Raw genomic sequence first — 57,671 nt, forward strand, 5'->3', positions numbered from 1 at the left:
AGGGCGACTACCCGATCAAACTGACGACGGGGCGCGTCCTGTATCAGTACCACACGGGCACGATGACCAACCGCGAGGAGGGCCTCGGCTCCTACACGGACGAGTTGTTCGTGGAGATCAACCCCGAGACGGCCGAGTCGCTCGGCATCGCCGACGAGGACCCGGTCCGCATCTCCTCGCGCAAAGGCGAGATAGAGGCAATGGCGCAGGTGACCGACCGCATCGGACCGGACGTGGTGTTCGTGCCGATGCACGTCCTCGGAGACGGTAGCGACGTCGTGAACGAACTGACCGACGAGAGCCACCTCGACGAGCAGGCGCACGTCCCCGAGTTCAAGGTGACGGACGTGAAGGTGGTGCNAACTGACCGACGAGAGCCACCTCGACGAGCAGGCGCACGTCCCCGAGTTCAAGGTGACGGACGTGAAGGTGGTGCCGCGGGACCGCCCCGCGGCCGTCGACGACGCTCCGGCCAGTCCCGAGAGCGCGGACGACTGACGCGGCAGTCGTCGAACGCCGTCTCGACCGCAATCCGACCGACGCCGGGGTCGACGGCGCGAACATCCGCCGCGCTCGCGCCCCCTGCCGCCACTTTTAGCGAGCACACCGACGTCGTTCCGGTATGGACGTACTCGTCACCGGCGGCGACGGATTCGTCGGTCGGCACCTGTGCGCGGAACTGGTCGACCGCGGTCACGACGTCGAATCGCTCTCCCGGACGCCCGACCCGTCGGTGCTCCCGGCGGAGGTCACGACGGCGAGCGGGGACGTGCGGGAGTTCTCGTCCATCGAAGGCGCGTTCGAGGGCACGGACGCCGTCGTCCACCTCGTCGCGCTCTCGCCGCTCTATCAGCACAGGATCAGTCAGGAAGAGGTCCACGCGGAGGGGACGGAGAACGCCGTTGAGGCCGCCGACGCCCACGGCGTCGAGCGGTTCGTGCAGATGAGTTCCATCGGGACCCACCCGGACGGACGGACCTCCTACACGCACGCGAAGGGCATCGCGGAGTGGACCGTCTACCAGTCCGACCTCGATTGGGTCGTCTTCCGCCCGTCGATGATATTCGGCGACGGCGGCGAACTGATTCCGTTCACCGAGCGGTTCACGACGCCCTACGTGACGGCGCTTCCGGAGGGCGGGCGGCCGCCCATGCAACCCATCTGGGTCGGAGACGTCGTCTCGATGCTCGCCGAGGGCGTCGAGGACGACGCGCACGTCCGCTCGACGTACGAACTCGGCGGTCCCGAAGTGCTGACCGTCGCCGACGTCGCGAGGAAAATCTACCGAGCGAGGGGACAGTCCCTGCGCGTGCTCCCGGTGCCGATGGCGCTCGCGACGCTCGGGTTGACCCTCGTCGACCCGCTCTCGGTCGTCCCCTTCGGCCGCGACCAAGCGCGACAGATGAAGATGAATCTCGCGGTCGAGGGGAACGACATCGGCGCCTTCGGACGGGAGGCCGCGGACCTCAGGACGCTCGGAGCGTACGTGCGGTCGAACTGACGGGGCGGTCGGACTGATGGAGGCGGCTGAACCGACGGTCTGTCCCCTCAAAGTCGGTAAACGACCGCTTCGTACGGTCCGAATCGCGCGCCCTGCGGGTCGGCCGGCGGGTCCGCGGAGTTGCCGACGAGGACCGTCGCGTCGGCGGTGTCGACCGCCGCGCAGTCGAACACCGATTCCCGACCGGACCAGTTGAGCACCACTAACACCGCCTCCTCGTCGAGCGTTCTGGTGTAGGCGTAGAACGACTCGTCGTCGGGAAGCAGGAGGTCGTACTCGCCGTAGACGAACACCCTCTCCTCGTGCCGGAGGTCGACGAGTCGGCGGTAGTAGTGCCAGACCGAGTCCTCGTCGGCGCGTTGGGCGGCGACGTTGACGTCGGAGTAGTTCTCGTTCACCGGGTACCACGGTTCGCCGTCGGTGAAGCCGGCGTGCTCGTCGTCGGACCACTGCATCGGCGTCCGCGCGTGGTCGCGACTCGTGTAGTTGACGAGTCCGCGAGCCTCCTCGAAGGAGTCGATCTCACCGCTCTCCAGCATGTCCTCGACGGCGCCGACAGTCTCCACGTCGTCTATCTCTTCTATCGAATTCAACTCGACGTTGGTCATCCCTATCTCGTCGCCCTGATAGAGGTAGGGCGTCCCGCCCATCGTCAGGAGGAACGTCGCGAGGAGGGTGGCGCTCTCGCGGTGGTACTCCTCGTCGTCGCCGTAGCGCGAGACGATGCGCGCCTGGTCGTGGTTTCCGAGGTACGTCGAGTTCCACCCTCGTCCCCGCAGTTCGGTCTGCCAGCGACTCACGACGCGCTTGAACTCGGGGAGGTGGAACTCCCCCCAGCCGTCGAGGTCCCAGACGCCGCCCGGTCCGGCGTCGACGTCCATGTGCTCGAACTGGAAGATCATGTTCAGACCGGCGCCGTCCTCCCCGAGATAGTCGGCGGCCCTGTCGGGGTCGGTGTTCGGCATCTCGGCGACGGTCATCGCGTCGTACTCCGAGAGCACCCCGTCGTACAACTCCCGGAGATAGGTTCGAAGGTTCGGTCCGTTGAACACGTGCTCCTCGCCGACGAGTCCGTTCTCGGGGTCGCCGTCCGGGAGCCCCTCGGCCTTGGAGATGAGGTTGACGGCGTCCATCCGGAAGCCGTCGATGCCCTTCTCCAGCCACCACCGCATCATCTCGGCGACGTCCTCGCGGACCGCCGGGGTCCGCCAGTTCAGGTCCGGTTGCTCCTCGTGGAACAGGTGGAGATACCACTGACCGCGCGCGTCGTCGTACGACCACGCCGACCCGCCGAAGATGGACTCCCAGTTGTTCGGCGGGTTCTCGGGGGTCCCGTCGCGCCAGATGTAGTAGTCCTCGTAGCCCTCGGCGCGCCGCCGCGACTTCCGGAACCACTCGTGCTGAGTAGACGTGTGGTTGACCACGAGGTCCATGATGAGACGGATGTCCCGGTCGTGCAGTTCCGCGAGGAGTTCCTCCCAGTCGGCCATCGTCCCGAACGCCCCGTGGATGGCGCGGTAGTCCGCGATGTCGTACCCGTTGTCGTAGTCCGGCGACTCGTACACCGGGCAGAGCCACACCACGTCGACGCCCAACGCGTCGAGGTAGTCCACTTTCTCGACGATTCCCGGGATGTCGCCGATTCCGTCGCCGTCCGAGTCGTTGAAGCTCCGGGGATATATCTCGTACACCACCGCTTCCTTCCACCACGCCGTTCGCGATGAGTCGGGGTTCGTCGTCTCCTCCATCCCGTCGGCAGTCGCGTCCCGCGACCATAACTGTCGGAGCCTCGATGAACCCGGGCGGGCGACCCAGGACGGTCGGCGGTCGCCGCCGCCCGTGTACCCGTTTCGAGAATTGTATACTAATCAATCGTTGAAATTATATCGAACCGCTGAAATTTTTTATCCGACAGGCAGGTGAGGTGATGCCATGCCGCGAGATACCCCCGACCAGTCACCCGCGTCCGATTCGCCCGATTCATCCCGTTCGTCCGATTCGTCCGACCCGCTCCTCGAACGACGCGAGTTCGTCGCCGGCGCGGCGGCCGTCGGCGGCCTGACGTCGATGATATCCGGCGTGGCGGCCGAACCGATAGAGAGCACCGAAGAGAGAGACCAGGCGAACGTCCAGTCGCTCACCTCGCCCGGCGACGACGTCGAGGTGACGTTCGAGGTGGTCGACGGCGCCCCCACGTACGCCGTCGCCTACGACGGCGAGACCGTGGTCGAGCGCTCGACGCTCGGCCTCGCCTTCCGCGACGACGCGTCGCTCGACGGCCCGTTCGAGGTGACGGGTGCGGAGCGTCGGAGCGGCGACGAGACGTGGGAACCGGTCTGGGGTGCGAGCGACTCCGTCCGGAACCGCTACGAGGAACTGGCCGTCGGCCTCCGGGAGACGGAGGGGCTGAAGCGCTCTCTGAATCTGCTCTTCCGCGCCTACGACGACGGCGCCGCGTTCCGCTATGTCCTGCCCGAACAGGAGAACTTCGGGTCGTTCGTCCTCACCGACGAGCGGACTGAGTTCGCGTTCGCCGGCGACTACACCTCGTGGTGGACGCCGGACGACTGGGAGAACTACGAGTATCTGTACGAGGAGACGCCGCTGAGCGAGATTCAGCCGACGCCCGAGGAGGGGTCGGAGGTGGACGGGGCGAACACGCCGGTGACGATGCGCGTCGACGACGAGGCGTACGTGAGCGTCCACGAGGCGGCCCTGACCGACTACGCGGGCATGACGCTCACCCGCGCGGACGGCGACCCGACGACGTTCGAGAGCACGCTCGTCCCGTGGCCCGACGGCGATTCGAAGGTGAAGGCCGAGGCGCCGCACGTCTCGCCGTGGCGGACGTTCACGCTCGGGTCGAACCCCGGCGCACTCGTCGAGTCAGACCTGCTCGTCAACCTGAACGAACCGAACGAACTGGATGAGACCGACTGGATCGAGCCGCAGAAGTACATGGGCATCTGGTGGGAGATACACATCGGTAAGTCGCGGTGGGCGCCCGGTCCGGACGTGGGGGCGACAACGGAAAACGCCAAGCGCTACATCGACTTCGCCAGCGAACACGGCATCGCCTCGCTGCTCGTCGAGGGGTGGAACGTCGGCTGGGAGGGCGGGTTCGACTCCTGGAGCAACGCGCCCTACGAGTTCTCCTTCACCGAGTCGACCGAGCACTACGACCTGCAGGAAGTCGTCGAGTACGGGCAGTCCAAAGAGCCGAGCGTGAACGTCGTCGCGCACAACGAGACGGGCGGCGGCGTCGGCAACTACGAGGCGCAACTGGAGGAGGCGTTCTCGCTGTACGAGGACCTCGGCATCCACGCCATCAAGACGGGGTACGTCAGCGAGGAGGGACTGGACATCGACGACGAGACGTACCACCACCACGGCCAGCGGATGGTGAACCACTACCGCCACGTGACGAAGAAGGCCGCCGAGCACGAGATTATGCTCGACGTCCACGAACCCATCAAGCCGACCGGCGTGCGTCGGACCTACCCCAATCTCATGACCCGCGAGGGCGTGAGCGGACTGGAGTACGAGAACTTCCGGCCGGAGGGGAACCCGCCGTCGCACACGCTCACGCTCCCGTTCACGCGGATGGTGGCCGGCCCGCTGGATTACACGCCCGGTGCCTTCGATATCCTGTACGAGGAGTACGGTACCACGCGCGTCCACTCCACCGTCGCGCGCCAACTCGCCCTCTATCCGATGCTGCTCAGCGGCCTCCAGATGGTCGCGGACCTCCCCGAACACTACGACGACTTGGACGCCTTCGAGTTCGTCGAGCAGGTGCCGGCGTCGTGGGACGAGACGGTCGCGGGCGACGCCGAAATCGGCGACTACGCCACCATCGCCCGCCGTAAGGGCGAGGAGTGGTACGTCGGCACCGGGACGGACGACACCCCGCGCGCGCTCTCGGTCCCCCTCGATTTCCTGGGAGACAACCGGGAGTACGTCGCCGAGGTGTACGCCGACGGCCCCGAGGCGGACTACGAGTCGAACCCCGAGGAGGTGGCGCAGTACGAGTTCCTCGTCTCCGCCGACGACACGCTTCACGCGTCGATGGTCGCCGGCGGCGGACAGGCCGTCCGCCTCCGCCCGCCCGAGGGCGGCGAGCAGTCCGAACTCTCGGCGTACGAACCGCCCGCCTACGAGTACGACACGCCCGTCGTCCCCGCGGAGACGATGGCCGGCGAACCGTTCACCGTCCTCGTCGAGGCGAGTAACGCGGGCGGCATCGTCGGCGGCGAACGGATGACGCTCAGCGTCGACGGCGAGACGGTCGACGAGGCGTTCGTCCGCGTCGGCGCCGGCGAGGAGACGCAGGTGGAGTTCCCCCTCCGCCTCTCGGAAACGGGCGACCACGAGGTGACGATGGAGACGTCCGACGGCGACGCCTCGTTCTCGAAGACGGTGACGGTCGCAGAGCAGTCCGCGGAGTTCCGGATGTTCTCCTACGAGGGCTTCGAGGTGCCCGAGGAGACGACGGTCGGAAAGCAGGTGGAGATTCCGGTGACGGTGACGAACACCGGCGACGAGGAGAGCCTGCAGGTGGTCAAACTCACCGTCGACGACGACGTCGTCGAGGTGCAGGGCGTCGACCTCCAACCCGGCGACTCGACGGACCTCGCGTTCTGGCACACGTTCGAATCGCCCGGCGAGTACGAGGTGGCCGTCGAGGACCTCGACGCGCAGACGGTGACGGTGAACGTGTTCTGAGAGTCGTCGCTGTTTCCCCTCTCTCCGTTTCTCTCCTTCCCCTCTACTCTCGTCGCCTACAACCGATGCCCGCACGCGCAGTTTCCGATGCAGTAGGTCGTCTCGACCGACTCCGACCAGATACCTAACTGCGCCATCGCAGTCGTCAGCGCGGCCGTCGAATCAGGTCGCGGCCGCGCCCGCGCCGCCGTCGCGCCGTACGGACTCGAACCCACGGCGATGCGCTCGACGATTTCGCCGCGAGCGTGGTCGATGACGGCCACCTCGTCGTTCGTCTGCACCGGGACGTACAGTTTCGTGCGCGCGGGGTCCCACGTCCCGACGAACGCCGACCCGCCGAGGTCGAGTCGGCCGCTCACCTCGCCGGCGGGGAGGTCCACGACGGTCACGTCGTCGGACCCCGGTGTGAACACGTAGCCCGTCTCGGAGTCCGGACCGATTTCGCTGGTGAGCGGCCGCCGGCCGAGGCCGTCGTCGCTCGTCAGCCTGACCCGCTCTTCGGGGTTCGCGGGGTCCGAGAGGTCCCAGACGCTCTCGGTGCCCGTCTCCCCCTCGTTGTGCTCGACGAGCAGCGTCCGCCCGTCGGGCGAGGCGGTGCCCATCCACGGGCGCGCCGGGCCGTCGCCGACCGGTTCCACCTCGACCTGCGTCGCGATCTCGAAGGGGTCGACGCGGAGGACGGTCAGCGTGTCGCCGAAGAGGTCCGGCACGTAGGCGTACTCGCCGTCGGGGTGTACCGTCACGTCGCACGGCCCCGGCCCCGCCTGGCCGCCCGTCGTCTCCTCGCCCGTCCGGTCGATGTCGCCGGTCACCTCGCCGAACCCCTCGGAGGCGGGGTCGGCGTCGATGCGGAACTGTCGGTGTGCGGGTTCGCGCGCGCTGACGACGACGTGTTTCCCGTTCGGCGTCCGTTCGAGCCAGTTCGCCCCCGACTCCGTTTCCACCGCGGCGGTTTCGGCGAGCGACCCGACCGAGAGCGCGCGGACGCCGCGGCCGACGTTCAGCCACAGGGAATCCTCGGGGTCGGTCGTCAATCGAGGGGTGTATTGGTTCGACGGGAACGACGAGGAGAGGCCGAGCGCCCTGGTCTCGACCACCTCGTCCGATTCCGCGTCGACGACGCTCACGGTCCCGTCGCCCGTGTTGAACACGAACACCGTCGACCGCTCCGAGGGGCCGGCCGGCGCGTCGCCGGTCTCCGCACCGGTCGCGGTGCTGCCTTCGCTTCCGCCACCGCCGTTCCCGTTCTCGCTCCCGCCGGCGCATCCGGCCGTCGCCGCCGCGCCCGCGGCCGCGCTTCCGGTCAGTACCCGCCGCCGGGAGACGCCGCTTCGCCGGTCGGACACCTCCCGGTTCGGGTAGAGAAACCGGTCGTCCTGCGAGTCCATGACGTTCGAACGTTCGCGTCCGTGCTCATAAGCTGTTCAGGCGCTCGCGGCCTCGCAACGACCGACGAGTGCCGGCAGTCGGCGTCACCGACTCCGACGGACGAAGTGTGGTGTGATTCTCTAACGTCTCGCTGTAAACCTCGCTACTTTTTATGTGGTTACCACCGAACTGGGGACGAGAGAGAAAACCTACCCGAATCCCCCCCCCATCCGTGGTTTGCTCTCTCACTCCCCCCACTCCCTTGCCGTTTTTCGATGGGTTTCGACACTGCAAGCAACTCGGCTCTCCGCCCGCTTCGGCCCGGCCGTTCCGGCGTCGACACATCGCGAAGCGCACAACGATATCTCCAATCGGTACCTTTCGGTCGACGTACGCTTCCCGACGAGAGAATGGTCGGGACGCCGGTAAACGTAGTCGACCGGCATCCATTCGGTCGCCATCCTGGCAAACTCGCTTTCGCGGTGGAATATATCGGATCTGTACCGGCTCCGCAGAGAGACGCGCTTCGTTAGTCACCGAAACAGGGTGCGGTACTTGACGAGTTCGGCGCTGATCTCCCGACTCTCCAATAGCGCGAACCCGGCGACGATGATTCCAAAGCCGACGAGCGTCAGCGGATGGACGCGCTCACCCAGTAGCAGCCACCCAATCGCCAAGGCGATGAGAGGGGTAAGATACGTCGTCAGATTCGCCTTCAACGGCCCCACCTCGCCCATCAGCACGAGATATACCACAAGTCCGAACGCCCCGATAAAGACGCTGAGATACACAACTACCCCCACTGCCAGCGGCGTCAGTTGGATATTCGCCATCGATTCGCCGACTGCGATCGAGAAGGCCACATGGACGGTCCCGCCGAGCACCATTGCCCAGCCGGTGAGCGCCGGAATTGGCATCGATGTCCGGCTCCGTCGGACGAGGACAGCACCGAGTTCGACGATGATCACGCCGGCGAAAAAGAGCAGCTTTCCGACAAGCTCTGGGTCGAGCAGGCTCGCCGGGTCCGGACGGACGACGACGGCGATTCCGACGAAGCCTATGAGTACGCCGACGTAGTCGCGGCCGCCCAGTCGCTCCGCGGGGAGAAGCGGCCACGCGAGTACCGCGGTGACTATCGGGGCGAGACTGAAGATGATCGCAGCGACGCCGGCGGTGATGAACTGTTGGGCAATGAAACCGATACCCGTCCCGCCGACTAAGAAGAACCCCCCGGCGAGTACTGCCGTCACATCCCGTCGAGAGCGGGGATACCAGTACTCCGTCGTTGCGCCGACGTAGGCCAACAGAAGAGCGGCGGCCAAGTAACTCCGGGTCGCTGCGAATAACAGCGGCGGGATGAACGACAAGCCGGTTTTCACTGCCGGGAAGGCTGTCCCGAACAGAAGCGTGACGAGGAGGAACAATCCGACAGTCCTGTTTCGAGACATGGCTGACTTACTCATTCCGGGGGATCCAGCGAGAAAAGTATCCGGTCTGTTCTCCGGTGTGACGTTGACGCACCGATGGTCCGAGCGGCTACGAACACGCGGAGCAGCACATCTCCCGACGCTGACCGATTTGAAGGATCATCTTCTGCCAGCAGTGTCTCTGTAAGGGACCGCGATTGTGCGGACGATGGCTTGTCGGACGTCTCGTCCGGGTAATACAGCAGCCCAAGGTGCGTGATGTTTCGGACTTGTCTCCCGGTAGTCTAGTTTCGTAGCTCCGGAGGACGCAGTCCGGAGCGCCGACTCAGTCAACGTCTCACGGCCGAGTCCGTGGCTTTGTCGGTCGCTTTCTCTTTTCCCGGCAGCGAGTGAGGCTGCTACGCGGTGCAGTCTCTGTACTTGTGTCTGCCATTCGGCGCTCAGGATTCTCCTAGTCGCTCCAGCGTCTTCGGGTCCGGTTCGCCGTCGTAGTAGCGCTCCAGCGCCGTCCCGAACGGCGTCGAATCGTCCGCGACGGCGTCGAACAACGTCATCGACGACCGGAACTTCAGGTCGTCCGGCGACCCGAATATCTCGTTCGCGGAGCGCCCCTCGACGGCGTTCACGATTGCCGTGCACTCGCGCAGTCGCGGACCCAGCGTCGGGTGCGCCAGATAGGCCGCCGCTTCCTCCTGGGAGGAGATGGCGTAGCGCTGTGCCATCTGGCTCCGACCGAGCCCCTCCATCTGGGGGAACACGTACCACAGCCAGTGGGTTCGCTTGCGGCCCGCCCGCAGTTCCGCTTTGACGTCGTCTATCACGGGTTCTTGTGCCTCGACGAATCGGTGCAGGTTCCACGGGTCGTCTGTCATCGGTTCTCGTCGGTCACGTTCTCCAAGGGAGCGTTTCAACGTTGTCGAGAGACGGACGGATGTAACGGCGAGAGCGGTTCACCGGCTCTCGAAGCACTCCGTCGCTGAGAGCCCGTCGTGGCAGTGGTGAATACGGGGGCGAATCGGTCAGTAAGAGTCATCGTCCGACTACCTCTTAGAGCGATTGGTCAGGCGAGTGTACCGGCCAAATATGCCGAGATATGCACTACCCGGCTAATCTGTAATAACAGAGTATACTTGTCGACTCCCCCTTCGCCAGCACACGCATGGGTGGTGCCTCAGGAGATGGCGTCCAGGGGGCTGTCTCCGGAAACGTTCTGAAGTATTACGTCTACAAAGCGACGAAAGCGGTCGAATTCTATCGGCCCATCATGTACCTCTTCTTTCTGGCTCAGGGGCTTTCGTTCACTCAGATTGCCGTTCTGGAGGCGCTCTACAATCTGACGACCCTGTTCGGCGAGATACCGACTGGCTACGTCGGCGACCGCGTGGGACGACGCAACAGCCTCCTCGTCGGGACGTCGCTCATATCACTGACACTCCTCGGTATCGGTCTGTCGAACTCGTTTCTTCCGCTGGCGGGCCTCTACGTCTGCTGGTCGCTGGGCTACAACTTCCGCTCCGGGAGCGAAGACGCGTGGCTCTACGACACTCTCACCGACGACCTCTCCGAGGACGAGTTCGCCCACGTTCGGGGACGCGGAGAATCGGCGGCGTTGGCCGTTGGAGCCGTTGCGGCGATTCTCGGCGGGTATCTCGGCAGCATCGACCTCTCGTATCCGTGGTTCGTCGCCGCGGGCGTGACGAGTCTGGGGGTCGTGGTACTGCTCACGCTCGACGAACCGGCGACGTACAAAGAGACCGCGACCGAGGAGTTGAGCCTCCGTCGGACGGTTCGAATCGTGCGAGAGGTCCTCGAACGCCGTCGTCTGCGGTCGTTCTTACTCTACTACTACGTGCTATACGCCGCGGTCACGTACCTCGTATTCGTCTTCCTCCAGCCGATTTTCGAGACTGTCGTTCTCGACCTCGGAATCCAAAAATCGCAGGTCGAAGCCCTGTTGGGGTGGTTCTATGCGGCGTACAGCCTCGTCGGCGCAGTGCTCAACTACTACACGGGGGCGATCAGGGAAGCGATCGGACTGCGAACGTGGTTTCTCGTCCTCCCGTTCGCCGTCGGTGGCGCGCTNCTCAACTACTACACGGGGGCGATCAGGGAAGCGATCGGACTGCGAACGTGGTTTCTCGTCCTCCCGTTCGCCGTCGGTGGCGCGCTGATCGGAATGTATCTCCTGCCGGTGCTCGCTCTTCCGACGTTCCTCCTGATTCGGGGAGTCTCGGACGTCACCCGTTCGTTCGCCGGACAGTACATCAACGACCGCGTGGAGACGCTCGGTCGCGCCACCGTTCTGAGCGCGATGGCNGTCTCGGACGTCACCCGTTCGTTCGCCGGACAGTACATCAACGACCGCGTGGAGACGCTCGGTCGCGCCACCGTTCTGAGCGCGATGGCGATGGTCAGCGGCCTCGCAGTCGTCCCGTTTCAACTCGGAAGCGGCGTCGTATCTGACGCCGTCTCTCCGCTGTTCGCACTGGGCGTCGGTGGCGTCGTTCTCGTCGTCGGGGCGGCGGCCATCCTCCTCTGGGAGGTACCTNTATCTGACGCCGTCTCTCCGCTGTTCGCACTGGGCGTCGGTGGCGTCGTTCTCGTCGTCGGGGCGGCGGCCATCCTCCTCTGGGAGGTACCTCTCGGCGACGACTCAGTGCAACACTGAACTCGGCAAAAGCCCGTGATGCGACGGGAACGGTCCTCATCAGCTCGACCTGATTTTCTACATTCCCCGGCCTACTGTTCCCTCACGACCGTTCGCGTCCGCTTGGCGTCGATGCCGAACAGGAGGCCGGCGAGAAACAAGAGCTCGTTTCCGAGGTAGTACTGCTGGATCACGTAGTTGACGAGGCCGATATCCGGCGCGGCCACGCCGAAGACGACCAGCAGAAGTGCGACGACCGCCGCGAGGCCGGCGATCGCTCGGACGACGACTCCCGAGAGCAAGCCGACGACGAACACCACGACTGCAGCGAGGAGGCTCATCGCTCACTCCACCTCCCCGACGGCGGCCATCGGTTCCCGGTCGACGGTCTCGGGCGTCGTCGCGGCGTCTCTGCTCGGATTATTACTTAAATATGGCATCTCTGGAGGCCCTCGACGAGCTAGACGAGACCGATTCTCTTAACGGTGGAGTATCGTCGCTCCGCGTGGTCGTTCGCGCTGCCATCGGCGATAGGAACCGTCGGAGAATCGACCGTGCCGACCTATCAAAGCGAATATACTCTCGGCGAGCGTATGCACATTGATGACACAAAACGCTCAAGTTCGCGTGCACGCCGACTCGGCGGGAACGCTCGAAATCGTGTGCGAACGGTCGGCGTCGCGGGGCCGGGACCCGGAGGTCCGTTCGTTCGTCGGCAAAGACGAGTTCGGACTGCTCGTCGACGGCCTCGAACCGAACGAAGGAGTCACGCTGTTTCTGGAGGGCGACGGCGAACGTTCGCTCTTCGCCGTCGAATAAATTCGCGGCGGTGAGAGCCGCGGCGTCGGTCGTTACGACGCCGATTCGGTGACCGTCACGGTCGCTCCGTCGGCGCCGTCGGTGAGAAACGCGCGGAGTCGGGTCCCCTCCTCGATCAGTTCCTCGCGGTCCGAGTCGGCTATCGGCCCGTACAGTTCGACCGAGAGTTCTCGCTCGTCGTCGCCTCCCAGTTTCCACTCGCCGGCGACGAAGCCGTCGACGAGCACCGCCCCCTTTCCGAATCGCTGTGTAAGTGCCCGCTCGCGGTATTCGGCGGGAACGACGCGGGTTCGGTCGTCGTGCGAGAGGAGGACGTTGTCGAACTCCGGGAGGAACCGCGGCGGTGCGGGCGTGTCGGGGTCCGGGAGCGAACCGTCGGGAACGTCGTACAGGAGTCGTCCGTTCCCGTCGGCGAACGTCCGGAGGTCGAGTCGGTCCAGCACGTCGCCGACGCCGGTCAGTCCGGACCACGTCCGCACGTCCGCGGCCGTCGCGGGGCCGAAGGCGGCGAGATATCGCCGAACGGGTTCGTCCGGCGACGGGTCCGTTCCCACCTCTCCGTCGAGCCACCCTTCGGCCGCCGTCATCGCGGCCGGTCCCGTCTCACCCCACACGCCCCGCGGCGGCGTGAAGACGACGGGCACGAGCATCCGCACCGCGTAGGCCAGCGCCGCGGGGTCGGCGTCCGGCCACCGCGGTCCGAGCAGGTCGCGTAGTTCCGCCTGCGTCCGCGGCGCTTCGCCCACCAGTTCTCGGCCGACCGACGCGACGGCCTCCATGTCCACGCCGTCGAGTTGTTCCCGCCGCGCGGCGTTCTGGTAGACGGTCCGCTCGACGACCGATTCGACTACCGGGCGCAGTCGCCGGTAATCGCGGGCGGTGACGAGATGGATGGTCGCCCGCATCAGCGACGCGCGTACCGCGCGTCGGGTGGTGAGAAGGGTTGCCAGCTCTTCGGCCCGGAAATCGCTCAGCCGACTCCAGAGGCCGACGTACGGGTCGTCGGGGTTCTGCGCCTGCAGTCCGACGAGATGCTCGACGGCGTCCGTCGCTGACAGGTCGCGTCGACCGAGGAGGAGTTGGCGGTGCAAGAGGGCGCGGTTGAGCGTTCGGCGGTCGAGCGCGTCGGCGGTCATCGCATCTCGGATTGACCGCCGCTGTAAGTCGCTTGTCTCATCTGTCTTAGAAGAGCTCGGAGAGGAGCAGAAGTACCTGTTTCGGACCTTCGTAGATCTCCTTTCCACATGGATACACTCTCATACAGTGGTATGTACACGGGGTGTACCGTGGATTTAGGACACGCTGCTTACACCCACCCACTGAAACTTTCCATGGCGTCCAGCCATTACAATAGGGAAGTCTTCTACCGTAAGCTGATACAACTCAGTATTGGCTTCAACCGTCGTCAGATGAATCGTCGAATCGAATCCGTCGTTCACTTCCTTGATGAAGATCTGATAGACGCCACGTCGAATCGTATACCGAGGTTTGTGTCCGAGTTCGATACACAATCGAAGGACATCGCCGGCTAACTCTTCGCTCGCGGTGTAATATACGCCGTGCTCGTTTCCGTCGCCGTCAATGAGGGTATCTAAGAGCAACTGCTTCTGGTCGCATGAGAGAGACCACACTAGGTCAGGAAGCCGTTTCGAGTGGCTATCTTTCCCGCAGAGATCCGTGAGCAGCTGTCCGTAAAAATACGACCCGAATCGAAATCCGTTTGGACGGGTTCGTACCACGAACCCCATCCGTTCTAACAGCGCTTTGATCTGAGTGCGATACTTTTCGGTCTTCTGAGCGATTTGAACTGATGCAGTTCGCCGCTGTTTTGACCAGTATACGTTCCCTTCGGTGACGAACCACCCAAGGAACTCAACGAAATCATCACCATCGAACCGAAACGGCTGTCGTCGTTGGTTCTTCCCTTCTCTAATTCCTGTCTCGATAGCTACTGACTCGATCTCCTCTCGGTATTGTTCGAACGTCTCTGCGTCAAACGAGTATCCGATGTCTCGGTTACGCTGTACCGGCCGACAGCTGTCTGGGAGTGCTGCTCGGAACGTGTTTCCATGTAGGTCCGTCTCCGCACAGATTTGATAGTCGTCTGCATACTCCGTTACGTCCGCTGTTTCGAGCTTCTGCCTTTGGATGACCTGCCACTCGTTTACGAACTTGTAGTATCGCTGCGTGCTGAGTTTGACGGCACTAGTGACTTGCGTCGGTAGTACTGCCTTCGTACGATAGGGAACTCGGTGATCCGGAGCCAGAGAGAAATCAAACCGCTTTCCCTGTAGTCGAACGATCTGGTCGGTCTCAACACGTGAAATATCGGTCACAGGCTTGCACTTCGTGATTCCTGTTGAGAGATCTAGCGTGTACACTTCGTCGTTCAGAGAGAGGTGCTCGACGCTAACCGGTCCAGCTGTCGTCATCACCTCCGTATCTGAACTTAGACCACCATCAGCCAACTGTACCGCGGGAATTGATTCGTTTTGACTCGTCGATTGCTGCTGTGCCATTGAGAGCTCGCTCGTTAGGGCTCTCGATTATTTCTCACGGCGCTAGCAGCCGTGTAGATTCAACGCTGATATCCAGCTCGGATCGATAATCGGTTCGGATTGCTCTTTAGCACTCTTCTGAGCCCTGTCTCTGCCGCTAGCCTAGGCACTCGTTTACTGGAATCAAATAAGATATTCTTAATAACCACACTATCTCAAATCTGAATAACCATCTCGAAGAATCAATCCCCTTCATCCGATCGCTCGTATATCCAGATCCGACCGACAGATGATTCGCTTGATCCGACGACAGTCATCGCTGCGTTCACGCAACTTCACGCGCTCCAACTTCCGGCGAACAGTCGCTTCGGGCAGATTCGCAGCGGAACATCGCCAACCTACGAGTGGCTCCTTCTCACCGATGGCTCGGATGAGACCCCACTCAAATACGTTCTCAGTGTTGATGACGCACTTTCAGAGAAGACGCTCAGTATTTGTCGCTCATTGGTTCCGAACTCGTACGAACTGACGACGACTGATACAGACCCTTTGTTGAATCTTTCACCGCCGACAGATGCAGAGCCACGTGATGAGTCGATTGTTCCTTATGAGCCACTTACGTACACTGCTGCGGAGTTCTTCGGGTCTGTCGATCGACGTGAAGATTGGCAGACGTCGCTCACCTCGTTTACGTCGTTCACTGCAGACGATCTAACTCGACTGCCACTTGCGAGTCTCGTCGAACCGCTTTCGACTGCGGAGGTTCCGACAGCGGTTCAAATTCTGCTGCGTCCGTTCGAGAGTTGGCGCGTCCACGCAGCTGAACGAACTCGCCGACTCGAACGCGGGCGTGATACAGCCGCGCAGCGACTTTTCGACGACTGGTTCGAGGTAGAGTCGTCTGAGACAGTCAGTCAAAGTGCTCAACGGCGTATCGACGCCATCGAAGCGAAAGAGGCAACGCACTCGTTCGTTCTGAATGTTCGCGCGGTCGCAGTCACACCCGACGAACAGGAGATGAGTAGCGTACTCACTTCACTTCCAACGACGTTCACGCCACTTCAGGGACCACACTATCGGTTCGAGTGTAAATTGCGTCAAGGAGACGATGCAGAGCGAGTCTACAGCGATCTCACCGACCGGACAGTGTACGAACCGGACTACGAACGGTTCGCGACGATGCTTCCGTGGACGGCAAATACGAGTCGCGGGATCGTCGCCGATATTCGAGAAGCACCGTCGTTTTGCCTCCTCGATGGCGCGACACTCACCACAGAAGGCCAGCGAGCGATCAACCCAACCCCAGGGGAACAGACGACATTCCCACGTCCGCCGCACGGGATGCTCAAACGCTACCGCACTCCTGGGCTGACGCTTGGATTGCCCGTCACTGAGGACAGACAGACGGAGTCCACGCCGATCTCACTTCCACCACAACTCCAGTCACTCCACACCGCGTGGTTTGGCCGAACCGGCTCAGGGAAGTCGACGGCGCTCATCACGGCGATGCTGGATAACCACGACGCAACTGCCGGAGCGGATATCCTCGTCGATCCGAAGGGCGATGGCATGGCAGAAGAGTACCTTCGTGCTCACTACGCTCGATACGGCGATCTTGAGAACGTCTATTACTTCGATTGCTCCGAGACACTGCCTGCCCTCTCCTTTTTCGATATCCGCGAGCAACTCGCCGACGGTATCGATCGGACGACGGCCGTCGAAGATACCGTTGATCACTACATCGAAATTCTCATCGGGATCATGGGTCGTGACCGGTTCGAGCGGGCGGTTCGCTCACCGGACATCATTCGCTACGTGCTCAAATCGTTGTTCGACCCGGTCCACGGAATGGACTCGTTCTCACATCGGCAGTTCCAATCGGCTGTTGCTCATCTCCACGAAACACGGGATCCGCCACCAGTCGTCGACGAAGATCTCCAAGCGATGCTCGGTGGCGTCGCGGCTAACAGCAAGCGCTCGTTCGACGAGTTGATGCAAGGGGTCGCGAACCGGATCGAGAAAATCCCGGTCGATGCGCGGCTCGCACAGCTATTCAACCACGTTCACAGCGACGGTGACGCTCGCTTCGATCTACGAGACGTAATTGACGAAGATGCCGTCGTTCTCATTGACACTGGCGGGTTACGTCCGGAAAGCCGACGAGTCGTCACACTCGTCGTCCTCTCGTCGCTTTGGACGGCACTTCGACGTCGGGCACAACAAGATGACGCAGGCACACAGCGGCTGGTCAATCTCTATCTCGAAGAGGCGGCGCAGCTGGCCGACTCGGATCTCCTCGCGAACCTCCTCTCGCAGGCACGCTCGTTCGATCTCTCGATGACACTCGCAATGCAGTTTCCCGCACAACTCCAGCAAGCGAACCCACGGGCGTACGCCGAACTTCTGAACAACGTCTCGACGGTCGTTACCGGAAACGTCGCCGTCGATTCCGATCTCGGGCGCCGACTCGCAACCGACGATATGCCACCGGCGGCCGTCCAGAACCGGTTGCGGGCCCTCCGTCGTGGAGAGTGGCTCGTGAGCCTGCCCGCGGCGTTCGGTGAGACGGAGCCACGACCGTTTCTCGTTGAGAGTGCACCACTCCCTGCAGGGGACCCAAATGGACCCGAACCGTTGTCCGCCGCTCGTGAGACCGCCTTACAGGGCCACATCGATCTCCTCGGCGACTGGACGCAACAACAGCACGGGCTGGATGTCCGAGTGGCTGGCGGTCGACAGGTGCAGCGACGGCAGCCGTCTTCGGCATCGGGTGAGACGGACGGAGAATCTGCACGTAATCAAGACGCTGACCGCGTATCTAAGTCCGAGCCAGAGTCAGACACTGCACCGACAGCAGAAACAGACGTTCGGATCGACTCGGCACTTCCGTTCTCGACTCGGTTCCCGACGATGGTCAAATACTCCCCTGAACTCCATGCGCTCGTCTGTCGAGACTGTCAGACTCGATACGACCCGACGAGTGACGGCATGAAGAACGCCATTTCGTGCTGTCACCACATCGACGATGTCGACCGTGACGACGTACCGATCTGTGACCTTCCGCTGAATCTCTCTCGAAACGAGCGCCTTCGGAGCCCATACACCAATGCACAGCTTCAGTTCTTACAAGCCGTCTACACTGCTCATCAGCGTCGGTTCGATCCCGATCTCGAATACGACTTGCTCTCCGACAGTATGATTCGGTTACAGGAATATACCGGTATCACTCACGAAGAGGTCCAAGAGTTGGTCGATGCTGAGGCGCTCTCGGTAGACTGTAAGTATCCACACAAGCTCTACACGGTCACGGCGAAAGGCCGGAACGCGATTGCCGTACAGCATCGCGAAGGAATCGCACACGGACACCTCCAAGGCGATCTCTCTGAATCGAGTTACCACGTTGCGATGGTCGAAGTGGGACGGCGCTACATCGAACAGGCGTTCGTCGAGGACGATTCCTCGGCCGCTGTCGAGGCGGTCTCGTACTACGAAGTTGGTGAAGGGCGTCTCGACGCTGTTGGACTCGACACGAACGGCGACATCGTCGTTGCGCTCGAAGCCGAGCGATCGAATCACGACACCCGTCGTGCGGTCCCCGAGGACTTCGATAAGATGGCCGAACACCGTCCGGAAGCTTCGATCTGGATCGTCGAGAATCGCGACGGAGCACACCGAGTTCTCAGCTCGCTCAACGAACCCAGTGATGGTGAGCCTCGGGTCGAAAAGACCTACAGCCCGAATTCGCCACCGTCCTCATTCAATATCGACGTCCCTGGGTTCTCGGAGATCTACACCTTCCGGAACCTCCGCGCACAACTCGACGATTAGCGGCGGAACCAATCGAGGATCGACCCGTTCGACTGCTGTGTCTGGTCTCGGGTGAGTGCTTCGACGCGTTGCTCGAACTTCTGCCGGCGGGTTCGCTCTGCTTGGAGTTCCGCTTGGAGCCGTTCGTTTTCCGTGGCGACGGCTTCGAGTTCCGCTGTGAGCGTCGCGATGCGTTCGAGATGAGCTTCGTCTCGTGATGCAGGTGATTCCACTTGTGGCGCAGGTTCTGCTCTCGTCGCCTGCTGTGCGTTCTCTGTCGATTCAGTCTGCTGATGGTCCGTCCGCGTGGATGGTTCGTAGAACTCGCTCGTGCCGCGGATCGCTCGTTCGATCGTTTTCTCACCGTACGTGCTCCCATCAGCGAAGTGGACCTCATCCCACTTCGGGCGGTACAGGCCGGACTCACGAAAGAGGCGGTCGACTTGTGCGTTGTCACCGCCGCTCCAGAATGCGAGTATAGATGACAGCGCCATGTCTGCCTCTGAGTGGCTGTCGTAACCGCTTGTCTCTCCTCGATAGAGTCGATCGAATTTCTCGCCATTCGCAGCCGACGTTGCTTTCGTGCGGAGTTCGTCGTCGTCTAAACCATTCGAGGTAGACTCCGTCTCTGTGTCCTGCTCGTGGTCGGAAGCTCCGAAGTGTTCGGTGTGTATCTGTGTGAGGGCATCCGCTCGTTCATAGACGTCGTCCGCTGTTTCCGCGATTTGATCCCCAGTCATCGTGAAAAACCGTGCCGACTCGTAGAGTTCCAGGTCGCCTGTCCGGTTGCCACCATCCGGTAGCGTGCCTTCGATGATGACGTGATACCCTGTTCCCGATGGACTCACCTCGGTATAGGAGTCCAAGCGATCGACGATCGACACCGCCCACAAGTCACCGTTCCCCGTTTCGACATCACGACAGTCATCGAGGTCGACGCCGACGAACGGGTCATCGTCAGTGAACACGAAGCCGAGTCCTGACTGTGCGTTCATCGTTGCATGTTCGGCTGCCGCCTCGAACGATGCCCACGTTTCGGGATCGGTTGCCGACGCGTACCGACCGGTGTGTGGGTCGACGGGAATCTTTGTCTGCTTCCCATCGCGTTCGGTTGCAGTCCAACACACCCACTGGTCACGCTCGACCAGTCGGGATGGAAGATCGGCTTCGGTCGGTAGTGTCGTCGACATCGTCTATGTGCTTTCGGTGATAGTCAGTAATGTAGACTGTTATTTGTCGGCGGTGATTTCGGCGTACACCCCTTGATATGCACATCTCACCCGTACGAGCCTCCTAAATCCAGGTCACGGGAGAGTACATCCACACTCGTCTCCGGAAGGAGGGAGTGTGGAACGGGTGTAGAACGAGCGGGGCTGTCGTCCCCGATAGCGGATCAGTATCGAGTCGCAGAGCACATCGTAAATCGGCAGATATCTGCAGAGAGCATGCCTCTCTCGGTGGTCTGTCGAACCCCGACTTCGACGGTGAATCGACATTGACGCTGAACATCGACGCATCTCTGGAATCTGAAACCCCGCTACACCCCTACAAAATCGGGGTGTATCGCCTGAATTCAGATGTACGGACGCTTCATCATGCATCCAACGCGACCACAACGCGTTCGCCAGTTCTCAGAGACGCCTAAAACAGCCGCTGAAACGGCCGAATTCTTCGCCTGAACACCTTCACTTCCGGTCGAGCATCGTCTGTCTCCGAATCCTCGTCCAAACACCCGCTACACCCCACGTAGCAACCCACACTCCGGGGAACACAGGGGTGTACGCCGATTTGAGACCCGGTTTCCTATGCGAGATTGCTGATACATTCGACATCAGACCCCCTCAATTTCCACTCCAAACGGAGGCCAAAGAGACGGTTAGATCGTTCGCGGCTGTGAGTGGATTACCGAGACTCCATGCCCGCGACTACCTACGTGCACTCAACTCGGTGTTCTCGAATAAGAGCAGTTCGAAAAGGCATGCTTCCAAGTGCTGTTCAGAAGCTCTCCTCTGAGACGAGCTTCGCTCCCAAAGCGTTACTTGACGACGACGGTGCCTGTCATCCCAGAGCTCTCATGGGGGATACACACATACTCGTACGTTCCAGTGACCTCAAAAGTATGCTCGTATGCTTCTCCGGACGCGATGAGACCCCCACTGACGTTGTTTCGTGCGGCCTTCTCAGAGTCAAACTCACCGCTGGCGAAGTACGCCGCTTCGGAGGGTATCTGACCGTCGTAAGCGGTCACTGTGTGCCCAACCTCACTCTCGTTCGTCCATCTCACCTGTGTACCAGTGCTCACAGTGAGGCGCTTCGCATCGAACCTAAAGTCGCCGGTCATCGAGATACCTTTTATATCTTCTGACCCACCAGCAGACGAGCAACCCGCAGAAGTCGTCGCTACGAGTGCCGCCCCGCCGAGTCGAAGTACCTGTCGTCGGTTCATATCTTGTGTGAACGTTGGTTTGGGGGGGGTTAGAGTGCGACGAAGAGGTCGGTAACGTACATCACGATGAGACCCACGAGGAACGTGATGAGGTTCAGCGCCGACGCTGCCTGTCCATTCCGGCTGATCATCTCGCGCAGTTCCCAGATGACCTGGAGGATTGCACCCACGCCGACGGCAAGGAAGAACGCTCCGAGCGTCGGCGAGAAGGCGAGGCTTCCAAGCCAGCCACCGAGAATGACGGGTGCACCGGCGAGGAAGCCGAGACCAAGAAAGTGGAGGATGCTTGGGCGCTCACCACGTGCAACGGGTGCGACGACGGCCGGACCTTCGGTCACGTTGTGAAGCATGAAGCCGATGACGAGGAACGCACCAAGCGAAACGCGGCCGAGTGCAAATGAACTCCCGATGGCGAGCCCTTCGGCGAGGTTGTGCAGGCCAATGCCAAGCGCAACCAGGTAGGCAATCCACAGCCCACTTTGTGCGCGAGCGTCACCGGCAGCAGCACGACCCTTCCGCCATGCGCTGACGGACTGGACGGCGAGGAGTGCACCGATGATACCGAGTGCGACGAGGGCGGTCCCTTCGAACGCACCGGGAACTTGTTCACCGAGTTCAAACGCCTCGAACCCGGCGTCAATGGCGAGGAACGCGAGAATACCTGCCGAGAAGGCGAGTATCGCGTGGAGCCACCGGTCGCTCATCGACTGGAGGAACGGGAACCACAGCATCCCGAGGGCGACGGGGATGACACCGACGAACAATCCGATGACGGCCATCGTCAGCAACAGCTCGGTCGTCAGACCCGGTGATTGGTTGGGGGCAACGATGGTGTGATGGACCGTGCTGCCGTCCGAAAGCATCAGTGCGACTTCGAGGTCCCACCCCGGGTTCCAGTGGTACGGGATAACGACTTCTGCGCTCTCACGGGGGGCAAGTGTGTTGTCGCCACCAGCACCCTGGACGTCGAAGTTCCAGTACGCCTCAGCGACGAGGACCTGTGAAATCGTCACTTCCTTCGGCCCGTTGTTTGTGACGTGGACGACCACTGTCTCGTCGTTTGGCAAGGTCGTATACGTCACCGATACGTCAGGAAGTGGTTCTCCACCGGTATCGAGTGATGCGAACGGCGTCGCGGCAAAGAATCCCCCAGCGATAAGTCCCAAGAGAAGGATCGGGAGCAATGCTGCAGCCCACTTGGGAAGCCCAAGCGGACGCTCGGTTCGGTTCACCGCCGTACCTCCGTCGGTGTTTGGTTTACTCATTTAGACCACCTCGAAGAAGCTCATCCACCCAAGTTCGGCGAATTCAGACTGGTGGGCGTGGAACATGTACAGTCCCGGGTCGTGGTTGGAGTAGTCCAGTTCGATGATGCCGCGCTGTGCCTGACACTGCATGACCGTGTCCACCGTTTGGAGTGTCGACGTCAGCGTCGTCCCGTGGTCGTAGTAGTCGAAGAACTGCGAGTGGGTGTGGAAGGAGTTGATAGCGTCGAATTCGATTGCGTTGACGAGATACACCCGCTGACGCTGGTTCCTGTCGATTTGAATAGGCCGTTTGGTTTCACCGGCCTTCCAGTTCCCTCGGCCGTCGGTATCACCGACTCCGTAGGCGAACGCGCGGGTGTTGGCCGCGTACACCTCGTTGTCGCCATCGAAGTTGGTGTCAAAGCCGTTCATGACCATCACCATCTCGTTGACCTCGTCGTTCTCGGGGGACTCGTGGTTCCGTGTCTTCGCCTCAGCGACGAGGTCTGCACGGAGTTCGTCCGTGATCTGCGAGCGATGGAAGTTGCAGTACTCCTCGGGGTTCTCGGCGACTCGTTCGGGGTCCGGGTCGATGATAATCGCGCCGTACAGTCCCCGGTGGATGTGTTCTTTCAGCGGCAGCGAGTGGCAGTGATAGAAGTGCACGCCCATCGGCTGGGCGATCCACTCGTAGGTGAACGACTCGCCAGTGTTGAGGACACCGGGTCCATTCTGTGGAATCCCATCCATCTCGGGATTGAGGTTGCGGAGGTGTGGATGGATGGTGTGGGCGTGTCTACCCAGATTCTCGAATTTTACGCGAATCAAATCACCTTCGACGGCACGAATCGTCGGCCCCGGGACTTGGCCGTTGTATGCCCAGGCGGGGAACTCGATACCGGGAGCGATAGTGACCGTGGTGTCGATCGCCTGAAAGGTAAATTCGCGAACTGTCCGGCCGTTCTCCTCGTAGGTATCCTGAGGAACGTTCTCCTGTTCGCCACGACCGGTATTGAACTGGTAGAGGAACTCGTGAGGGTCGAAATCAAGGTCACTGTACTCACCAGCTGCACCGAAATTCCCGTGTGAGCTGCCGCCGTGACTGTGATCCTCACTGTCTGCCCGTCCAGTACCCATGAGAGCGGCACTACCTGCTAGACCGATTCCTCCAAGGACTGCCCGGCGCGTGGTCTTAAAATCCGACTCAAGAGAGTCAACTAACCTACGCTCTAACTCATTTGTGAGTTCTGCTGCTCGTTTATAATCTAACGATGGCATCTAATGTACCTCGCTGAATTGTCCAGATTCACTGGTCGACGTTGCATCAAACTGCGTGACGAAGATGCTCGAAGCGGTTTCAGAGGGCAGTGAAAATTGATCATCGGTCTCTCTCACTTTGAGCGTAATCATGCCGAAAGGAGCGACCTCGATTACTTTGAGGAGTGCTCCGAGTCTCACTCCAACCTCAGTAAGATAATCCAGAACATCTGGGCTGTTATCTCTAACTTCGGAGACGACGACAAGAGACCCCTCGTCGAACTGGTCAACTGACTGTTGACCGGCGTCGTGTCGAACTTTGAGGTCCACTGTCGGGATCGGTGCGCCGTGCGGGTCAACAGTCGGGAATCCAAGAAGTGCTGCAATCCGCGCTTCCAGTTTCTCGCTGATATAGTGCTCTAACACATCGGCTTCATCGTGAACCTCCGACCAATCGTACCCGAGCTGTTCAGTCAAGAATAGTTCGAGCAGTCGATGGTGACGGAGTGTTTCGAGAGCCAGTTTTTCACCACGAGTTGTGAGTCGAGCACCCTGATACCGTTCGTAGTCGACAAACCCATCGTCGTGCATCCGCTTCAACATCGCCGTCACAGTCGGTGGTTGAACCCCCATCGCGGTCGCAATCGCTGAGGGTGCGACTTGTGTGTCTCTGTCCTGAAGCCTGTGAATGGTCTTTAGGTAGTCTTCGACCTTCGGGATCACCATGAGAATGAATTAGACACGTCTAAAGAAAAGGTTTGCTAGCCGCCACACAAATATTTGCATAGTCAAATAATAACGGTAGTGTGGCTCTTTCTGACTGCGGTTTGAGGCACTTGGCTTCGTATCATGTGTTTTTGTCAAACGAAAGAGATAGCGTGGCTGGCACGGTCTAGTTATCCTCCGGAGCTGGCGTTCGACTGTCGAGCGATTGATGCGGTCGCTGAAAATTATCGTACTGAACGAACATTGCAAGCCACTGGCGGACGCTCAGTCGACTGCCCACCTGTGAATTGTGGAGACGTCAATTCTCCGTTTCAACGTATGAAACCACGTGACTCGTACGCTACCGTTTCTGGATCGCATCAGCAATCGACCGCTCGAACTCCTTGGCCTCGCGGATGTGCCGAACGAGGGCCAGACGCCGAGCGCCGGTGTCGAGCTTGATATTTCCGAGGCCGAACAGCCGAAGGTAGAACGGCCGAGCAACCGTGCGAGTCTTGACCATTTCCAACTGGACGTTCTTGTGGTTCGTCCCGAGCAGCCGCGTCTCTGTGACGAGACGCTTGTTGGTCAGGTAGTAGGTTGTCAGGGAGTTGAGCCAGTACGTCCACACTCCGGTGGCGAACAGCAAGGCACCGACGACCAATGCGATTGTCGGGTAGACGTACGGCACGTGCGTATAGAACAGCCAGTAGCAGGCGAGACAGAGACCACACAGCCCAACGACTGCCTTCGCCCGCACGAACGGCGTCCGGGGCGTCGCGTTGTTGAGAGACCGCTCAGTGACTTCCGGCTCAAATGCCGACCCAGCAACGGCATGGACGTAGATTCCGAAGAGCGCGATACTCAGACCGACCAAGAGGGCGACCTGCGAGAGCGCTGTGGGAACCTGCAATGCGAGGGCATTCACGTAGCCGTCCACGCCGACGACGAGGAAGGGGCTGGCAACAATACTACTCCAAACCGCGGGCAAGGTGCGTTTCATTGGGATGGTGAGGGGATAGGGTGCTCAGTTGTGCTTGTAGTTCTGGTAGAGGACGCTGGCGATGCTCACGAGAAAGCCAAGGACTGTCAGCCCCCACGGCGTGAGCGAATCTTCGAGTACCCGGTCACCCGGATTGAAAAACCCGCGACGGCCATCTGTGGTCGTTCTCCGAGGAGTGGCCGTGACGGGGCTTGACTCTGTGGTTTCAGCGTGAGTGGACCGACCGGGACTCGGCGTCACAGTCGGTTCGCTCGGAGCCGCCGGACTCGACGATTCGGCTGTCGTCCGCGTTTCAGGTCCTGACTCGCTCTGCGTGTGGGTTCTTGATTCGGTCGCCGTCTGACGCTCGGTCGACGTGGCTGTCGGGGTCTGGGCCGAGCGCGGCGTCTCGCTGGTCCGGCGAACCGCTATGAGCGTTCCGTCGTCCTCGTCGACAACGAACGCCGTCGAGGGAGTTACGGCGACACCAGAGAGGATATCGTCGTCGTCGTCATCGATGGTGTGACTCCAGTTCGTCAGCCCCGTGGTCAGTTCGACGCCAGTCACTACGCGCTGGTAAGACCGGTTGACGCCGGCGACGACGAATTCACCGTTTTCTATCGCGATGGCACGCCGCGGGTCGATACCCAGTGAATAGACTCTCGACCCAGTCTCGGCATCGAAGATGGTGACAGTGTCGCCGGCGGCAACTACCATTCCATCGGCGACAGCGATGGTATCCATTTCACCGTCACTCGTGTCGGCGGTCCACGTCACGCGGCCGTTAGCGGCTTCCACTCTCACGACGCCCCCGTGCTCGCTCCCGAGGTAGACCGCACCGTCGTCGCCGGCGATCGCGGCGGTTGAGCCCTCATTCTCCCAGTCATCGAGTTCGACCGTCCAGCGCTCGGCGCCGGTCGCGAGGTCGACGGCGGTGACGTCAAGACGGGTTTTCGCGAACACGACCGTTCCCTCGGTCACGCCCGCTCGCATGGGTGCGTACGTGTCGTAAGCGTCGACATCGGGCCACCGGACGCCGCCCGTTTTCGCTTCGAGAGCGCCGATGGAACCATCGAGACCGTACAGCAGAGCTGTCCCAGCAACATCGAGACTGGTGACGCTCCCACCCACGGTCCGCCGCCAGCGTTCACTCCCGTTCCGTACGGCGAAGGCGGCAATCGTTCCACTCTCTGTCCCGGCGTAGACGTGGGTATCGTCGACGGCCAGTCCGTACGGTCCGATGGCGTCACCGACGCCGGCGGCCCACAGGCGCTCGCCAGTCGCCTGCTCGAAGCATACGACCGACGACCCCGTGCTGGCGAATACGTAGCCATCCCGGGCGACTGGGTCGCTCTGTTCTGCGACTCCCGTTGCAGTCCATGCAACGGTCCCCGGGTCCGTCCGGGTCCGCCCGGTCGCTCCGGTGGCAGCTGTGGTCGCAGTTGCGGTCCCGACGCCTGCAAGCGTCGCGATTCCAGTCAGTACGGCTCTGCGAGAGTAGGTGTTCGTAGCGTCAGTCATGGCTCTGGCTCGTGTGGGTGTTGTTGTAGTCGGTCAACGCGGCCTGCGCTGTTGCTCTCGACTGATGCTGAGTCTTCGAAGTCGTGGTTGAGAACTCGCCAGCGACTGCATCGGCTATGTCACGCTCCAGACGCTCGATATGGCTCGCCAACTCGTCGACCGAAAGCATCTGCAACCAGGGGAACCGAGTCGAGGGGGGCAGTACGGGACCACCCATCTGAGGATAGCTCCGCTCGGCACGAACTCGCGCTTCACGCGCAGCCCGCAGCTCCGCCGTCAGGTCTTGTGTGTTGGACATGGTAGGTCCACCGCCACCCGGGACCCAGCCCGCTTCGCAATGGGATCGTCGCCATCAGTCGCGCGGACCGGTTAGGGGGACAGTGGAACCACAGTCGTCCGAATCTGCATTGAAAAGTAGTATATATTGAGTGTAGTTAAATCTAACTATTTTATGGCTGAATGAGTGCGGTGGCGGCGAACTGAGTTTACCCCCTGAATTACTTGGTCGTCGTTGACCTGGTGCGGAGTGGCCGGCGCTTTCACTTTCTGTAATGCAACGGTGAGTCTGGCTACTTTCCGACTGGCTCCTCTCTCGGCACCGGCTGAAACTCGAACGCTCGCGTGTTCGCCGGTGCGTCGGCAGGAACTTCGTTGTGATTGAGTAGCGTCTCAGGGGATGCTGCGTAGGCTAATCCGATGAGAAGCGGTTCGGCTTCAGCGAGATACGCTGGATATCCATACGGGCTCGGATACTGCTGGTTGTCCCACGCCCGCACCCAGAGATACGTCTGGGCCTTCAATCGATGCGTCCCTTGTTCAAACAGCTCGCTCGCCCAGCTACGCTTTTTTGAGTCGTCGCCGAACACCGTGTTCGTGAGTTCGCCGACGTGGTAGGCGTTCCCGTCGCCCCAGCGGGCGAATTTCTGCGTCCCGGCGCGATCCTTCGCGATCTCCTCAAAGTTCGCGCTCAGTGTGTTTTTCTTTCCATATGCTTCGGCCTTTCCGATATACCGCGGGACGATCTCTTCGGGCGACGGGGTCGTCGACTCAAGCTGATAGAGGACATAGAGCAGGCCACTTTGCCCTTCTTTGACGCCGTCGGCGTTGACGCACTGTTTTCCCTCCGCGCGGATGCGAGTCTCGATCGCTGCACTCCGTTTGAGCTGACCCCGCTCCGTGAGTGCGACGGTGAGATCTTCATCCGTCTCGAAGAGCGGAATCGGGTCGACCATCTCAGGATCGTGTATCTCCCGTCGAATCGTCTGATCGACCCACTCCAGCCAGAGGGCCCCTTTCGTCTCGCCCGTCACGTTGACCGTCGGCGTCTCGCGGATCATCCTCGCCTCTTCGTTCGGCGTCTCCGCTTCGAGACCGACCCACTCAGGACCAACTTTCGCCATCTCCTGTGGCACTCGATTCGGAACGAAATCTCGGTTTGCGAGCGCCCGCGTGAACCGGGGATGTGAATGGGCAAGCCCGACGATCTTCGCTTCAAGTTCGTGCCGGTAGGTAGGGAAGCCGTACGGTCCCTGTTCTCTCTCATCGATGTCACAACCCCATACGTACAGCGGTGACGTCGCTCGTTCGTACACCGTCGCGATGTGGTCGTACTTCGAGTAGCTCCCCCAGGAGCCGTCGTCAGCCCACTCCGTGGTGGGCAGAGAATCACGGAGTCGTCTGAAGTGTTCGAGAAGTCGATTCGCGATGTTCCCCGTCTCGCCAACGTACACGGGAATGATGTCGGTGGCCGTTTCGACTGGTTCGTCGAGGAGATAGAGAAGATACAGATAGTCACCGGCTCCTCGCCCGAGACGGTAGTCGTCGTAGGCATCGGTTCTCGTGAGCTCTGCTCCTGAGTCGTCGACGATCTCGACGGGATCTGGTGTTTCTGCTGCAGTAATATCCTCGAGGACAGTTCGTGTTACCCACCTCTCCCACAGTGTCTCCTTCGTTCTCGACATCTACGTCTACTGAACTATACACTGCTCTATCAATTCTAGCTTCTGTATTGACGACCGATGGAGAAGGAGACTGCATTCCCAGCCCTCGACAAACGATTGTGGCCAAGGTTTGCAACGGAATCAGTAGTGCTGCAGTTTCGCGCCTATGACTGAAGGGCCAGCTGATCGACTTGTTGCAGGAGAGTAGCCCGATCAGTCCACGATCGTGCTCGTCCGATATTTTCGAGCGACCGCATATGGGTCCAGAACATCCCGTTGTAGGCTTCGTACTGGTCATCGTCGTCTGCATAGACTCGGTAGAACGCCTGTGTACGTGTTCGGTACTCGTATTGGTCGATGAAGCCGGCCTCCCAACAGTGCCCTCCGTGAGAATGTTCGTAGACACCGACGATGGTGTCCGCATACGAAAGTAAGAGCTTGAACTTCGCTGTCCAGTCCTCGGTGAAATCGAAGACGTCCTCCATCAGACGAGGATGCACATCTGGCTCATTCAGCTGTTCTCTGACTGCTGTGAGGTGTGGTTTTTCCTTCTGTCCGTAGTGGCCGAGGATGAATACCGTCTGAACGTCTGGGTCGAAAAAGTCGTTGTTTTCGTGGATTGCAGTAAGCATCCCTTGTGTTTCAGAGGGGGTGAGGGGTCGGTTGTTGACGTCTCTGAATCGCGTAGATAGGTCTTCTGGAGAGGGTTCGGACATATCTCTATCTCGTATCGTTGAGGATTAGTTCTTTGGAATATCGCGTTTTAGACCACTTCGAGGATATCCGAAATGGTTAAGCAATCGGATATCGTAGTTCCACTCACAATGAGCGCGCTCGAACACCGCCACGACCGACACGACGACGAGCTTGATCCTATCGAGGCGATGAGCGCGCTCGATACGACGACGCGAAAGAATATCGTCGGTGTAATCGTGGGCCATCCAACGAGTACGCCCTCGAAGAAAGAGCTCGCGTACTACCTTCCTGATACGCCGGACTCGACGATTTCGTCGAATCTGAGCATCTTAGAAGAGGCAGGTATTATCGAGTCTGCGTCTCACGAACGAGCGGACTTAGAGAAAGGAGAGCCGTATCGGTTCTTCCAACTTACCGATGCGGCTCGTGACTTGTTCGACCGGAACGGTCTCTTTGAGGAAGCCGCCTACAAGAACCTCATCGAACAGACCGAGAAGACTGACGACATCGAAGCGGCGGAGGGTGCGCCGCGTCCAGTTTTCACGTGAGCGAAGCAGTAGGGTAGTTCACACTTGGTAGACGCGAGCCCGTCCACCCCGGTACTCCTCGGGCACGTCACCGATACACTATCCCTGGCCTGTCGTCTCGATGTAGGAGTACTTCCTATCGCAGTCGGAAAGTCCCTTGTAGCCCCGCGGTCGCACACCGACATCTCGCTTGATGAACGAGAGGGGGTCGCTGTGACGACTATATGAGCGCGACGGCGGCGAGCCCCTTTCAGTCCCGTCCCGGTGGATTCGGTGGCCGCTATCGACCCAGATTAGTTCTGGCGGTGCGATGCTCTAGTGTCTCGTTACGTACCTCGCGAAGAAAGAGCTGGGCTGTCGAGGAAATCAGCTCCGGTGCTTCTGCCGGCCCACTATGGCTGATCGTATCGAACTCACTGAACCAGCTATGCGGGAGTGCATCGTGGACAGCACGAGCACTCTCACGGAGGAAGTCCGGACCACCCGTCCCGCTCAGCACGAACACAGGGACATTGACATCGAATCGAGTAGGACATTGATACTGTTCGACAGCGCGGTTCATCCGAACGACTTCTTCAGCGAGATCGACGCAGTCCGGCCAAGGTGGCCATGTCGCCAGCCATGCATCCAGATCATCAATCCCGCCAGGGTGGAGAACGTGCTCAATATAGCGTTTCACGGCTGCACGGCGGTCTCCCCTTTCGATGAGTTGCTCCATGCGGTCCGCGAGATTAGCGTGGCGTCGATATTCTTCGGGGAGGACTGCTGGCTCGTAAGCAATCACCGCTTCGGCATCGATTTCTTTTGCCGCCTCTATCGCCGTGAGCGCACCGTACGAATGGCCAAAGAGAACTGGCGTCTCTTCGAGATCTGTCGCAAGCGCTCGGACGTACGCGAGTTCCCGTTCTAATACCGCTTCAGCGGGCGTTTCTGCGCTACTATCCAGACACGTCCCGAATCCCGGTCGCTGTGGAACGATGCTCGTGCGATCCGGGAAGTGCGGGACGGTTGGGTTCCAGTACTCGGGTGGTGGCCATCCCTCCGTGCAGCAGTACGAGCGGCTGGCCCTCACCGTGTCGTTCATACTTGATCTCGAAATCAGTCTCGGAGTGTAGTGTCTGCATGCGCTGTGAGGTTCGGTAGGCAACTGGCTAAGCGACACTCTCAGTCAGACGGCCATTTATACGTACATCCAGTTTGCGTTACGTCACATCCTCCAGGTTCGCTCCCTCCGTGCGTCCGAACCACGATCAAGATCCGATGCGTCCATTACTCACGACAGAGACCTGCACACATGGGTCTCGTCGCTGAGTTCGGAATCAGCTGTCCTGCGCTTCCGCTCGTCGACGTTGCAGCAGCGGTGCCGGAGGCGATGCTCGTTCTCGATCTCCAGTTCAACCATGGGAACCGACCCCTATTCCTCGCGACGGTAACGGGTGCGTCTCAGCGTGTCGTTGAGGACGCTCTCACCGAAGCATACGACGTCGGAGAGTGGACGTTCATCGGGGTAGCTGACGAAACGTATCGGTACCAGATCGTCCCAGCACTCAGCTTCGAAGCGCAACTCGGTGGGCAAATCGATGATTTGTCCGGGCTTGAAGCACTTGCAACTGCGGACGCTGTTATCGAACGCATCGAAGTCGAGCCAACGGGATGGCGACAGATGGGTTGGTTTGCCTCTCGAGATGCATTCTCCGAATTCTCGTCGTTCTGGCAGCGTCACAGCGAGTTCAGTTTGTATCGGCTCACGGTCGACGGCGAGGCCGAATCACCAGGTGATGGTCTCACTGATCGCCAGCACGAAGCACTGCGAGTTGCTTTCGAACTTGGATATTTCGAGATACCACGACGCACTTCTCTTCAGCAGATCGCCACGGAGTTGGATATCTCCGCGTCTTCGGTTTCAGAGCGACTTCGCCGTGCGCAGACAAAGCTCATTCACGAGACGGTCGCGACGACGTGGCCTCCACTTCCAGAGTCTCGGTAAACCGACCTCCGGTTAGCAAAACTTCGATGTGTCGGACCCCTCGAAAGCCCCTCGCAGTCTCGCGGTCGCACACCGACATCCCGTCTTCGACGAGGGGGGTCGCTATGACGACCGCATGAACGCAACGGCGGTGAGCCCCTTTCAGTCCCACTCTCTGGATCCTCTGGTCGCTATCGACCCGGCACGCACCGCTCGTCTCTTTCGGCGACGGCCACGCTCGCTTCTCCCGAAGCGCCAGCGGGTGAGTCCAGACGGTGCTGCGCCGGTCGGCGCAGCACTCCCCTCGCTTCGCTCGGCGTCAAACTCACTCCGCTGGCCGCTCGCCGTCACCGATCGACGCGCGCTGCTGGTTTTGTTCTCACTATCGAGCGCGCGCCACTCGCGCCCACGGGCGCTCGTGAAGGCGCGAGCGGCGCGCGCGTGAGGATGTAGTCGGGTTGTGATGAGGAGAGCTGCGGCTGGAGAGTCGTAGTCGTCGGAAGAAGACGCCGAGTGAGCGCCTTCGGGTTACAGCAATGAGTACTACGAGACAGATCGGATATGAAGGTTTGGACGAACAGGTTGATGAACAAACGAATACGGAAGCGGAGCAGGTCGAACTGCGGCCGTCGGTCGAACTCGAACGACAGGGACTGATCGATTCATCGGTAGCGGAGCGGGGACGTGGGCTAACGTTGGCGGCGGAAGAGCGACTGGCGGCGCGTGAGTTCGAGATCGAGCGAACGCGGATGCGGATGGATGCACATCAAATGGGAGACCGTGAGGAGCGAACGAGGGCGGTCGTCGAGAAGACGAACGAGGAGCGGCGGCGTGACTTTCAGATTCGAGCCGGCTGCGTGGATCGATGGACGGACCCTAAAGAGGCGGACCCACGGGAGGAGCTGAGCAAAGAACAGTTAGCGGCGGTGAATCGGCAGGCGATGCGGATTCACGAGTCGGTGCCGAACAGTGGGTCGACGGCAGCCATCGCACGGCAGTTGGCCGAGCGAGTTGCAGACGGAGATCAGTTGATGAGCACAGTGATCGCGGTTGCAGAAGCTGAAGAACGGCGGCCGGAGTCGGTCGTTCCGATTCGGGTCGTGGGAGATGTCAATAGTGGAGAGGTGACGGTCGAAGGCGAAGTAGAGATGCTCTGGGAGCCGTCGAACTCGGCGATTCAGGATGCGGGACTGCTGAAGGACGAAACAGGAACGATCAAGTTCGTGAGCTGGAAGAAGAGCGGCCAGCCAGCTGTGCGCGAGGGAGAGCGTGTTCGGTTTCGGTGTGCGCGGAAGAAGTGGTACGATGGGACGTGTTCGCTCGCGCTGACGAGCTGGAGTGATGTGGAGGTGGTTGAGTACGCCGGATGGTGGACTGAGTAGGAATCTGTTGGTGGGTTCTTTTTTCGACTCCTCCACGCCAGCCCCACCACCCCACCCACCGCTCCGTGCTCGCTTCGCTGCGCGCGCAGCCACGACCTTGTCTCGGGGGTCGATTCCGTCGACCCCCCGGGGGTTTAGGGGGTATTGGAGGTCGACGGAAACACTTGTGTGTGAATAGCGTATAGGAGGGTTGTGGTGGCCGAATTGGCCATGGTTACAGACGAACCCTAGTGCGGTTGAAGCGCCTTGCAGAAGTCTTGCAACCCCTCCCTATCTAGTTACAGACGAACCCTAGTGCGGTTGAAGCGAGCGGCGCGACGGTCTCCACGACGGGCGTCCACAGTTACAGACGAACCCTAGTGCGGTTGAAGCGACCTTGACGACGTCTCGGACCGCGACCTTCTGAACTGTTACAGACGAACCCTAGTGCGGTTGAAGCAACCGCCGTCCCGCTGCCCCCCGAGACGTTGTGAATGGTTACAGACGAACCCTAGTGCGGTTGAAGCGCCGGTCGAGTCGCTCGCCGCCTGAGCAGCGCCGGGTTACAGACGAACCCTAGTGCGGTTGAAGCCGGATGTTCGGGCACTCGGTGACGCGGACGCCCTTGTTACAGACGAACCCTAGTGCGGTTGAAGCGGCGAGAAACTCCTCAGCATGCGCGACTTCGCTATTGTTACAGACGAACCCTAGTGCGGTTGAAGCCGGGTCGACGATCTGATTGATGTCAGGAAGTGCCATGTTACAGACGAACCCTAGTGCGGTTGAAGCCTCGACCGCCTCTGTCGCCCCCTCACGAACCGCGAGTTACAGACGAACCCTAGTGCGGTTGAAGCCCGAATACAACGCCGTCTCACAATACACACACGCCGAGTTACAGACGAACCCTAGTGCGGTTGAAGCCTCGAACCGGAGGACACCACCACCGACTTCCAAACCGTTACAGACGAACCCTAGTGCGGTTGAAGCGCGGAGGCGGGATATCATCTGCTCTCGTTTCTCGGGTTACAGACGAACCCTGTGCGGTTGAAGCTCGTTTCAGCCATGCCTTACAACCTCACAAACGAGGGTTACAGACGAACCCTAGTGCGGTTGAAGCTGCCATTTTGGTCACATCCTTAACGTTTGAGCGACCGCACCCTCGACGGGTCAAACTCCCACTCCATCGATCATTTGGCAGAACAGACGCAGCTAGTCGCTACTCTGTGAGAAATAGTTCGCCCCTCACGAGTGCGGGGCGACCATGTGCGCCTCGCGCGTTATGACCAGGACGCACCCACTGAACCAACTAGAATTCTCGAAGCGAGTCGGAAAACGAGCGCAGTACGAAGCGTTCGAATTCACGCTTCTCAGAAACGCGATCCGCGTCACCAACGCGAGCTACGCCGATCCGGAAAACCATACCTACGAGGTCGACATCGAAGACGGACTCCCGGCTCGTTGCACCTGCCCAGCGGACGAGCGCTTCGAGGGCGCCTGTAAGCATCGTGTCGCGATCGCAATTCGGCGACCGCTCCTGCAGGCAATGACGCTGCACAGAGACGAACCTGTCGTCGCTGACGGTGGGCAACAGCACGGCACACTAGGTTCAAAGACCGAAGCAGACGAATCTTGTCTGGAGTGCCTCGACGACTTTCCCTGTTGGGAGTGCGTCAAAACCGGTCGGAGAGAGCTTCCTGACGACCGCCATGAGAGATAATCCCCCCTGAAGGGGTGCGGGGTGGCCGAGAAGGGCTGCACCCGAGACAACAATGGCTGTTAGCAACATCTACGAGACGAGTTTTGATGAAGCGTGCGGAAAGCAATGTACGGCGGCCGAATGTCCCGAGTGCGACGGAACAGTCCGAACGGATGGCGGTGAAACGCGGTGTCTGGAGTGCGGACTCATCCTCTCGGAGTATCGGCTTGATCACGCCTACCGAGAGTTCGTCGATTCGGAGGCGATCCAGTCTCCCGCGAGAACGGGTGCACCCCTGACGGCCGCACGGCACGACCGCGGGCTCTCCTCGGAAATCGGTCGTGGTACTGATGGAAACGGCAACGGACTCTCCAGCCGGAAGCGACGGCAACTGTCCCGGCTTCGTCGTGAACACCGCCGTGCCCGGTGGCGTACGTCCCAAGAGCGAAATCTCGGATACGGCTGTGGTGAGATCGCGCGAATGACGGGTGCGCTGGAACTTGGCTACGAACTTCGAGAGCGAGCGGCGCAGCTGTTTCGGACGGCTCAGTACGAGGGCCTCCTGCAGGGTCGTTCGATTGATTGGATTGCAGCGGGTGCGGTCTACGGTACCTGTCGGTGTGCCAGTATCATCCGACCCGTCGAAGCGATCGCGGAGGTTGCTCGGTGTAGTGTGCAGGAGGTCAAACTCGGCTACAACGTGTTGAATCTCGAACTCGGTCTGGAGACCGAGGTTCAGACGCCGATCGAGTACATCCCGCAGGTGGCGAGTGCGTGTCGTCTCTCCCAGCGAGTCCGTTCTCGGGCGACTGAACTCGCTCATCTCTCCGTTGAGGCGTCCATTGCAAACGGTCGAAAGCCCTCGGCGGTTGCAGCGGCCTGTGTGTATCTGGCTTCGCAGGAGTTGGATACGGGGCTCCGACAGACAGACGTTGCTGCGGCGGTTGATTCGACGCCAGTGACGGTTCGGCGGCGGTACTACGAACTACAGGACGCTGCCAAAGGGCAGTAATCGATCTTCCCCCCTATACCCTTAGAGCAAGGGCATGCTGTCAGTTGGTCTTGGCCAGGAGATCATGACCTGTACCAGTGAGTGTATTCACTCCGTCCGAGCGTTTGATGTATCCGAGAACTTGAAGCCATTCCCGGTGATGTGCTGCTCCCCTTGCTGTGGTCATTTCTGTCTCTGGAAAGCTCTTGACGAGCAAGTCTCGGATGTCTGCATCTGTCATTGGATTCTGCTCTAACTCTCTGAGTATGGTATTGAACCCCTTGACGTTCGATTGTAAGGCCTGATAAAGAATCTCTGGCTTAGAATCATTGAGATACTGCGTACCTCGTCTCGATAGTGACACTTGGTCGTCGTTGATCTTAATGAGCTCAATCGCGGCGAGAAAGCTAATATTCGGATCGACAGCGTCCCGACTTCGTGCCGTAGTATTCGAGATGATCCAATCTTTAACTGCCGAACGGCTGATTGGGCCGTCACGGAGATACGAGAGAAAGCCTCTCAGGTTCTTGATCCGGTTTGTTGTTCCTCCGTAGAACGGGTCGGTCGACATTCGCCGATTGTCGGTCATTCTTTCGCACCGCTGAGTTGGTAGTCACCTAACAGTTTCGTTCAATCACGATTCCCTACGTACCTCGTTTTTAGGTGATATCCTTACCCAACTCAAGCGGGATACCCCTACAAAGGAACTCTTCATGACTAGCGTTACAGGGTTGGGATGACGCAAGCATCGTGTGTCCAGGGGCGGGGTCGTTTCGGCGACCCGCCAGCAGTATCGTTTGTAAAACGATCGTTCAGGGCGGGAATGAGCAGTATCCTGAGTTGAGGTAAGAAGCGATCAATCACTCTGACCGCTGTTCGACTCCGGAGAGAAATAATGCGCCCCGAAGGGTGCGGGCGCGACACGCACGCGCCTGCGTGAACAGAGATGAACGACACAGAGCAGACGACGTACTTTGCAGGTATCGACGGTCAATCAGACGCAGCCCTTCCCGAGTGGTACGACGCACGTGCACAACCGGACGAGGTCGTTTCGTTCGCCGAAGCGGTTCGTGACCTTCCCCGTGCAGTAGAGGCGGACATCGCGTACGCTGACCCCTACTCCGGTGAGTGGGTCGAGACCGAACGATTCAACGCCCTAGTCGAACCGACGCGACTCGCCGAACAAGAGGAGGGGGTCGACCCGCTCTTCCACGTCCCGACGCAGTCGTATTCGATCATCAATCCGACGCACGTCTACGCGCCGTTAGAAGAAGTCATCAGAGAGACAGAACTCGATGGCCAGTCGCTCGGTGATGCTGTGTTCGGCGAGATTCGCCAGTACCGCGGTGGCGGTGAGGTGCACATGGACATCATGTTCGACGGGCTGTCCGTGACCCTTCCCGATCGCTCGGAACCGATTACGATGGGCGTCTCCTCCGGATACGACTTCTTCGGTGGCCATGCCGTCTACGTCGAAGGCTTCGCCCGAGACAATGCGTGCGCTAACTCGATTCGGTCACTGACGAACCGAGAAGTCGTCAAGCACGTTGGCAATGTGCCTGATTTCGGGACGTGGTGGGCGGAGCTTCTCGGACAGCTCGAACTCGTGGCGAACGACCTCTACGGATTCATCCTTGATGCATCTGATATCTCGGTCAACTTCCGGCAGGTTCCGTTCGACCTCGCGGAGTTCTACGAGCTGCTCGGCTTTCCCAGCTACCTCGCTGGGCACGCGGCGAGTGACGCTCGAGCCAACGCAACGAACGTGTTCGATATCGATATGTGGACGCTGCACTCGGGCGCAACGCACGCGCTCACGCATTTCTTCACCGGCAAAGAGGGGACATCATTGGATGGCTACGTCCGAATCGCGAACGATATGCTGTTCAATCCAAGTCGGACGATCGAGGTTGTTCGTGATACCTACGAGCAGCAGGCAGTTGAGGCGGCGTCGGAGGATGGACAGACAGGACTGGGGAGCCAGCTCGCGTTAGCGCAGGTGGAGCTGGTTGAGGAGGACGTTCGTGAGAAGGCGACGACGTTCGAAGACCGCGAGGAGATGTTGCGCGAACGGTTCGAGACAGATCACTAGGCAGGCGGTTCAGCACTACTTTTCAGAGAATAGCGTTCGTGCGTAGCGGTAGATTGGCGCGCCGAGCCAGTCACGTTTGTTGGCAATCGTCTCAAATTTTCGCAGTGCTGCTTCTTCTTCGAGAACGCCCCGTTTGACCAGCGCACGAAGGACGATCGGCGAAAGAGCGACCTCGGCATCGACTAACTGTTGCAGTTCCGGAAGCGCTCGAAAGTCATCTGTAATCAGAAACGAAGCGTCGTATTCTTGAACCGCTACGACACAGCTTGCTTCACCAGCATCGATAGTACTCGTTAGTGGTGACTCTCCCGACCCTGACACTACATTGAGTCGCTCTACTTTCTCAAGGATCGCCGTGGCAGCCCTGGCGTGGCGATCGTCGTACGATGCAGTCTCCTCTAGCTCCGTGAGTATGGTTTCTGTAATCGCCACATCGAACTCATCAATAACGAGTTCGAACACACTGCCTGCTGCGAGCGAGATAAGTGCACTCGTGTCAACGACGAGCATTTAGTAATCTGCGAGTTTGTCGGCGAGCTCTTCGCCTCGGTCAAGTACGTCTCTCGATGCGCGAACAGCCTCAGCGTCCTGCCGACCGATGACTTCAGCTAACTCTTCAAACGCTATTTCATCTGCGAGATATAATTCGACAACTGCCTCTTTGAAGCTCTCTTTTGACTCAACCTCTTCGAGGTAGTTTCGTAATGCTTCGATAAGCACTTCAGTTCGATTCTTATGCGCAACTTCCGCTGCAATATCCGCGTGTGTCACTAATTCCTCCGGCAGTCGGAAGTTGACGCGTTTCGTGCTCATCCTTGTACGTACAATGTACGTACAGAATCAAAGGGTTTTCGACGGGTAATCGCTTGAACGGAGACACCCCTCGTTCAGAGTGTATTTTGCTCTCTTCTACCGAAGTGCAGATACACCAGAGACACCCCTCGTTCAGACTGAAAATCGGACAAGACTCTTCGGGTCTAGAGAGAAGAGAGACACCCCTCGTTCAGAGTGAAAACAACCTACGAACTGGAGTCAAGAGTCGCTTGCGAGGACTCGTTCGTGATCGTGCTGAAATCCTGGAGGTCACCGAGTGATGGCAATGTGTCGAGACTCGAATCTCTGTGCACTGCTTTGATGATGTGCTTCGGATTCGTGACGAGTCGGTGGAGAAGGTAACTTCCCTGGGAGCGTCCACCACCGGTCTTGGTTGATTCGATAATCCCGAGAAATGCCTGTTCTTTGAGCTGTTTGTAGAGGCCGTTCTCTGTTACAGCATCGTAACCGACGAGCTCACACATCTGCTCGTATCGCTCGTAGACATCACGCGTCGAAAAGCTCTCCTTTGAACCGGTGATAATGAGGCTCGCGAGCGAATACAGCGCAAGTTTCGCATGAATCGTGCCACCGCTCGTTAGCTCTTCTACGCGGTTGATCTCCGCGACGTTCTGTGCTTGCTTGATATGCTGATCAGTAATCGCCTCGTCATCATTACGACGAGCAAGCTCACCGGCCTCTTTGAGAATATCAATTGCCTTCCGTGCATCACCGTGTTTCTTCGCTGCGAGTGCTGCGCACAGTTCGATCGTCCCCGATCCGAGCACACCTGGTTGAAAGGCATCTGTCCTGTTCCGCATGATCTCTTTGAGTTGTTCCGCATCATAGGGGTGGAAGAACAGCTCACGATGACCGAAACTGGAATCAATTCGCTCGTCCAGTTGCTCTTTGTACTGAATCTTGTTACTGATCCCAATGATCCCGATGTAGCAGTCGGTCTTTCCAGCCTCTCTCGCTCGGGAGAGCTGCATGAGAATATTCGAACTCGCGAGTTTGTCGATCTCGTCTAGGATAAGGAGGATTGAGTCGAGATGGGTGTCGAGGATTCGCCAGATGTGCTGGTAGTACTCCATCGTTCCGACGCCCCGAAGTGGGATGCGTTGGTCGTACGATGTCTCTTGTTTGAGTGCCGTTGCAATCTGTCTCGTCGCTCTGGTTTCGGTATTCGCTTCGGAGCAATCGACATAGACGATGTTACACTCTACACCATTTGAGCCAGCAGCATCTTTTGCGCGTCCAGCAACGTGTCTTGAAACGAGACTTTTTCCCGTTCCTGTTTTCCCGTAGATCATCACGTTGTTCGGTGGATCATCACGGACGATTGCACCGATCTCCTCAGCGACTGATTCGATTTCGGTGTCACGACCGACAATCCGATTTTCCTCCGGGACGTGACCGACGTGGAGTAGTTCTTTCCGGGCGAAGATAGGATCTTGATCCGCAAGTGACATCCTCCCCGTCGTTTACGACGGGGCTTCCCGTACCGCAGTTGGGATATTTGCTGGTCTACGACACNGATAGGATCTTGATCCGCAAGTGACATCCTCCCCGTCGTTTACGACGGGGCTTCCCGTACCGCAGTTGGGATATTTGCTGGTCTACGACACAACTTGTTCTCGCGGGGCGAAAACCCCACTCTTTGAATCGAACAGGTGTACCGAGGGCTGTGCCATACAGCCGTTACTCCTATCCTCGCCATGAGGACTCGGAGTTATCTTCTGGCGCATATTCTCCGCTCCGTTGCAATCCGCGTTCCCGACCAACCCACATGACGAGCAGACATACAACCCACGGTGCTTCCGGTTCCCTTTCGTGTTGTCACCACACCGTGAGCAGATCTTACTGGTATCCCACTCGTTCTCTTTTAGCACCTCAACACCGCGAATCTCGCCTTTATATGCGAGGTACTGGTAGATACGGTCGAACGCCCACGTATGCAACTTCTTGTTGCCGGTCTTGCCCCAATCTGATTCTCGCACGTCTTCGGGCCAACTCACTGCGAGCGTCCCAACACCGCGTTCGACACACTCCGTGATGATGGTGTCCGTCAGCGTGTGGTAGAAGTGCGTTTCGCGCTCTGCAAGTTTCCTGCGTGCCCACATCGACTTCTCCGATGGGCCGTTATCGCCTTCCGTGTCGTACTCAGCACGCTTGAAATAGTGCTTGTCTTGCTTGAGGGAGTTCCCGGGATAGAGAACGTAATTGTCGGAGAAGGCGACTGTGGCGATGTTCTTGATACCAAGGTCGATGCCTGCCACGCCATCGTCTGCTGAGTCGTTCGTTTCGAGGCTGACTTTGCATACGAAGTGGAGTTCCCACTCGTCGCCGTTCCAGACGACGCGAACGTTCTGCACGGACTCAACCTCTGAAAGGTTAATGCCGGGGCGTGTCTGGTACTCGCAGAGGAGGAAGTCTGACCAATACTCCTTGAGATTCGACCCTTTGCTGAGTCGAACACGGTTGTTCTCTGGGTCGTGTTTGAAGCCGTCTGCTTTGAACGTGACCGTGCTCTTGGGCCGGGTGTCGCCGTGTATACGGTAGCCGGGCGGATTCGCCGTCTCGTCCTTGTGTCGCAGATCGAACCACGACTGGAAAGCGTCGGAAAGTTCTTCGATGACTTTCTGACTGGATTGTGCGTTCAAGTCTTTCCAGCACGACTGGTTCTTCATGTACGATTTCAGTGACCCTTCGTCTGGGATTTCGCCGGTTGCGTTCCAGATGCGGTCGGCTGTCCATCGTGCGACGTTCCAGATTTTGGAGGCGGAGTCTCCGAGCAAATCAAGGCCATCACCGACCTGCCGGTGGTTCTGGATGGAACCAACGTAAGTGCGCGTGGCCTCAATCGCCATACATAGGATATGTAAATAAGCCTACTTAATGGTGCGGATTGGCGTTGAATATCTAGTCTGCCATCGTTGGTGGACTGTGGAGGAGTTGTCGGATTCACTCCCACCCTGAAGGGCGGGATTCTCTCCTTGAAGGAAGATAGCTATAGTAGCGTTCGCAGCTGATTACTCATCCGACCGCACGGTGTCATGCGGTCGAGTAAGTGAAGACTTGCGAACACTACTATAGTCGGAAGACAACAGCTGATCCGCTCGAAGCTCAGCTTGTTCACTGATTGCTTCTTCGCTCCCGGCTGCCGGCTCGTAGTCAATCACCTGTGTCTCCTGTTCCATCGCTCGTACTTCGATTCCGCGCCACTCTCCATCAACTCCAATGAGCGCCTCTGAATAGCCCAACCGATCGTTCCCAGGAATCGCATTTTGCACGAAGCGCATCTGAGCGTGATTCAACCCGAACTCGTTTGCCCAGGTCTCATCCATTCCGGACAACCGATGGAACTGCTTGATGGCACACTGGTCGAGAATCGCTTCGGACTCGGGATGCTGGAAGAACTCATCGACAGTCTGGGTGACGAGTCGAATAGAGAGGTCATGGTGGCGGTGGTGTCGAAACACCGTCTCTAAGAATCCCAAGCTCGCGACATCCTGCATGATGTAGCGCGCTTCATCGATGACGAACACGACCTCTTTGTCCGTCTCTTTCGCGCGCTCGTAGACGAGTGAGATGAGCAACTGCATGAGGAGACTCGTGCTCCCACCGACAGTGCCCTCTTGTTGGCCCAAATCGAGATAGATAACCTTCTCGTCACGAATGTCGAACTCTGTCGGGTTACCGAGATTCTCGTATCGACCTCCCTCAGCGAACGACCGTAGCTGGTCGATAAGCCAGGGTGCATCGGCTTCGATTTTCGCTGTCTCCTCGTTCGTTCGGATGACGAACGACTCAGGGGTCGTCGTCATCTGGGTGAGTACGTCGAGCACCGTCCGCATCGTGGGGCTCTCCTTCCCGTGTGTGCTCATTTCCTCGGTGATTCCCTTCCGAGCGTACGCCTCGGTGACCGCAAGTTCGAGTGTCGTTCGTCGGTCACCGAGCGTCACACCACGGAGGGCGAAGTAGTTCATCAGGAAACTGAGCACGTCGTCGATCTTTCCTTTGAACGGGCTCGCGTCGTCACTCATCGATCGGCGGATGTGTTTCGGTGTCGGCTTGATGTCGAGTGGGTTCAGCCCCATGTTTCCGCCGACCGTAATTCGCTGGGCACCGAGCGCTTCTGCGACGCCCGCCCAGTTGTTCAGCGGCTCTAAGATCACGCCGATTCGGTCCTCAGAGCGCATGATCGACCGGAGGAAGTTCTGCTTCGAGCCGAACGACTTGCCCGACCCCGGCTCCCCAACGGTGAACATCGCGTAACCGTTGTCTCTGGCGAACGCGTCGATAACGACTGGACTGTCGTTGTGGCGGTGGACGCCGACTTCCACGCCATCCGGTTCGAGTATCGTCGGGTTGTGAACGGACGCTAAGAGTGCGCCGACCGCGCCACCGAGAACTGTGGCTTCTCGGCCGAGCGTCGCAGGACCCAGTGGTGACGCCGTCTGAAGTGCCAAGTCCTGCCGGCCCACGGCCGTCTTCGGGGTGAGGTTCGCGGGATGATCTCTGAGTTTCCGTCGAATCTTCCGAACAGCTCTATCAAGTTCCTCCCGTGTCTCCGCTCGGACGGTCACGACCATCGATTGGGAGAAGACCTGCTGGCCGTTCTCGACGGCACTGTACGTCTCTGCCGCTTGCTGTGCGCGTGTCCGGAGATACGAACTTCGCACACCCTCTTCTAAATCGGAGTCGATACTGAGATCGTCTGCAGTCGAACGGAGGTTCTTTCGTGCTCGTTCTTGGTCTAAGGGGCGGAGTCGAACAGTACAGTCGAACTCGACGTCCGTGAGGTTGAACAGATCGTTCAGATAGCCATCGGCAGGATAGTCGGGATAGCCCGCGATAGTAAGCGACGACGTCCACTGTTCGCCGACCTTCGCGGCACGTGTCTCCCATTCGATAGCCGACGGCGCCAGCGTCTCCTGCTGTAGTTCAGCAACCGAACGAAGCGCCACGCGTTCGTCCATTGCAGTTGCGAGAAACGATTCGTCGAATCCGTGTTCGAGATCGTACGGCTCGGTCCGTCGGTCGTATTTTATCCACAGTACCGTGCTGAGGATACCGAGGAACCCGGTGACGCAGGCGACAGCGATCCAGTGGAGGTTATTCATCGCGAACCTCGCTCTGAAGCGTCATCCCGGATCGAACGACCGCTGTGTCGTCACCGAAGTCGTGTTCTGTCCCGTTCCAGAAGTCCAACAGCCGAACATAGCACTCCGTCGTACTGAGTCGACGCGATCCCCAGCCGTTCGTCTTTGCGATGAGTTCCGTTTCGACGATACGACAGCGGCGGTCGAGCGTCTCGAACAGCTTTGTTCGTACTTCTGCTTCTGTGAGGCGATCGCGCCGCGTGACGAACGGACGGAGAACTAGCCCTAACACCGGTACTCGCGCGAGACGACCTGCTGGTGTCGGTTCTTCGTCGTATCGGGTGTACACGTCTCGAGGCGCCACTTCCAAACAGAGGAAGTGATGGAGTTGTTGAGTCCCCTCCATCTCTCGGGGACGCTTCTCTCGATATTCTTCGAGTAACGTCGCGAGTGTTTCGTTCTGTGTTACATCGTCTGCGTCCAAGCGCGACTCGACTTTCTCGATGAGGCGTTCGACAGGGAATGGTCGTGTCGTCGTATGGACTGTGAGCGGGAAGTTCAGCTCGTTGTTCGCAAAGTGTTCGCCGACTTCCTGCATCCCCGCCCAGTCGCCCGACATGGCGAAATCCATGTTCCCGGGGTGCACTTCGAGAAGTGCAACCACTGTCCCGTCAGTCCGCTCGACTGCCCTCGCCGCTGGCCATGCACGCTTGAACTTTGTGAGCGCTTCAGTCGTCTCGTCGACGGCGAACGGCCGATATGGAAGCCGGTCGTCTGTCGTCACATCGTCGGCTGATGCCGCACGACTCAACGTCATCGCAGGGCGAGTCGCGTAGTACCGGCTCACGTCTTCGAGCCACGTTGCAGCGGAGAGATGCGGTGGGGCAGCGTATACTGCGGCGATACCGAACAGCGCACCGAGAGCGACAAGTGGGAGAACGAGTGCATCGATCTCAACAAACCCACCGATGAGTACGCCCGCAATTGGGCCACCGCCGAGCACGTACAGGTCACCCTCTTCGAGGTTGATGATCGGGAGTCGGTTCGCGTCTGCGTAGACGTCCATAATCCGCCGAGCGGCGGGTGTATCACGAGGCATAGTTATTGGTATCCGGGATCGTTCTCAGTTCGACGGTACGACGGGATGCCGTGCTGACCGTAGGCATCACTCACGACGTTGTCCTGTGCTGTTCCGCTCGACCGATGAGGAGCTGTTCTTTTCGTCGGTTCACCGGCGCGTTGTGCAACCGTTTGGGCTGCTGTCGCGGTCGCACCCCGACGAACAACGTCAGCTGCTGCTCTTGGTCCGGCAGTGTATCCGAAACCAGCGATGAGAGCGCCGGTTGCAACAGCTGATCCTACCTGTCCCGCGGTCCGCGTTGCGAGCGGCGCTGCATCGCGGAAGAGCTTCCAAATGATGTATACCGACGTTACAGGGAGCGACACGGCGATGAGATACGAAACGAGCGCCGTATCCGGAAGAAACGACACGCCGTACTCAGCTGTGAACAGGAGGCCATACACGTGGAACAGAAGCGCGACCGGAAGTGGCATGAGCGCAAGTGGAACGAAGCGTCTCGCGATCCCGGCCGCGATACGGGAAATGACAGGCAGAGTTCCGTACTTCAGTGCAAGGATCACCGGCATTCCGTACAGATAGACGTACAGGAGGATCTGCCGCAGGAGGAGCGCAACCTTCACCGCAGTAATCGTGAGCCCACCTGCACCGGCGAAGATAAAGCCAAAGACTGGATTCACGAACGAGACGCTCAGAAAGTCGAGCATCGTCGCCTCGAGCGCCTCGAACGGCGGTAACAGTGCGATCGTGAAGCCGTCGATAAGGTAGAGCGCGAGCGTCGCGATCCAATACCAGGTGACGATGACCATCACACCGGTCCACATTGTCGCTTTCGACCGGCGCGCACGCATCGAATCACCGACGCTGAAAATCCGGAGGAAATGGTGCGCTTGGACAGTGCAGACGAGCACGAGTAGTGCAAGCAGCGTTATCTCGCCGCCGACAACTGCCGAATGAATCGTCGTCCACGGACCGTTCGTCGGCGTCCCGAGGACGAAGTTGCCGTCTGTCTGCGGAAGCGTCGTACCAAACAGTTCGGCGTTGATCGATTCGTAGCCGTCTGTAAGCATCTGACGCAGCCAGTTGGTTACGACGCCGATGATATCGCTGAACCACCGCGTCCCGAGTTCACCGAGCGTTGATTCAGCCACGATGTCCTCCTACCATCGACCCTCCTCGCCGTAGAACAACTGACCGAGGCGCCTGCCAGCGATGAATACGACCACGAACGGGATACTCGCTCTCAGAGCATCGACACCGAGTGTAACCCACCCGCCGAGACTCGTGAGTGGGTGGAATGCGACACGTTCGGTACTGGGAAGATACGTAGTTCCAGTACCATCCCACGCTTTCGGTCTGTAAGAGACGGTGGAGATGCCGCGTGCAGGTACCAGTATCCTTGTCGTTCCGTCGGAATCGATCGCGTAGGTTCTGCCTCCACTCTGGAGTACACCACCTGCGTCAGTTCGACGTGTGGGTCGGATCCGGTCGCCTGTCGTGTTGTCTCGGAGTGCGACCGAGAGAACGACTGCCGTCTCGTTCTTCGAGAGCACGGTCGTTTCGAGCGTAGTGGGTCGTAGTTCGCTCGTCCGTTGCTTATCGGAGACGTCGACCGTGGTCGTCGTTCCGGCTACCAACCCTCTAATCGAGAGTACGTCTTCGAGGGGGTGACTGTGGTCTGTGACGAGCGTTTCCGGTCGGCGATACGATGCATCGATAACGTCGACTGCAATCCGACTCGGGAGGGCTGGTGCGTCCTCTGTCGCCCACGTTGAGCGATCCGCTTGCACGCGTACCGCCCGCGAAAGGGGTGCAGGACTCGGTTGAGTACGTGCTGGATACGCATGAACGACGACAGGGCGTGTCTGTAGTGCGGCCGTCTCTCGACCTGCTTCGGATGTTCGGGTTATCGTCTGCCAGGAACCGGACCCAACAGTGTAGAAGCGCCAAACGTTCCGAACTGATTCGTCGGTATCGGCGGCAGATCTGTATGCTGCGTACGGTTGTGACGCAGTTACTGCAAGGAGTCCTGTCTCGGCAGGAGTCTTCGCTATGGCAACATTGTAGGACGGTCGATAGATCTGAACGTCTACCGAGTCGTGAACGGTAACCTGGTACTCCGTGCGAGAGGTCTCGGTGACCGTTTGATTCGCTGTCTTTCGTGTACTAGTCTTCTCAACTGTCGCCAACATTCTGGCTTCAACCCAAAGCGTTCGTCTTCCCTTTCCAGCGAGTGAGTACCGAAACGTTGGCGTGCTTGACTGTGATCGCTCTCGTATCTCACTATCGACTCCGAACCGAACAGCATCGACCTCGGTGGATTCGAGAGCCCACGTCGTCGTCTCGTTCTCTGTTTCGACTCTATCAGGTAGTTCAATTCGATAGTCGATAAGTGCTCGAAGTGTTCCTGCTGGGGCGACGTAGCGAGTTGTTTCATCAGCGGTCGAGTGAGTGATTGTTTCTGGGCCACTCGAGAAGATCGTCGCGTGCGCATCTCGAATCGGCCCGCTCGACGCTACTTCTGCACCGTTCGGATACGCTGATTCGTACGGACCGAGTGACCGGATCTGCTCGAACGATTCACTGGTCACCTGTTCTACTGTCTCCGGTGGCGTCGAATAGGTGATATCGGTACACTCTGCTAACTCTCCGAGCGCATCTGTCTCTGAGAGACTCATCCTACAGTCGTCGGAATCATCCGACCAGAGTACGGTCGGATCATTCGGTGGTGCATCCGCTGAGACCCCCGTGGTAAGGAGCGTGAGTGCGCTCACAACGCTCACTATGCGAAGAAATGGCCGCATTGGTGTGATGTGCTATGACCTCGTATTCACCACGGGGCGAGGTCGACGCACGAGGCGAGCGGGAGTCCCATCGTCGAGCCTGCGACTGTGTAGAGTGGCCCGAGAACGAGAAGCATTCCAGTCGATTTGAACGCCGTTCGCTTGTGGCGCTTGATCTTCTCGCGAGCATCAAGGCCGAACGAGAACATCTCCATGAGCGAGTTTCCCTGCCAGACGATAACTAGCCCAATAACGCCGAGGCCAGTCGTAAGCTGGAAGAATCCGGATATCATGGTCGAAAGCCCGTCGGCTTGACAGACGATGCTTTGGTCAGTGGTTTGGGCGAGTGCGGGATCGACGGCGGCCAACAACAGTACGAAGACCGGTACCGCTGCTCGGTGCACGAACCGGTAGTGTAGTTCGGTGAAAATCGTGTTCTCAGTTGTTGATGCGGCGAACAGCTTCGAGAGTTCGTCTTGGATTGTCATACGTGTAGGCTCACAAGTATCTCACCTTTGACTAAGGATTTAAAATTTGATAATCAAGGATTCAATGGCGGTCACTTGTCATATTCTCTTGTGGTATAAAAAGGTCTTAAACAGCATATAAACTATGGTCAGTGGACTACCCTACCTTCATAGTGGGACTACAGTACAGGGCCTCTGTGGATATCAAATATGATTTTGGAAGTCAAGGGTGGAGGAGGGGGAAACGTTTTCTTGAATCTATTGATCAGTCTGGGAAGTCCGCTGTCGCTCATGGGACGGGCTCAAAAGAGACCCCGTGTGCGAAGTGAATTGACGAAGAGTCGAAGTGGGTCCTGCACTGTCGCTCGCCCTCGAGTTGGACCTTTTCGAGTCGCTCGCGGACGCGGAGGCCCCGCTCACGGCCGCGGCCCTCGCCGACCGCCTCGACGCCCATCCTGACGGTATCGCTACGCTTTGCAACTTTCTGGTGGTTGGGGGTTATCTGGCGAGCAAAGCGGACGGCTACCGCCTCACCGGGATGACGGAGACATGGCTGCTGGCCGCGTCCGAGACCAATATGGGACCGTGGTTCGCGTTCTGGAACGAACTCGTTTTCCCGTTCTGGGAGGGTGAACTCGAAACCGCGGTCAGGGAGGGCGAACCGAGCCAGTCGATCTACGAGTGGTTCGACGAGCAGCCCGGCCGCTGGACGGTCGCGCAGGCCGGCTTTCGGGCGGCCGCCTCTCTGCTGGTGGACGACGTGGTCGACGCGGTGACCGTTCCGGGCGGGAGCACGCGGCTCATCGACGTCGGCGGGGGACACGGACTCTACGCCACCGAGTTGTGCCGCCGGCACCCAAATCTCTCGGCGACCGTTTTCGACCTCCCGGGGGCCGTCGAGGCCGTCGACGACGAGGTTCCGGACGCGGTGGCGGACCGAATCAGCACACGAGCGGGAGACTACCGGGCGGACGACCTCGGGGACGGCTACGACGTGGCGCTCCTATTCAACGTCGTCCACGCGCACGACTCGGGAGAAAACACTGCGCTGTTCGAGCGTGTGGCCGATTCGCTCGCGCCGGGCGGGCGGATTATCGTGCTGGATCAGTGGGAGGGGAGCGGACGAACGCCGGTGAGTCCGGTCTCCGGTTCGTCGCGCTGACGTATCTGACGACCCTCGGAGCAACCGTCTACGCCCACAAGGAGGTCGCTTCGTGGCTCCGGGACGCCGGCTTCGCAGACGTCACCCAACAGAGCGTCGGCCCACTGTCGGGGCTGGCGCTCGTCGAAGCGACGAAGCGGTCAGTCATTCACGACTGAAGTCGTGGACTTGTCAGCGGACTCCCCTTCTGGCGTCGATTCGACGGAGGCGTGGAAATCACCATTCAGGTTCACGTCCCTGATGTCAACGCACACGGCCAGGGGACGGCGGTCGGCGATGAAACGGTGCCGAAGCAGATGCGCCGTCTACGCGGCGAGTTCCTCGAACGGCCGACGAAATAGAACCGCCGTATCTCTATTTCACACGGCCCTCCGGACAATTGCTCGGTAGTTCGTCGGGACTGTGGACGGCCACGACTCGTCTTCAACAGCGCCACACTACCCTCTATTAGAGGGAGTTTTCTTCGGTCGACGCTCCAATCGACCACGCTCGAACACCGGTATCCGGCCAATCTGTTATTGCCAACTTACTTGAGCGAGGAGGGTGTAGAATCTATATGAGTTCTCTCACATCTATTGAGTCGAAGCCGATTCTACCCATACAAATAGCTCTCGGAGTGGGTGGGTTGTGAACCCGAGTCGCGTCGACTCTCTCGTTGATCTGGCCTACGGCCTGTTGATCGCGGTCTCGGTCGGACTGATTGTCGTCGCCGGAAACGCTGTCGGGTTGGCGTTCGGATTTGGAGTGTTAGTCTCCTACGTCCTCCACGTCGTCTGGAAGATGGCCCGGTTCGACCCGAATTGGATGACGACGGCGGTCAAAGAAACCGTCGAGGAGACGGTCAACGAAACCGTCGAGGAGACAGTCGAGGAAACCGTTGAGGAGACAGTCGAGGAAACCGTCGAAGAGACGGTCGGAAAAACCGTTGACGAGACAGTCAACGAGACGGTGGAGAAGACCGTCGAGGAGACGGTGGACGAGAAGGTCGGAGAGACGGTGGAAAAGACAGTCGGTGAAACCGTCGAGAAGACGGTGGGAGAGACAGTAGAGAAGACCGTCGAGGAGAAGGTGGGCGAGACGGTCGAAAAGACGGTGGACGAGAAGGTTGGTGAGACGGTCGAAAAGACAGTCGGTGAAACTGTCGAGAAAACAGTTGGCGAGACGGTAGAGAAGACCGTCGAGGAGAAGGTGGGCGAGACGATGGAGAGAACCCTCGAAGAACAGCGTGCGGCCGAGAGGGCGAACGGGGAGGTGGAGGGGGCCGCCGAGGACGACGAAGTGGACGAGCCTTCCGAGGATGACGAGGTGGAGAACGTTGCTGAGGACGACGAAGTGGACGAGCATTCCGAGGATGACGAGGTGAAGAACGTTGCTGAGGACGACGAAGTGGACAAGCCTTCCGAGGATGACGAGGTGGAGAAGGCAACCGAGGACGACGACACAGAGAACCGATGACAAGCCTCCTACTCGTCGTCGGCGTTCTCGTTGCGATGTTCGTCGCCTACAACATCGGGGGGTCGACCACGGGGCCGGCGTTCGGGCCGGCCGTCGGGGCCGGCGCCATCTCCAAACCCGTCGCCGCGGCGCTGATGGGCGTGTTCTTCTTCATCGGTGCCTGGACGCTGGGTCGGAACGTCGTGACGAAACTCGGCACCGAACTGGTCGTCGACCCCGGTGTCTTCACGCTCGAATCCTCCATCGCGGTGCTGTTCTTTATCGGGGTCGCACTGCTGATCGGGAACCTCTTCGGCGTCCCGGCCTCGACCTCGATGACCGCCGTGGGGGCAATCGCCGGCCTGGCGCTGGCCGGCGGCGTGCTTGATTTCGCCGTGATGGGACAGATCGTCGTGTGGTGGGTCGTCTCGCCCATCATCGGCTTTTGGGTATCGCTGATCATCGGTCGGTACTTCTACGCGCGGCTGAACGGACTGATCGCGATGGAGCGCAGTACGGGTCCCCTGTTGGACCTCGACCGGTCCGGTGTCGTCCCCATCCCGCGGATTCACCGGACGACCAACCGTCGGGAGCTAGTCGGGACGGTTACCGTCGTCGCCATCGGCTGTCTGATGGCCTTTTCCTCGGGCACCTCGAACATCGCCAACGCCGTCGCACCGCTGGTCGGCAGCGGCGAACTGGCCATGAACCCGGCTATCATCTTCGGCGGTATCGCGGTCGCCATCGGTTCGTTCACCATCGCTCGACGAACCCTGGAGACGATGGGCAGTGACCTCACGGAACTCCCCCTCACCGCGGCCATCGTCGTCGCGTCGGTCTCCTCGACGCTGGTCGTCTTCCTCTCGGCGCTCGGCATTCCCGCGAGTTTCGTCATCATCGCCACCATGTCCATCGTCGGGTTGGGGTGGGGCCGAGCGACTCGACCGATGACCGGTTCCGAGATAGTCACCGGTAACGGCGGGGCCCCGATCACGGTCGACGCGCTGGCGGCCGAAACGGAGGGTGAGACGCTCCCTCCGATCGGCGCGGAGGACGCCGAGGACATCCCCGATCCGGGGGCGTTGTTCAATCCCGTGATGACCGCTCGGGTCGTCCTGATGCAGAACGTCGTGCCGGCCATCGCGACGCTCGGTGCCTACCTCACGTTCCGGTTCGTTCCGATATTCGGATTCTGAGCCGGAGCCGACTCGAACCGCGTTCCGTCTCCTGACCGATTCAGCGAGCGGGTTGTTCAGTCCACGAACTCTACCCCCCTGATCTCGAATCGCGCGCCCCCGTCCGTTCCCTCTGTCGCGCGGATGTCCCAGCCGTGAGCATCAGCGACTTGTGTGACGATGCTCAGTCCGAAGCCGGTTCCGTCCTCGGCGGTCGAGTAGCCCGCGTCAAATACCCCGTCGCGGTCGTCTTCGGGGATGCCGGGACCATCGTCCTCGACGTAGAATCCGTCAGCCAGTTCACCGACAGTGACAGTCACGTCCGCACCGCCGTGCTCGATAGCGTTCCGAATGAGGTTCTCGAACAGTTGCTGGACGCGGCTCCGGTCGGCCTGAATCGTCCGATCAATCTGTATCACAATCGTTGCCTGAGCCGTCTCGACGGTTTGCCAGCACGTCTCGATAAGCTCCCTGACAGCAACCGCCTCTAGTTCACCGACCTGCTCGCCTTCACGAGCGAGTGTGAGCAGGTCGTCGATCAACACCTCGATCCGAGTATGGGCCCGTACGACGTGGTCGAGGTGCTCACTGTCACACTCCGTCCGTGCCAGATCGACCCGTCCCTGCGCCACGTTGAGCGGGTTCCGGAGGTCGTGCGAAATGACGTTGGCGAACTCTTCGAGCCGTTCGTTCGTCTGCTCTAACTCGCGGCGATAGCGCTCACGTTGGGTGATATCGGTGAGCGTGATCAGTTGACCGGTCGCTACCTCTCCCGACAGGAACGGGCTACTCGACACCTGATAGACTCGCGGCCCGGCTTCGTTCTCGATCTCGATGAACTCGGTCGTCTCAGCAAGCGCATCTACGACGCGGGGAATCACGGAGTGGACTGATTCCCCGAGCGACCCCTGCAGGGTCGGAAGAAGCTCGACCGCTGCGTGGTTGTAATCTCGGATACGCTCGTCTTGGTCGAGAAAGATCGCGGGCGCTTCGGTTCCGCTGGTGAGCTGAACGGTTTCGAACTGTCGAAAGTAGACGAACAAGGTTCCGACGGCGAAAATCGCCACTCCCGGCGGCTCGTACATGAGCGGCAGTAGTGCCGGGATCTGCTCGGCGAGTATCGTGACTCCCGCCGGGAGGCCGGTGAGTCCGAGAAGGACGACGAGCGGACGCGTATCGGTTCCGGTATGGTACAGCCGTTCGAATAGCATGAAGAATCCGACAGCGATGACTGCATACGACAGGCCGAGGAAGATCCAATAGAGGGGGTTGTGTTGGACGGCGAGATGCGGGAACGGGTCACTCGCCCACGTCGTCGTAAAGAAGAGGTGGTGCAGTGGATTTGTGAGCTTCAAAAGAACCGTGAAGAGAAAGATCCCAGCGGCGACTCGTCGATAGGGCATCTGTCGGGGGGGACGACCGGTATAGGCGGCGCACAGATAGAGGAAGGCACCGACCGAAACGAACGCGGAACTGATGCCGAGGAGATAGAACGCCAGTCTCACGGAATCGAGTGGCGCTACGAGGTATCCGACGTAGCCGATTGCCCAGACCCCGACCGTAAACAGCAGTACAACGAATCCGTCACGGGTCCCTCGATGCTGTATCTTTCTCGCCTGCGGAATACTAGCGAGGCAAATCAGCGCGGAGAGAGCAAAAATGACGACGTGGGCGACGAACGAGAGAGTAGACAAGATCCTGTCGTCCCTAAATACGTTCGCCGTATAATTGCTTACGGCATCCGCCGGTAGTCTCTCACTCCCCGAACAGCGGTTCGCCCGGGTGGAACTGAACCTCACCCTTGACGGAGACGCGTGCGAGTGCCCGGTCACCGATGCCGAGTTCGCGAAGCGGTTCCGCGCGGTGAGAGTCGCCGAACGCCACCGAAACCTCGTCAGTGAACGGCCACGCGCCAATCTCACCGTGTACCTCGTTCGGGACGCGCAGCAACGTGTCGTCTTTGACAGTGTACGTGTAGCCGTCGTCCCGCATCTCCATCGACGGCGGATAGGTGGTCTCGAAGGTGATGAACCGGTCGCCGTCGACGGTGACGGTCGTTCGTCGGCGGGTACCGTCGTCCCTGTGGGTGATGTCGGCTACGACTTTCGGGAACCCCCAGATATCGACCCCGAGGGCTTTGGCCGGTTCCGTCGTCACCGGCAGATACCACATGTAGCCGCTCGTCCCGTGGGTCAGCGCCGACAGATACGGAACCGTCGTCGCCGACTCGTGAACGGCGGGCAGAACGACGGCAAACTCGTTGTACGGGTCGATCTCGCCGTTGCCGATGCGATGATACTCGACGCTGAGAAACGTCACCGCCGCTTTTCCGCCCGCCGTCACCCGCATGGGTCGTAGCCCGTCGGGCAACAACGCCGCGAGTTGCCGTCTCGGGACCGTGAACACGGCCCCCAGCATCGTCGCTTCGGTCGACAACGGGAGGGTAACCGTCTCCCCCGTCGAGAGCGTCACCGGTTCCGTCTCATCGGATGCTGGTGGTGAGGCGTGGTCTGTCCCCATAAGATGATACACCGTGGCAGAAGGAAATAAAGCTAGATACCGCACTCGGGGAGCGGTCACGGCGCCGTCGTGAACTGATTCTACGGGTGGGTTGGAACTGTTCAGCTTCCATCAACTCAAATACTGGAATCATATATCTCCAAAATGCTGTTGTATCTCCCGATTGTATCTATCTATTGGGTTGAATAGACCCATCTATGGGCCGATTGACCTCGCTGAAGCGCTTCTAGGGACCGAACTCGCCGAGCAGGTGAGAGACGCGGGCGTATCGGCCACAGAAGTCCCAATCGAAGCAGGCGGGCTATCACATCCGGAGAGCCCCATTTTCTCCAAGGCCCACGCTCGCGTAGCGGTAGAGACGGCCGGCGACTACCGGTGGAACTGTCGCGGAACGACCGTTTCTAACGATCAGTCTTCGGTACCGATACACGCTATCGCACGAACCGGGGGGATTGCTGAGACGACCGTCTTTTTGCGTGTTATTATCAAACACGTCACTTATCTCCTCGGACTGCGTACTAGGATTCACAATGAAGGGGGATGTCCGGTTGGAGGACTTGACAAAAGCCGGACTAAAAAGGTACAAACAGGAATCGATTGTCGAGGAAGTCAACACTGCAGTCGGGTCGATAATCGCGGGCTTCGAAGAACACTCCGGCAAGCATCTCAGAGATAAAGACGTTCACATCGCGAGATTCGAACTTGACGTCTACGAAGAGGGCTCGAGTGAGAAATCACACTTCGTCTACAGTCGTTCTCGCGGGTTCGGTCTGACGTCCCCGTTCGGGAGTGGTTTCCAGTTGCCGTGGCCGTTCCCGCCTCACAAGCACTGCACGTGGACTCACTGTATCGACCTGGAGATTCCAATTCCCGGTTCGGACACCGTGATTGTCGTTCCCATCTGTATCGACGTAGAGTACCCCTGCTGGTAGAACAGGGACGGTTCCGACGGAAGAACTGCGGACTCCGCACACCGACTTATTCAACGAGATGAGCCCGTTGCTGACTGCACCTTCTCCGTTCAACAACCCGTTCGTCTCAACTACGCGGGGTTCCAACTGACGCCTCATTCCGAGACGGGGCGTACACCTGACTCCCGGTGTGTTCGAAACGCCGTACTACAGCACCGTATCTCGCCAAGGCGGATCTATATCGCCCCCGTGTGGCGCTTAGTAGTCCTGTCTCTCCAGTTCGATGATGTTCGCCGCGTCAGACACCGCCCGCGGGAGTTCCTCCGTGAAGTAGTCGTCCTGCGCGCGACTCGCGGGGACGGCGACGCTGATGGCACCTCTGACCGACACGTCGTCGGACTGGGTGTCCCTGATGGGGGCCGCGACGCAGCAGAGGCCGTTCAGTTGCTCCTCGTAGTCGAAGGCGACGCCCTCCGTGCGCGCCGTCTCCAGTTCCGCGTCCAGTTTCTCCCGGTCGGTGATCGTTCGCGGCGTCGTGGCCGGCAGTCCGTGTCGCTCGACGATTTCGTCGACGCGTTCGGACGACACCTGCGAGAGGAACGCCTTGCCGAGCGCGTTGTCGTGCAGTCGCTTTCGGTTCCCCGCGGTGTCGAAGTTGACCGCGTCCTCCCCGCGATTGTCGTAGATGTAGTAGCCGTAGCCGTGCTCTTCGACCATCAAGATGCAGAGTTCGCCCGTCTCGCGGGCGAGTTCGTCCACCTTCGCTTTCCCCGCCTGGTACGTGCTCATCTGAGAGACGACGTCGTGTCCCATCGTCAGCAGGTTCAGACTGACCCTGTAGCCGTCGCGTTCGCGGACCACGAACTCCGCGTCCTCCAGTGTCTTCAGGTGGTAGTGCGTCGTGCTCTTCGCGATGCCCAGACGCTCTGCTACCTCCGTCGCCGTGGTTCGCTCTCGGCCGGCGAGAAAGCCGAGAATCTCCAGCGTCCGTTCGGAGGCTTCGATTCGCTTCGTCCCTGTTTCGCGTGCCATGGTCGTCCCTTCGGACCGAACAGTAATCAATTTTCACCACAGTAGAACCGCCGCTCGCGTCGCACGACGGCTGAGTTCCCGCTATCGTCCATATATTACAGAACTATGGCTGTAATCAAATCTGGCATCGTGTTCGACAGCGTAGAACCCACTTCGGCCTCGACGGCGCGTTCGCAGACGCCGGTTTAACCCTGAGCTCGCGTGTCGAATGTCTCCGGTTCCGGGTGTTCGACAGGATTGAACGGACCACGAAAGGGAGTTTCAGCCGCCGAGGCGTATCTCACCAAAACAATTATTATGGTATGTTCATGAGTCCCATACGGGATGTACCAACAAGACGGAGAGGAGATATTCGTCATCGACGGGCACGTCCATCTCTGGGACGCCCGCGAGGAGAACATCATACACCAAGGCGGCGAGGAATTCATCCAGTGTTTCTACGACTACCACACCGGATTCACGCCCGAGGAACGAGAGTGGGACCTCGAGGAGTATCGGTACTACGGGCCCGACCGGATGACTGAGGACCTGTTCGGAAACGCGGCGGCCGACATGGCCGTCTTCCAACCGACGTACCTCACCGACTTCTACGACGAGGGATTCAACACCATCGACCAGAACGCCGAGTTGGCCGAGGAGTACCCCGAACGGTTCGTGCTCAACGGCGCGTTCGACCCGCGGGACGGCGACGCGGGGATGCGCGACCTCGAACGGCAGAAGGAGGAGTACGACATCCAGGGCGTGAAGGTCTACACGGCGGAGTGGAAGGGCGAATCGAAGGGGTGGCGTCTCGACAGCGACGAGGCGTTCGAGTTCTTAGAGAAGTGCGCGGACCTCGGTATCGACAAGATTCACGCGCACAAGGGGCCGACGATTCGACCGCTGAACCGCGACGCGTTCGACGTCGCGGACATCGACGACGCGGCGAGTTCGTTCCCCGATCTGGACTTCGTCGTCGAACACGTCGGACTC

48 protein-coding genes, 3 pseudogenes and 1 CRISPR repeat array (1 of these 52 running past the window's edge) are annotated in these 57,671 nt (G+C 59.7%); of the genes and pseudogenes, 19 read left to right on the forward strand and 32 right to left on the reverse strand.

Going from position 1 to position 57,671, the window contains the following annotated elements:
* Window positions 1-62: 62 nt before the first annotated feature.
* Window positions 63-284 (forward strand): annotated as a pseudogene (locus C474_RS23180) (molybdopterin dinucleotide binding domain-containing protein); the annotation flags it as partial.
* A 338-nt stretch (window positions 285-622) separates the two neighbouring features.
* A complete protein-coding gene (locus C474_RS16370; RefSeq protein ID WP_008388820.1) occupies window positions 623-1,501 on the forward strand; it encodes an NAD(P)H-binding protein in 879 nt (292 codons plus the stop codon).
* 47 nt (window positions 1,502-1,548) lie between these two features.
* Here the strand turns inward: C474_RS16370 and C474_RS16375 are convergent, their stop codons facing one another.
* The gene (locus tag C474_RS16375; protein WP_008388822.1) at window positions 1,549-3,249 is read right to left on the reverse strand and encodes a glycoside hydrolase family 13 protein; all 1,701 of its coding nucleotides are present in this window, start codon (window positions 3,247-3,249) and stop codon (window positions 1,549-1,551) included.
* Between the two features lie 184 nt (window positions 3,250-3,433).
* On the opposite strand from C474_RS16375, the gene C474_RS16380 reads away from it, so the two are divergent.
* Window positions 3,434-6,226 carry a glycoside hydrolase family 97 catalytic domain-containing protein gene (locus tag C474_RS16380; protein WP_008388824.1) on the forward strand — a complete coding sequence of 931 codons (2,793 nt, stop codon included), beginning with the start codon at window positions 3,434-3,436 and terminating at the stop codon, window positions 6,224-6,226.
* A 56-nt stretch (window positions 6,227-6,282) separates the two neighbouring features.
* Here the strand turns inward: C474_RS16380 and C474_RS16390 are convergent, their stop codons facing one another.
* The 3 genes from C474_RS16390 to C474_RS16400 all read right to left on the reverse strand — a co-directional run bounded on the left by C474_RS16390 (window position 6,283) and on the right by C474_RS16400 (window position 9,893).
* Window positions 6,283-7,614 (reverse strand): beta-propeller fold lactonase family protein, encoded by a 1,332-nt coding sequence (locus C474_RS16390; RefSeq protein ID WP_008388826.1) that lies wholly within the window; start codon window positions 7,612-7,614, stop codon window positions 6,283-6,285.
* 513 nt (window positions 7,615-8,127) lie between these two features.
* A complete protein-coding gene (locus C474_RS16395) occupies window positions 8,128-9,057 on the reverse strand; it encodes a DMT family transporter (RefSeq protein ID WP_204366103.1) in 930 nt (309 codons plus the stop codon).
* Window positions 9,058-9,461: 404 nt separating this feature from the next.
* Entirely contained in the window at window positions 9,462-9,893 is a 432-nt protein-coding gene (locus tag C474_RS16400) for a DUF1810 domain-containing protein (RefSeq protein WP_008388829.1), read from the reverse strand.
* A 287-nt stretch (window positions 9,894-10,180) separates the two neighbouring features.
* On the opposite strand from C474_RS16400, the gene C474_RS16405 reads away from it, so the two are divergent.
* Entirely contained in the window at window positions 10,181-11,689 is a 1,509-nt protein-coding gene (locus C474_RS16405; RefSeq protein ID WP_239640445.1) for an MFS transporter, read from the forward strand.
* Window positions 11,690-11,760: 71 nt separating this feature from the next.
* On the opposite strand, the gene C474_RS16410 is transcribed toward C474_RS16405, so the two are convergent.
* A complete protein-coding gene (locus C474_RS16410; protein WP_008388833.1) occupies window positions 11,761-12,009 on the reverse strand; it encodes a hypothetical protein in 249 nt (82 codons plus the stop codon).
* Between the two features lie 262 nt (window positions 12,010-12,271).
* Between C474_RS16410 and C474_RS16415 the strand changes: the two genes are divergently transcribed.
* Window positions 12,272-12,487, forward strand: coding sequence for a hypothetical protein (locus C474_RS16415; protein WP_152421696.1), 216 nt, complete (start codon window positions 12,272-12,274; stop codon window positions 12,485-12,487).
* A 32-nt stretch (window positions 12,488-12,519) separates the two neighbouring features.
* On the opposite strand, the gene C474_RS16420 is transcribed toward C474_RS16415, so the two are convergent.
* Window positions 12,520-13,623, reverse strand: coding sequence for a winged helix DNA-binding domain-containing protein (locus C474_RS16420; protein ID WP_008388838.1), 1,104 nt, complete (start codon window positions 13,621-13,623; stop codon window positions 12,520-12,522).
* Between the two features lie 156 nt (window positions 13,624-13,779).
* Window positions 13,780-15,006 carry an LAGLIDADG family homing endonuclease gene (locus tag C474_RS16425; protein ID WP_049917122.1) on the reverse strand — a complete coding sequence of 409 codons (1,227 nt, stop codon included), beginning with the start codon at window positions 15,004-15,006 and terminating at the stop codon, window positions 13,780-13,782.
* Between the two features lie 996 nt (window positions 15,007-16,002).
* Here C474_RS16425 and C474_RS16430 point away from each other — a divergent pair.
* Entirely contained in the window at window positions 16,003-18,813 is a 2,811-nt protein-coding gene (locus C474_RS16430; protein WP_239640446.1) for an ATP-binding protein, read from the forward strand.
* On the opposite strand, the gene C474_RS16435 is transcribed toward C474_RS16430, so the two are convergent.
* The 11 genes and pseudogenes from C474_RS16435 to C474_RS16475 all read right to left on the reverse strand — a co-directional run bounded on the left by C474_RS16435 (window position 18,810) and on the right by C474_RS16475 (window position 29,606).
* A complete protein-coding gene (locus tag C474_RS16435; protein ID WP_049917124.1) occupies window positions 18,810-19,982 on the reverse strand; it encodes a phage NrS-1 polymerase family protein in 1,173 nt (390 codons plus the stop codon). The genes C474_RS16430 and C474_RS16435 overlap by 4 nt on opposite strands.
* Before the next feature lie 845 nt (window positions 19,983-20,827).
* Entirely contained in the window at window positions 20,828-21,133 is a 306-nt protein-coding gene (locus C474_RS16440) for a plastocyanin/azurin family copper-binding protein (RefSeq protein ID WP_008388850.1), read from the reverse strand.
* Between the two features lie 134 nt (window positions 21,134-21,267).
* Window positions 21,268-22,503, reverse strand: coding sequence for a ZIP family metal transporter (locus C474_RS16445; protein WP_049917126.1), 1,236 nt, complete (start codon window positions 22,501-22,503; stop codon window positions 21,268-21,270).
* Window positions 22,504-23,763, reverse strand: coding sequence for a multicopper oxidase domain-containing protein (locus C474_RS16450; RefSeq protein WP_049917127.1), 1,260 nt, complete (start codon window positions 23,761-23,763; stop codon window positions 22,504-22,506).
* Window positions 23,764-24,468 carry a metal-dependent transcriptional regulator gene (locus C474_RS16455; protein WP_008388858.1) on the reverse strand — a complete coding sequence of 235 codons (705 nt, stop codon included), beginning with the start codon at window positions 24,466-24,468 and terminating at the stop codon, window positions 23,764-23,766. It abuts the gene before it with no gap.
* 166 nt (window positions 24,469-24,634) lie between these two features.
* Window positions 24,635-24,795: pseudogene (locus C474_RS21890) on the reverse strand (IS6 family transposase); the annotation flags it as partial.
* A 13-nt stretch (window positions 24,796-24,808) separates the two neighbouring features.
* Window positions 24,809-25,450, reverse strand: a complete 642-nt coding sequence (locus C474_RS16460; RefSeq protein WP_008388862.1) for a PH domain-containing protein — start codon at window positions 25,448-25,450, stop codon at window positions 24,809-24,811.
* 24 nt (window positions 25,451-25,474) lie between these two features.
* A complete protein-coding gene (locus C474_RS16465) occupies window positions 25,475-26,950 on the reverse strand; it encodes an outer membrane protein assembly factor BamB family protein (protein ID WP_008388864.1) in 1,476 nt (491 codons plus the stop codon).
* The gene (locus C474_RS22210; protein ID WP_152421697.1) at window positions 26,943-27,248 is read right to left on the reverse strand and encodes a hypothetical protein; all 306 of its coding nucleotides are present in this window, start codon (window positions 27,246-27,248) and stop codon (window positions 26,943-26,945) included. The genes C474_RS16465 and C474_RS22210 overlap by 8 nt, the downstream gene beginning before the upstream one ends.
* Before the next feature lie 271 nt (window positions 27,249-27,519).
* Window positions 27,520-28,911, reverse strand: coding sequence for a hypothetical protein (locus C474_RS16470; protein ID WP_008388866.1), 1,392 nt, complete (start codon window positions 28,909-28,911; stop codon window positions 27,520-27,522).
* A gap of 143 nt (window positions 28,912-29,054) precedes the next feature.
* Window positions 29,055-29,606 carry a hypothetical protein gene (locus C474_RS16475; protein WP_049917128.1) on the reverse strand — a complete coding sequence of 184 codons (552 nt, stop codon included), beginning with the start codon at window positions 29,604-29,606 and terminating at the stop codon, window positions 29,055-29,057.
* A gap of 108 nt (window positions 29,607-29,714) precedes the next feature.
* Here C474_RS16475 and C474_RS16480 point away from each other — a divergent pair, with 108 nt between their 5' ends.
* Window positions 29,715-30,134 (forward strand): winged helix-turn-helix domain-containing protein, encoded by a 420-nt coding sequence (locus C474_RS16480; RefSeq protein WP_049917156.1) that lies wholly within the window; start codon window positions 29,715-29,717, stop codon window positions 30,132-30,134.
* Window positions 30,135-30,393: 259 nt separating this feature from the next.
* Here C474_RS16480 and C474_RS21770 read toward each other — a convergent pair.
* A pseudogene (locus C474_RS21770) lies at window positions 30,394-31,237 on the reverse strand (alpha/beta fold hydrolase).
* A 170-nt stretch (window positions 31,238-31,407) separates the two neighbouring features.
* Between C474_RS21770 and C474_RS16490 the strand changes: the two are divergent.
* The 4 genes from C474_RS16490 to C474_RS23370 all read left to right on the forward strand — a co-directional run bounded on the left by C474_RS16490 (window position 31,408) and on the right by C474_RS23370 (window position 36,148).
* Window positions 31,408-32,100: a helix-turn-helix domain-containing protein gene (locus C474_RS16490; protein ID WP_008388876.1), complete on the forward strand. Its 693-nt coding sequence runs from the start codon at window positions 31,408-31,410 to the stop codon at window positions 32,098-32,100.
* 548 nt (window positions 32,101-32,648) lie between these two features.
* The gene (locus C474_RS16495; RefSeq protein WP_169330571.1) at window positions 32,649-33,461 is read left to right on the forward strand and encodes a DNA-binding protein; all 813 of its coding nucleotides are present in this window, start codon (window positions 32,649-32,651) and stop codon (window positions 33,459-33,461) included.
* Between the two features lie 213 nt (window positions 33,462-33,674).
* Window positions 33,675-34,427: direct repeats of the CRISPR family, unit length 30 nt; unit sequence GTTACAGACGAACCCTAGTGCGGTTGAAGC.
* Window positions 34,428-34,719: 292 nt separating this feature from the next.
* Window positions 34,720-35,157, forward strand: a complete 438-nt coding sequence (locus C474_RS21775; RefSeq protein ID WP_008388880.1) for an SWIM zinc finger family protein — start codon at window positions 34,720-34,722, stop codon at window positions 35,155-35,157.
* A gap of 52 nt (window positions 35,158-35,209) precedes the next feature.
* Window positions 35,210-36,148: a transcription initiation factor IIB gene (locus C474_RS23370; RefSeq protein ID WP_049917131.1), complete on the forward strand. Its 939-nt coding sequence runs from the start codon at window positions 35,210-35,212 to the stop codon at window positions 36,146-36,148.
* Window positions 36,149-36,188: 40 nt separating this feature from the next.
* On the opposite strand, the gene C474_RS22215 is transcribed toward C474_RS23370, so the two are convergent.
* Window positions 36,189-36,716: a hypothetical protein gene (locus C474_RS22215; protein WP_152421698.1), complete on the reverse strand. Its 528-nt coding sequence runs from the start codon at window positions 36,714-36,716 to the stop codon at window positions 36,189-36,191.
* 357 nt (window positions 36,717-37,073) lie between these two features.
* Between C474_RS22215 and C474_RS16510 the strand changes: the two genes are divergently transcribed.
* On the forward strand, window positions 37,074-38,219 hold the full coding sequence (locus tag C474_RS16510; RefSeq protein WP_008388884.1) for a hypothetical protein: 1,146 nt from the start codon (window positions 37,074-37,076) through the stop codon (window positions 38,217-38,219).
* A 15-nt stretch (window positions 38,220-38,234) separates the two neighbouring features.
* Here C474_RS16510 and C474_RS16515 read toward each other — a convergent pair whose 3' ends face one another.
* The 9 genes from C474_RS16515 to C474_RS16550 all read right to left on the reverse strand — a co-directional run bounded on the left by C474_RS16515 (window position 38,235) and on the right by C474_RS16550 (window position 48,486).
* Entirely contained in the window at window positions 38,235-38,729 is a 495-nt protein-coding gene (locus C474_RS16515) for a hypothetical protein (protein ID WP_008388886.1), read from the reverse strand.
* On the reverse strand, window positions 38,730-39,032 hold the full coding sequence (locus C474_RS16520) for a ribbon-helix-helix domain-containing protein (protein WP_008388888.1): 303 nt from the start codon (window positions 39,030-39,032) through the stop codon (window positions 38,730-38,732). It abuts the gene before it with no gap.
* A gap of 206 nt (window positions 39,033-39,238) precedes the next feature.
* Window positions 39,239-40,504: a Cdc6/Cdc18 family protein gene (locus tag C474_RS16525; RefSeq protein ID WP_049917132.1), complete on the reverse strand. Its 1,266-nt coding sequence runs from the start codon at window positions 40,502-40,504 to the stop codon at window positions 39,239-39,241.
* Between the two features lie 147 nt (window positions 40,505-40,651).
* Window positions 40,652-41,902: an RNA-guided endonuclease InsQ/TnpB family protein gene (locus tag C474_RS16530; RefSeq protein ID WP_008388892.1), complete on the reverse strand. Its 1,251-nt coding sequence runs from the start codon at window positions 41,900-41,902 to the stop codon at window positions 40,652-40,654.
* 162 nt (window positions 41,903-42,064) lie between these two features.
* Entirely contained in the window at window positions 42,065-44,158 is a 2,094-nt protein-coding gene (locus C474_RS16535) for a VirB4 family type IV secretion system protein (protein WP_008388894.1), read from the reverse strand.
* Window positions 44,151-45,203, reverse strand: a complete 1,053-nt coding sequence (locus C474_RS16540; RefSeq protein ID WP_008388897.1) for a hypothetical protein — start codon at window positions 45,201-45,203, stop codon at window positions 44,151-44,153. Before C474_RS16540 ends, C474_RS16535 begins: the two co-directional genes overlap by 8 nt.
* A gap of 35 nt (window positions 45,204-45,238) precedes the next feature.
* Window positions 45,239-46,366 (reverse strand): hypothetical protein, encoded by a 1,128-nt coding sequence (locus C474_RS16545; RefSeq protein WP_008388899.1) that lies wholly within the window; start codon window positions 46,364-46,366, stop codon window positions 45,239-45,241.
* Window positions 46,367-46,375: 9 nt separating this feature from the next.
* Window positions 46,376-47,893: a hypothetical protein gene (locus C474_RS22220; RefSeq protein ID WP_152421699.1), complete on the reverse strand. Its 1,518-nt coding sequence runs from the start codon at window positions 47,891-47,893 to the stop codon at window positions 46,376-46,378.
* A 152-nt stretch (window positions 47,894-48,045) separates the two neighbouring features.
* Entirely contained in the window at window positions 48,046-48,486 is a 441-nt protein-coding gene (locus C474_RS16550) for a hypothetical protein (RefSeq protein ID WP_008388900.1), read from the reverse strand.
* A 325-nt stretch (window positions 48,487-48,811) separates the two neighbouring features.
* On the opposite strand from C474_RS16550, the gene C474_RS16555 reads away from it, so the two are divergent.
* From C474_RS16555 to C474_RS16565, 5 genes are all read left to right on the forward strand, one after another.
* On the forward strand, window positions 48,812-49,627 hold the full coding sequence (locus tag C474_RS16555; RefSeq protein ID WP_239640447.1) for a methyltransferase: 816 nt from the start codon (window positions 48,812-48,814) through the stop codon (window positions 49,625-49,627).
* Window positions 49,573-49,785, forward strand: a complete 213-nt coding sequence (locus C474_RS23195) for a hypothetical protein (RefSeq protein ID WP_239640448.1) — start codon at window positions 49,573-49,575, stop codon at window positions 49,783-49,785. The genes C474_RS16555 and C474_RS23195 overlap by 55 nt, the downstream gene beginning before the upstream one ends.
* A gap of 51 nt (window positions 49,786-49,836) precedes the next feature.
* On the forward strand, window positions 49,837-49,968 hold the full coding sequence (locus tag C474_RS23375) for a hypothetical protein (RefSeq protein WP_275039821.1): 132 nt from the start codon (window positions 49,837-49,839) through the stop codon (window positions 49,966-49,968).
* 286 nt (window positions 49,969-50,254) lie between these two features.
* The gene (locus C474_RS22945; protein WP_008388902.1) at window positions 50,255-51,082 is read left to right on the forward strand and encodes a glutamate/valine-rich protein; all 828 of its coding nucleotides are present in this window, start codon (window positions 50,255-50,257) and stop codon (window positions 51,080-51,082) included.
* Entirely contained in the window at window positions 51,079-52,257 is a 1,179-nt protein-coding gene (locus C474_RS16565; protein ID WP_008388904.1) for an inorganic phosphate transporter, read from the forward strand. Before C474_RS22945 ends, C474_RS16565 begins: the two co-directional genes overlap by 4 nt.
* Before the next feature lie 56 nt (window positions 52,258-52,313).
* Here the strand turns inward: C474_RS16565 and C474_RS16570 are convergent, their stop codons facing one another.
* Window positions 52,314-53,930, reverse strand: coding sequence for a sensor histidine kinase (locus tag C474_RS16570; protein WP_008388906.1), 1,617 nt, complete (start codon window positions 53,928-53,930; stop codon window positions 52,314-52,316).
* Between the two features lie 61 nt (window positions 53,931-53,991).
* Window positions 53,992-54,756, reverse strand: a complete 765-nt coding sequence (locus C474_RS16575) for an acetoacetate decarboxylase family protein (protein ID WP_049917134.1) — start codon at window positions 54,754-54,756, stop codon at window positions 53,992-53,994.
* 530 nt (window positions 54,757-55,286) lie between these two features.
* On the opposite strand from C474_RS16575, the gene C474_RS16580 reads away from it, so the two are divergent.
* A complete protein-coding gene (locus tag C474_RS16580; protein WP_008388910.1) occupies window positions 55,287-55,688 on the forward strand; it encodes a hypothetical protein in 402 nt (133 codons plus the stop codon).
* Between the two features lie 237 nt (window positions 55,689-55,925).
* Here C474_RS16580 and C474_RS16585 read toward each other — a convergent pair whose 3' ends face one another.
* On the reverse strand, window positions 55,926-56,699 hold the full coding sequence (locus C474_RS16585; RefSeq protein ID WP_008388912.1) for an IclR family transcriptional regulator: 774 nt from the start codon (window positions 56,697-56,699) through the stop codon (window positions 55,926-55,928).
* A gap of 324 nt (window positions 56,700-57,023) precedes the next feature.
* Between C474_RS16585 and C474_RS16590 the strand changes: the two genes are divergently transcribed.
* Window positions 57,024-57,671 carry the 5' portion of an amidohydrolase family protein gene (locus C474_RS16590; protein WP_008388914.1) on the forward strand. The gene runs 411 nt beyond the window's last position, so only the first 648 of its 1,059 coding nucleotides appear in the window; its start codon is at window positions 57,024-57,026; its stop codon lies off the right edge, out of view.

The sequence above is a fragment of the Halogeometricum pallidum JCM 14848 genome, from assembly GCF_000337095.1.
In the GTDB taxonomy this organism is placed as follows: domain Archaea; phylum Halobacteriota; class Halobacteria; order Halobacteriales; family Haloferacaceae; genus Halogeometricum; species Halogeometricum pallidum.

Excerpts from the sequence above, each read along its gene's own strand:
- C474_RS16575 (WP_049917134.1), bottom strand. The coding sequence starts at position 54,756 with ATGGGGACAGACCACGCCTCACCACCAGCATCCGATGAGACGGAACCG.
- C474_RS23370 (WP_049917131.1), top strand. The coding sequence starts at position 35,210 with ATGGCTGTTAGCAACATCTACGAGACGAGTTTTGATGAAGCGTGCGGA.
- C474_RS16375 (WP_008388822.1), bottom strand. The coding sequence starts at position 3,249 with ATGGAGGAGACGACGAACCCCGACTCATCGCGAACGGCGTGGTGGAAG.
- C474_RS16470 (WP_008388866.1), bottom strand. The coding sequence starts at position 28,911 with ATGTCGAGAACGAAGGAGACACTGTGGGAGAGGTGGGTAACACGAACT.
- C474_RS16480 (WP_049917156.1), top strand. The coding sequence starts at position 29,715 with ATGAGCGCGCTCGAACACCGCCACGACCGACACGACGACGAGCTTGAT.
- C474_RS16415 (WP_152421696.1), top strand. The coding sequence starts at position 12,272 with ATGACACAAAACGCTCAAGTTCGCGTGCACGCCGACTCGGCGGGAACG.
- C474_RS16450 (WP_049917127.1), bottom strand. The coding sequence starts at position 23,763 with ATGCCATCGTTAGATTATAAACGAGCAGCAGAACTCACAAATGAGTTA.
- C474_RS16440 (WP_008388850.1), bottom strand. The coding sequence starts at position 21,133 with ATGACCGGCGACTTTAGGTTCGATGCGAAGCGCCTCACTGTGAGCACT.
- C474_RS16520 (WP_008388888.1), bottom strand. The coding sequence starts at position 39,032 with ATGAGCACGAAACGCGTCAACTTCCGACTGCCGGAGGAATTAGTGACA.
- C474_RS16490 (WP_008388876.1), top strand. The coding sequence starts at position 31,408 with ATGGGTCTCGTCGCTGAGTTCGGAATCAGCTGTCCTGCGCTTCCGCTC.
- C474_RS16395 (WP_204366103.1), bottom strand. The coding sequence starts at position 9,057 with ATGAGTAAGTCAGCCATGTCTCGAAACAGGACTGTCGGATTGTTCCTC.
- C474_RS16445 (WP_049917126.1), bottom strand. The coding sequence starts at position 22,503 with ATGAGTAAACCAAACACCGACGGAGGTACGGCGGTGAACCGAACCGAG.
- C474_RS16430 (WP_239640446.1), top strand. The coding sequence starts at position 16,003 with ATGAGTAGCGTACTCACTTCACTTCCAACGACGTTCACGCCACTTCAG.
- C474_RS16475 (WP_049917128.1), bottom strand. The coding sequence starts at position 29,606 with ATGTCCGAACCCTCTCCAGAAGACCTATCTACGCGATTCAGAGACGTC.
- C474_RS16535 (WP_008388894.1), bottom strand. The coding sequence starts at position 44,158 with ATGAATAACCTCCACTGGATCGCTGTCGCCTGCGTCACCGGGTTCCTC.
- C474_RS16400 (WP_008388829.1), bottom strand. The coding sequence starts at position 9,893 with ATGACAGACGACCCGTGGAACCTGCACCGATTCGTCGAGGCACAAGAA.
- C474_RS16525 (WP_049917132.1), bottom strand. The coding sequence starts at position 40,504 with ATGTCACTTGCGGATCAAGATCCTATCTTCGCCCGGAAAGAACTACTC.
- C474_RS16455 (WP_008388858.1), bottom strand. The coding sequence starts at position 24,468 with ATGGTGATCCCGAAGGTCGAAGACTACCTAAAGACCATTCACAGGCTT.
- C474_RS16370 (WP_008388820.1), top strand. The coding sequence starts at position 623 with ATGGACGTACTCGTCACCGGCGGCGACGGATTCGTCGGTCGGCACCTG.
- C474_RS16390 (WP_008388826.1), bottom strand. The coding sequence starts at position 7,614 with ATGGACTCGCAGGACGACCGGTTTCTCTACCCGAACCGGGAGGTGTCC.
- C474_RS16465 (WP_008388864.1), bottom strand. The coding sequence starts at position 26,950 with ATGACTGACGCTACGAACACCTACTCTCGCAGAGCCGTACTGACTGGA.
- C474_RS16460 (WP_008388862.1), bottom strand. The coding sequence starts at position 25,450 with ATGAAACGCACCTTGCCCGCGGTTTGGAGTAGTATTGTTGCCAGCCCC.
- C474_RS16515 (WP_008388886.1), bottom strand. The coding sequence starts at position 38,729 with ATGCTCGTCGTTGACACGAGTGCACTTATCTCGCTCGCAGCAGGCAGT.
- C474_RS16530 (WP_008388892.1), bottom strand. The coding sequence starts at position 41,902 with ATGGCGATTGAGGCCACGCGCACTTACGTTGGTTCCATCCAGAACCAC.
- C474_RS22215 (WP_152421698.1), bottom strand. The coding sequence starts at position 36,716 with ATGACCGACAATCGGCGAATGTCGACCGACCCGTTCTACGGAGGAACA.
- C474_RS16510 (WP_008388884.1), top strand. The coding sequence starts at position 37,074 with ATGAACGACACAGAGCAGACGACGTACTTTGCAGGTATCGACGGTCAA.
- C474_RS16565 (WP_008388904.1), top strand. The coding sequence starts at position 51,079 with ATGACAAGCCTCCTACTCGTCGTCGGCGTTCTCGTTGCGATGTTCGTC.
- C474_RS16435 (WP_049917124.1), bottom strand. The coding sequence starts at position 19,982 with ATGTCGACGACACTACCGACCGAAGCCGATCTTCCATCCCGACTGGTC.
- C474_RS16540 (WP_008388897.1), bottom strand. The coding sequence starts at position 45,203 with ATGGACGTCTACGCAGACGCGAACCGACTCCCGATCATCAACCTCGAA.
- C474_RS16580 (WP_008388910.1), top strand. The coding sequence starts at position 55,287 with ATGAAGGGGGATGTCCGGTTGGAGGACTTGACAAAAGCCGGACTAAAA.
- C474_RS16380 (WP_008388824.1), top strand. The coding sequence starts at position 3,434 with ATGCCGCGAGATACCCCCGACCAGTCACCCGCGTCCGATTCGCCCGAT.
- C474_RS16550 (WP_008388900.1), bottom strand. The coding sequence starts at position 48,486 with ATGACAATCCAAGACGAACTCTCGAAGCTGTTCGCCGCATCAACAACT.
- C474_RS16585 (WP_008388912.1), bottom strand. The coding sequence starts at position 56,699 with ATGGCACGCGAAACAGGGACGAAGCGAATCGAAGCCTCCGAACGGACG.
- C474_RS22220 (WP_152421699.1), bottom strand. The coding sequence starts at position 47,893 with ATGAGTCTCTCAGAGACAGATGCGCTCGGAGAGTTAGCAGAGTGTACC.
- C474_RS16410 (WP_008388833.1), bottom strand. The coding sequence starts at position 12,009 with ATGAGCCTCCTCGCTGCAGTCGTGGTGTTCGTCGTCGGCTTGCTCTCG.
- C474_RS16425 (WP_049917122.1), bottom strand. The coding sequence starts at position 15,006 with ATGGCACAGCAGCAATCGACGAGTCAAAACGAATCAATTCCCGCGGTA.
- C474_RS21775 (WP_008388880.1), top strand. The coding sequence starts at position 34,720 with ATGACCAGGACGCACCCACTGAACCAACTAGAATTCTCGAAGCGAGTC.
- C474_RS22210 (WP_152421697.1), bottom strand. The coding sequence starts at position 27,248 with ATGTCCAACACACAAGACCTGACGGCGGAGCTGCGGGCTGCGCGTGAA.
- C474_RS16420 (WP_008388838.1), bottom strand. The coding sequence starts at position 13,623 with ATGACCGCCGACGCGCTCGACCGCCGAACGCTCAACCGCGCCCTCTTG.